Here is a 57,000-nt window from a genome sequence, read left to right as displayed (position 1 = left end):
CGCCGCGTACCGCAAGGCGGAGGCCGAGGGGCTCGCGCGCAAGACCATCCCTGCCCGCGACCTCTACGGCCGCATGATGCGCACCCTCGCGCAGACCGGCAACGGCTGGATGACCTTCAAGGACGCAGCCAACCGCACCGCCAACCAGACGGCGGAGCCGGGCCACACGGTCCACTCCTCCAACCTGTGCACCGAGATCCTGGAGGTCACGGACGACGGCGAGACGGCGGTCTGCAACCTGGGGTCGGTCAACCTCGGCGCCTTCGTGGCCGACGGCGACATCGACTGGGAGCGGCTGGACGCGACGGTCCGTACCGCCGTGACCTTCCTCGACCGTGTCGTCGACATCAACTTCTACCCGACCGAGCAGGCCGGCCGCTCCAACGCCAAGTGGCGCCCGGTGGGCCTGGGCGCCATGGGCCTGCAGGACGTGTTCTTCAAGCTGCGGCTGCCCTTCGACTCGGCCCAGGCGAAAGCGCTGTCCACGCGGATCGCCGAGCGGATCATGCTCGCCGCGTACGAAACGTCGGCCGACCTCGCCGAGCGCAACGGCCCGCTGCCCGCCTGGGAGAAGACCCGTACCGCCCGCGGCGTCCTGCACCCCGACCACTACGGCGTGGAGCTGACCTGGCCGGAGCGGTGGGCGGCCCTGCGGGAGCGCATCGCCACGACGGGCATGCGCAACTCCCTCCTGCTGGCCATCGCGCCGACCGCCACCATCGCGTCCATCGCGGGCGTCTACGAGTGCATCGAGCCGCAGGTCTCCAACCTCTTCAAGCGCGAGACGCTCAGCGGAGAGTTCCTCCAGGTCAACTCGTACCTGGTGAACGACCTGAAGCAGCTCGGCGTATGGGACGCCCGCACCCGCGAGGCCCTGCGCGACGCGAACGGCTCGGTGCAAGGTTTCGCCTGGATCCCCGAGGACGTACGCGCCCTGTACCGCACGGCGTGGGAGATCCCGCAGCGCGGCCTGATCGACATGGCGGCCGCCCGCACCCCGTTCCTGGACCAGTCGCAGTCCCTGAACCTGTTCATGGAGACGCCGACCATCGGCAAGCTCTCCTCGATGTACGCGTACGCCTGGAAGCAGGGCCTGAAGACGACGTACTACCTGCGCTCGCGCCCGGCGACGCGCATCGCCCGCGCGGCCAAGGCGCAGGCGCAGACCCCGATCCCCGTCCAGCAGGTCGCCGACCCCGACGCCGTCGCCTGCTCCCTTGAGAACCCCGAGTCCTGCGAGGCCTGCCAGTAATGCCCACCCCGACCACCCCGACCGCCGAGAAGAACCTCCTCGACCCGGGCTTCGAACTGACCCTGCGCCCCATGCGCTACCCCGACTTCTACGAGCGCTACCGGGACGCCATCAAGAACACCTGGACCGTGGAGGAGGTCGACCTCCACTCGGACGTCGCCGACCTCGCCAAGCTGAGCCCCGGTGAGCAGCACCTGATCGGCCGACTGGTCGCGTTCTTCGCGACAGGCGACTCGATCGTCGCGAACAACCTGGTCCTGACGCTGTACAAGCACATCAACTCCCCCGAGGCCCGCCTGTACCTCAGCAGGCAGCTCTTCGAGGAAGCGGTCCACGTCCAGTTCTACTTGACGCTGCTCGACACGTACCTGCCCGACCCGGAGGACCGCGCGGCCGCCTTCGCGGCGGTCGAGAACATCCCGTCCATCCGCGAGAAGGCCGAGTTCTGCTTCAAGTGGATGGACTCGGTGGAGAAGATCGACCGCCTGGAGTCCAAGGCGGACCGCCGCCGCTTCCTGCTGAACCTGATCTGCTTCGCGGCGTGCATCGAGGGGCTGTTCTTCTACGGCGCCTTCGCCTACGTGTACTGGTTCCGCTCCCGGGGCCTGCTGCACGGCCTGGCGACCGGCACCAACTGGGTGTTCCGGGACGAGACGATGCACATGTCCTTCGCCTTCGACGTCGTGGACACCGTCCGCAAGGAGGAGCCGGACCTCTTCGACGACGAGTTGCAGCAGCAGGTCACCGACATGCTGGAGGAGGCCGTCGAGGCCGAGCTGCAGTTCGCGCGCGACCTGTGCGGTGACGGTCTCCCCGGCATGAACACGGAGTCGATGCGGCAGTACCTGGAGTGCGTCGCCGACCAGCGGCTGCAGCGGCTCGGCTTCGCACCGGTGTACGGCTCCGAGAACCCCTTCGCCTTCATGGAGCTCCAGGGCGTCCAGGAGCTGACCAACTTCTTCGAGCGCCGCCCGTCGGCGTACCAGGTCGCGGTGGAGGGCTCGGTCTCCTTCGACGACGACTTCTAGGCCACTTCGGGCCGCGTGGTGCCTTTCCGGGCCACATGGCCCTTCAGGCCACCTGATCCTTCGGGCGACATGACCCTTCAGGCCGCGCGCCCGAAGTCCTGCCGGCTGGTCCGCTCCCCACGGGGGAGGAGCGGACCGCCGGCAGCGTCGTCTGCCGCCTCGGCGGCGCGCAACTGGCGGTCGATACGGCGTTCGTGGGCGTGGCCGGCAAGTGCCGGTGCGGCGAGGAGGAGGAAGAGGGACAGGACGGTCAGGTAGTCCAGGAATGCGTTCATGTCGCTACTGTCGCGCGCGCCGGACGACGGCGTCAGTGGCAGAACAGTCACCAACCCTCGAATTACTGCCACGCCTGCGGCACACTGGCAGACATGCTGAAGAACGTGGCCGCAGTACTGCTCGACGGTGTGCACCCCTTCGAACTCGGCGTGGTCTGCGAGGTGTTCGGCCTCGACCGCAGCGACGAAGGGCTGCCGGTGTACGACTTCGCGGTGGCCTCCGCGGAGGGCCCGGTGCTCAGCACGCACGCCGGGTTCTCCGTACAGACACAGCACGGCATCGACCGGCTCGAGGAGGCCGACCTCATCGCCGTACCGGCCGGCGAGTCGTATGTGAACCGCACCTATCCCGAGGAGCTGCTCGCCGCCCTGGGCCGGGCCACGGAGCGCGGCGCGCGCGTCCTGTCCGTGTGTTCCGGCGTCTTCGTGCTCGGCGCGGCGGGTCTGCTGGACGGCCGCCGCTGCGCCGCCCACTGGCGACACGCTGCCGAACTGGCCGTACGCCACCCTCGGACCCGTGTCGAGCCGGATGTGCTGTACGTCGACGAGGGGGCCGTCATCACCTCGGCGGGCACCGCCGCCGGCATCGACGCGTGCCTGCACATCGTCCGCGAGGAGCACGGCGTGGAGGTCGCCAACGCCATCGCGCGGCGCATGGTGGTCCCGCCGCACCGCGACGGCGGCCAGGCCCAGTACGTCGAGCGGCCGCTGCCCCACAGTCCCTGCGACACCGTCGGCGGTGTGCTGGCGTGGATGGAGGAGCACCTCGACGAGGAGATCACCGTGGAGCGGCTGGCGGCACGGGCCCATATGTCGCCGCGGACCTTCGCCCGCCGCTTCCAGCAGGAGACCGGCACCACGCCCTACCGCTGGCTGCTGCGCCAACGCGTCCTGCTCGCCCAGGAGTTGCTGGAGCGTTCGGACGAGACCGTGGACGCGATCGCCGGGCGCGCCGGGTTCGGCAATGCGGCGGCGATGCGCCACCAGTTCCTGCGGGCGCTGGGGACGACCCCGAACGCGTACCGGCGTACCTTCAGGGGCCCGAAGGCCGCCTGAATGTACGCCCAGCCCCTATTGGTAGCGCCCGGACGCCGAACAGAAGTCGACGCAGCCACGCATCAGCGAGCGTAGATCGGCGGCGTGACGGTAAATCGACGTCCGCTCCTCGACGGGCACCATGAGCGTGTCGAGAAAATGGGGGATCTCAGCCTCGTATCCGAGGAAGGAGTCGGTGTACCCGCGGATTCGTTCATGAATCTGCCGGAGAGCCTTCTCGCGCGTGAGATTCTGCTGTCGCTCCAGAACGATCACCATGTTGTGCTGATCGCCTGCGGCCTCTTCCTTCGCGAGGGACTGCACATCCTGGGTGATGTTGATGACCCGCATGGTGATCCGACGCATCACCTTGAGGGGAGAGCTCTCGAGGAACTCGGGCCGCACCTCGTAGCCGCCGGCCCTCTCAGCGGCATCCATCTCCAGCAGCACCGCTCCCGTCATATCGCGAAGCGCAAGGTATTCCTCGACACCCAGGGTGCGGCTGTCGCGACGGTGCTCGCAGCGTGTGCGGCAGGAGGCGAACCAGTCCACCCAGTGCTTCCTTGTACGCGTGACGAATTGAGGCGACATCCCCTGGCACCAGCGCCTCCAGACATCGGTGAAAGCGTTGATGTGGGGATCGGTCGACACGGGCGTGAGAGGTTGGGGTGATGGGGTGACGACCGCAGCCAGCGACGCGAAGAACCGCTCCGGGCGGCCCGGCTCCTGGACGAAAGCAGGGTCGTCAGGAAAGTCGTTCCAAATCGCCCACCAGGAAACCCAGTCGCTGACCAGATTCAGACCTTCACGAGGTGCGTCGGGGTAACTCACGCAGGCAAACAGAGCCATGTTGTGACGATCATGGCGGTGTAGTGCCGCTTCTCCGGAAACCAACCCCATCCGCTGGACCCACTCACGACTATGGGCGGCCACGCGGTCAGCTTCGTGACTGATCCTGTACGGGAAAGGCAGATCAAACGGCCAAAGCCGAAGCTCTTCCTGGAATGCCCTCGGCCCCGGCAAGGTCACCGCAGGGAACTCAACGGAGCTGTCCGGCCGGGAAGAAAGGGTGGCTACCTCGCTTGTCATTGTCATGGCATGGTCCTTATCTGCCCGCGACCAACGGGCATAACAGCTATGCCCGGCTTGCGAGAAACCCTTGTCCGGAGTCGTGGCCCTTGCCAAGACGCCGACAGCAAGTTCTTGATGTGCACACGATCAAGCTGCCTGCGCGGCGCGCGCTGCGCTGGTGGGACCGAAGCCTGTAACGGCGCGGTGCTCTGTGTGAAAGCAGGCACGAGCAAACCCCTGTCAGTCGCCGGTGACGCCACGCCCTCCCCGTCCTGCCGGGCGCGTGCGCCCCTGAATATCCCGCGTGCTCATTCATTCACAGCACAACCGACCGCTCGAGGAACGTTTCTTCAGTCTTCGCCGCCTCAACAATGGCCGAGAAAGCACCCTTGACAGGCCGAAGTTGGACCATCCGCGACCGGATCTGACCGCTCAGATTCGGTCAGGCGCAGCACACAGACAGCGGCGCCTGCCCGGGAGATCCCGGGCAGGCGCCGATCACCACAGGTCCCAGCCACCTCAACGGCACCTGGAACCACGTGAGTTGGAGTGATGCCGCCCCACGCGCAAAGCTGTTGGGGCGGTGCGGATCAGTCGTTCGGAACGACCGGGTAGCGCGGTGTACCCTCCGCCATCTGCCGCAGGGCGTCCTTGCGGTCCCGCTTGGAGAGCCGGTCGATGTACAGGTACCCGTACAGGTGGTCCGTCTCGTGCTGCAGGCACCGCGCGAAGTAGCCCGTGCCGCGCACCTTGATGGGGTTGCCCTTCTCGTCCTGGCCCGTCACCACCGCGTAGTCGGGGCGGGCCAGCGAGGCGTAAGCCGTCGGGACGGACAGGCAGCCCTCGTTGGAGTCGTCGAGCCGACGCTCGTCGGCCGGCAGCTCCTGGAGGACGGGGTTGCAGACGACGCCCACGTGGCGCACACCCTCGTCGTCCCCGCAGTCGTAGACGAAGACCTTCAGATCGACGCCGATCTGGTTGGCGGCGAGACCCACGCCCTCGGCGGTGCGCTGGCTCGCGAACATGTCGTCGATCAGCTGCGCCAGCTTGTCGTCGAACTCGGTGACGTTCTTGCACTCCTTGTGCAGCACCGGGTTACCGACGACCGTGATCGGCCGGGACGTCCCGCGCTCCCGGTAGGCCGTCTCACGCGCCTCGCAGTCCTCGGTGTCGATGACGAAACCCTCGTCGTCCACGGGGAGAACCGCCGAGCTCCCGGCCCGCTCCTGCTCAGTGTCCTGCTGCGCCATCTCCGCCGTACGCCTTCCGTGGTAACTCCGATGTGATGCGGGTACAGCCTACGGGGAGGAGTCAGCAGACTTCTTCGAGATCCCGCCAGTCCCGGGAGTCCGGGCTGTCGGCCACCCAGCCGTCCAGCAGCCCGCGTACCAGGGACGCGGGCGCGGCTATACCGCACTCCCGTTCAGGCACCCACAGCTGTCCGTCGGTGCGGTGGCCGAGCGGCCCGGGATGGCCGGGTTCGCTGTGGTCGTGCGGGTCGAGGTGGTCGCCGTCGCCCTCGTCGCTCGGCATCCGGCTCTCCGAGCACATGCGGCACAGCAGCCGGACGGACGAGGACCAGTCCTCGGCGGCGAAGCCCGCGTCGGCCGCGAGCCGCTCCAGGGCGTCCCGGTCGTCCTCGGTGTCGGCCTCCAGGAGCACGACCCAGGTGGGCACGGGCGAGGGCGCCCACAGCTCGATCTCGTCGAAGACGGGGTACGAGTGGCCGGTGGACGTCGTCCGCTCGCCGTGCGGGACACCGTCGTGCAGCACGACCTCGCCCCAGCGGCGGCCCGATGACGGCAGCGGCACGGAGAGCACCTCTATCCGCGCCGGGTCGAGCCTGCGGCCCCACACGACCTCGGCCTCGCCCTCGGGCGAGAGCCGCACGGCCGCGCTGCCGAGCTCCATGCCGGTGGGCTGGCCGCCGGCCGCCGCGCCGCCCGGCACCCGCAGCCCGTACGCCTGCCAGGCCCGCCGCGCCAGCGGCCAGTCCTGCAGGGCGGTCGCCGCGATGCCGACGTTCCACCAGTCGGGGGCGCCCGTGTCCCGGTCCAGCAGGGCCACAGCCCGCAGGCCGGCCGCCCGCGCCTGCTCCCAGTCGTGCCGGAACTTGTGGAGAAGGGCGAGGTTGAACCAGGACTCTGACAGCCACGGCTCCAGGTCCGCCGCGCGCGTCAGGAGCGCGCCCGCGTCCTCGTACCGGCCGTCCCCGATGAGCGTGAAAGCCCGGTCGGTGGCCTGCCGCCATGAGGCGGAGGGCCGATGCCGTCCCTTGCCGAAGATCCTCACGATTCCCGCCTGCCAGTGTTGAGAAGACAGTGCAGCCTCCGACCTGCCCCTGTTGTTCGCATCCAACCACGTACGGTCGGACGGGCGCTCATTACCCATCGGTTACCCGGCCTAGGCCATGGTCAGACGGCCCGCTGCCAGAGGACCGAGGTCCCCCGCGAGAGCACCCGGACGAGCGATTCCACCACCTCCGGCGCGTAGTCGTGGCCGGTGGCCAGCCGCAGCCGCTCCAGCGCGGTGAGCGGCCCCCCGGGCCCCTCCTCGCGCACCAGTTCGTCGTAGGCGTTCGCCGCCCGCACGATGCGGGCCGGCAGGGGCTGGTCGCGGTACGGATCGGCCTGCCGCTCCACGACGACGGCGACCTCGGCGGGCACCCCGGTGTGGCGCACCACGGCGCCGCCGAGCAGGGCGATGCGCCGCTGCTCCTCGGGAGGCAGCACGGCGGTGGCCCCGGCCGGGACGGGATCGACCAGGGACAGCTGCCCGATGTCGTGCATGAGGGCCGCGTACTCGAGGACGGTGAGGTCCGGTTCGGACAGGCCCAGCTCGCGGCCCACCGCCTGGCTGAGCGCGGCGACGCGGCGGGCGTGGCCCGGCGGGGTGTATCCGGCGATCTCGGTGGCCCGGGCGAGGGACGCGATGGTCTCCCGGTAGGTGGTGCGCACCGCGGCATAGCGGCGGTAGGCGAGTTGGGTGAGCAGCAGCGGCAGCGAGAAGACGGGTAGCGCCCACAGTCCGGCGACGGCGACCGCAAGCGACATCACCGCTCCCGTCGCGCAGACCGCGGAGCCGATGCCGAGCATGGCGCGCAGTTCGTCCCTCAGCAGGGGCCCGAACGGCCAGCCGGTGCGGGCGTGCGCCATGGCCGCGGCGAGCACGGCATCGCAGAGCGCGGTGAGCGCGAGAACCGCTACGACCCACAGCGCGTGGTACGGCCCGTTGCCCACCCACTCCTGCAGCTTCCCCGAGTTGTACAGCGGCTGGACGCAGACGGCGGCGAAGACGACCGTCAGCACGCGCCGCGCGATGTGGTCGAGCGAGGGCCCGCGGCCCAGCGCCACATGCGGTACGCACCCGACGAGCCCGGCCGCGACGGCGACGGTGACCACCTGGTGGACGCCGTGGTGGGTGGGCTGCCCCGCGTTGTCACCGAGCAGCGCGTAGGCCAGCGCCCCGGCGGTCGCGAGCGGCGCGGGCTCCCGGTCGACGCCCGCCCCGCCACCGCTCCACCGCGCCAGCTCCCCGACGAGGATGAGCAGCCCGAACGCCAGTGCGGTCCCGCGCTCGTCGAGCCCATGCCAGAAGGTCCAGGCGAGGGCGCCGAGGACGACCAGAGCGGCGGAGGCGTGGACGAGGGTGGGGATGCGGGCGGGGATGCGCGTGGGGATGCGGCCTTTGTTCGACCTCGGCGCGGAGTGGCGGGGTTTCTGCGGCGCGGAGTGACGGGGGCGGTGTGGGGCAGAGCGGCGAGGTTTCTGGGCCGCGGAGTGGCGGGGTTTCTCCGCCGCGGAGTGACGAGGTTCCTCCGCCGCAGAGTGACGAGGTTCCTCCGCCGCAGAGTGACGAGGTTCCTCCGCCGCAGAGTGACGAGGTTCCTCCGCCGCAGAGCGGCGGGGTTTCTCGGCCGCGGAGTGGCGGGCGGCCTTTGGTGCGGAGCGGTGTAAGGCCTTCGTCGCGGTGCGGTTTGCGCCCTTCGGCGCGGAGCCCGGCGAAGCCTTCGCCGCAGAGCGGATTGCGGCCTTCGGCGCGGAGCCGGGTGAGGCCTTCGCCGCGGAGCGGCGCAGAATCGCCGTCGCGGAGCGGCGTGAGGCCTGGGCCGCGGAGCGGCGCAACGCTTCCGGGGCGAAGCGGCGCAGAATGCCCGCCGCGGAGCGGCGCAACGCCTGCGTCGCGGAGCGGCGCGAGCCCCGGGCCGCGGAGCCGCGCAGGGCCTCCGGGTCCGGGCCCCCCAGCCCGGTCACGACGCGTTGTCCGCACGGACAGGGGCCTGGCGCGCGGCGGGCACCGCCCCGCCGGGGCCTGGCTCGTCCGCCGTGACCGCCGGGTGCCAGCCGTGGCGCCCGAGGGCGCGCACCAGGGCCCGTACCATCTGCGGGTCGAACTGGGCTCCCGCGCACCGTTCCAGTTCCTCCACCGCGACCGCCACCGGCCGTGCCCTCCGGTACGACCGCGTCGACGTCATCGCGTCGAAGGCGTCCGCGACCGCCACCACCCGCGCGCACTCGGGGATCTGGGAGCCCACGAGCCCGTACGGGTAACCGCTGCCGTCCAGCCGCTCGTGATGGTGCAGGATCGCCGTCCGCGCCTCCCCCAGGAACCCGATGCCGCGGACCATCTCGTGGCCGTACTCCGGATGCAGCTCGATGACGCGCCGCTCCTGGGGGGTCAGCGGCCCGTCCTTCCTGAGCAGCCGTGTCGGTACGCCGAGTTTCCCGACGTCGTGCAGGATGCCCGCGAACCGCAGCACCTCGACCCGCTCGTCGTCCATCCCCAGCTCCCGCGCGATCATCATCGACGCCTGTCCGACGCGCTCACTGTGCCCGCGCGTGTACTCGTCCTTGATGTCGACCGCCTGCACGAGTGCCCGGATGGTGGCCCGGTGCGCGGTCTGCTCGTGGTGGTACTGCGCGAACGCCCAGCAGGAGACGTACATCGGCAGCAGCACGAGCAGCGCGGCCAGCGGACCGTACGGGCTGCGCCAGAGCACGGCCATCATCAGCCCGGCGAGGCCGTGCACCCCGACAGGCGCGAGCGAGCGCAGGAGCAGCCCCCGCCACGCGACCGGCACCGCCGCGCATCGCCTCGGCCTGAACGGCACGGGAGGCACTCCCCTCGCCGCCGCGAGGATGCCGCTGTCCAGGTACGACAGCACACAGCAGAACGCCAGTACGGCGGCCCCGACGGGCACGAGGACGTACGGGAAGTCCGCGGCCGTCACGGCACCGCGCCCGCCCAATGCCGTGTGCACCGCGGCCGCCGCCGAGGCGCTCAGGGCGAGTTGGGCGGCGCGCCAGACCCGGCGTACCCACTGGGGCCGCTGCTCGACACTGGCCAGCAGCCCGCCGGGTACGGCGACCAGCGCGGCGGCCTCGGGCGGCAGAAGGAACGCTCCGGCAAGCAGCACCGGAAAGAAGGTGCCCATGCCCTCGGGCGCCCGGCGCCCGGCGATGCGCAGCCGCGGCGCCTGCTCGCACCCGGCGTACAGCAGCGCCAGCAGCACGACCGCGGGCCACGGGGTGCGCGGCGTCAGAGCGGGGGCCGCACAGGCGGTGGCGCCCACGGCGACGCAGGCGATGAAGACGCGGGCACACGGCGGAACCGACCGCATGGCGCTCCCCTCGCGTGGCCCGGACCGTACGGCCGGGCAAGCCCGTCAAGGCTCCGGAGAATAGATCGGCGGGCGGGGAGCAGGGGCGGCAATGGGTGATTCCCATGGCACCACGGCCACGGATTAGCACATTCGGGTGACGGTATTGCATACAGAGCCCGAACAGCGCCGACGACGAACAGGCCGCGACGAAATGTCGCGGCCTGTTCGTTCGTGTGTACGTGTGGGGGCCTCAGCCCTCCTGGGCGCCCGCCGGCAGATCCGAGACCGTCACGTCGTGATCGGGAACCGCCTGGCCGGACCGGATCAGTTCGATGCGTCCCATGACCTTCGCCCGCAGCCCGGCGGGCACGTCGTCATGGCCGCAGCACCGCTTGACCAGCTTCTTCACCGCCTGCTCGAGCCCGTACTTCTCGAGGCACGGCGAGCACTCCTCGAAGTGGTGCTCGAACTTGCTGCAGTCGGTGTCCGGCATCTCATGGTCCAGGTACTCGTAGAGGTGATCGAGTACTTCACTGCAGTCAGTCTCGTGCGGCTTTCCGCAGCTCATGAGCCCGACCCTTTCGCTTCGTCCGACTCTCCGGCGCCGGCCGGGACGAGCCCGCGGTCACGGGCGTAGTCCTCCAGCATGCCCCGCAGCTGGCGGCGGCCCCGGTGAAGCCGCGACATCACAGTACCGATGGGGGTACCCATGATGTCCGCGATCTCCTTGTACGCAAAGCCCTCAACGTCCGCCAGATACACGGCGATACGGAACTCTTCGGGGATCGCCTGCAGCGCGGCCTTCACGTCCGAGTCGGGCAGGTGGTCGAGCGCCTGCGACTCGGCGGAGCGCAGACCCGTCGACATGTGCGACTCGGCGCGCGCCAGCTGCCAGTCCTCGATCTCCTCGGCGGCACTGCGCTGCGGCTCGCGCTGCTTCTTGCGGTAGCTGTTGATGAACGTGTTCGTGAGGATGCGGTACAGCCACGCCTTGAGGTTCGTGCCCTCGCGGAACTGGTGGAACGACGCGTACGCCTTGGCGTACGTCTCCTGCACCAGGTCCTCGGCGTCCGCGGGGTTGCGGGTCATGCGGAGCGCGGCCGAGTACATCTGGTCGAGGAACTCCATGGCATCCCGCTCGAAGCGCGCGCTGCGCTCGGCAGCCGTCTCCGCGCCCTCGGGCTGATCCGCCTGGCCGTTGTCGGCCCCTGCGTCGGTCCCAGTGACCGGACCCACCTCCTCAACCGATGCAGCGGGGCCGGGTCGGACCCCACTCGAATCGGAGGATAGACGACGATCCGGTCCGCCCGCCGCCCGAATGGGGGCGTTCTTGGCCGCGGTCAGCACCGTCCAGTCCAGGTCGGCGGCGCTGCGGCGGCTCGGGCAGATGGTCGAACCCATGCGGCGGACTTCCTCTCCTACGAACGGTCCGGCACCGGATGTCGGTACCGTCTGTCCGCCACAACAGTGGTTCGGGGCTCGAACATTCCCGACAGGCAACAGTGGCGTCATTCGAGTGACACAAGCCACTCCACGACACCGCCGGTGATGATCTCCAGCGCCTCGTCCTGGCCGATGGCGGCCCGCTTCGGCACGGCGAACCCGTGATCGCCGTACGGCACCTCGACGAGCTCGTAGTCCCCCTCCGGGAACTCCTCCGGCTTCCCGAAGGGGTCATTGCCGCCCTGGACGACCAGCGTGGGCGCGCCGGCGGCGAGGAGCTCGTCGGCACGGGACTTCTCCGGCTTGCCGGGCGGGTGCAGCGGGAAGCTGAGGGCAAGCACGGCGTGGGCGCCCAGTTCGACGGCCGTACGGCAGGCGACGCGGGCCCCGGCGCTGCGGCCGCCGGAGACGACGGGCAGCCCGGGCTTCTCGAGCGCGGGCCACACCCCCCGCCATCCGACGTCCAACGTCTTCGGCGCGGGCGCCACCTTCTTCCCGGCCACCCGCCAGGGCTGCTCGACGAGCGCGACGGTCACCCCGTGCGCAGGCAGCACCCGGGCGAGTGCCTGCAGATCCCGCGCCTCGACGCCACCGCCGGCCCCATGCCCGAGAGCAAGCACGACCCGCGCCTTGGCCACGGCGGGATACCAGCTGATCCGAGCCGCCCCGGCATCGGTCTCGACGTTCTCAGTACGCGTCACAGCCCCATACTGCCGCGTGCCGCTACTGCTGTGGGCAGTCGTTCCGCTGGGCTGGGGCCTCCCAGCGGTAGCTGGGGGAGGGTGGGCACAGCCCATGACGGCGGGCGCCCTTGCCCATGAGGGCGCCCGCCCTCAGAACAGCGTGCCGACCTCGGGCCCGTCCAGCTCCTTCAAGAGCTCAGGCCCGTTGTTTCGCACATCACTCACAGCCGTGGACACGGGGTAAGCCCGCATAAGCCCCTCGGGAGGCGCCGCAAGCAAGCCCCGCAGATCCTCAGGATCCGTCCGAGACGGATCCAGCCACGCATCCCACCGATCCGGCGTAAGCATCAACGGCATCCGAGGATGAATTTCGGCAAGCGACCCCGGCCCCTCCGCCGGCGCAACGGCAAGCGGCCCGGTCTCCGCGTCCGTCGTGATGACGGCACACGTCACCCACCACGCCCGCGGATGATCGTCCGGCAGCGTCCGGTCCCGCCAAAACTCGTACAGCCCGGCCATCGCGAAGACCGACCCGTCCGCGGGCGTCACGAAGTACGGCTGCTTCCGCGGCCGCTTCTTCTTGCCCTGGACCTCGAGATCACGCTCGGCGGCCGCGGTCACCCACTCGTAATAACCGTCGGCAGGGATGATGCAGCGCCGGGAGGCGAAGGCGCGCCGGTACGACGGCTTCTCGTGCACCGTCTCCGCACGGGCGTTGATCATCCGCGCCCCGCCCTCGCGTGATTTCGCCCACGACGGTACGAGTCCCCAAGTGAGCGTGCGCAGCTGGCGAACCGGTCGCGGGCTGTCGGCGTCTTTCAGAGGACGGTCCAGCACCGCGTAGACGTCCTTGGTGGGAGCCACGTTGTAGTCGGGCGCCAGCGCCTCCTTCGGCTCCCACTTCTCGATCTCAAAGATTCCTGCGAGATCCTCGGGCCTACGACTCGATGCATACCGTCCGCACATACGTGCCACACTGCCAGGCCCACCCAGCTCCCACCACCACCCTTCCAGGGAGCTTCGCGCCCGAGAGGAGCCCGCCCCAGACATGGAGAGCGCAACGACCACCGCGAGTGCATCACTCGCCTCCCTCTGGGACCGCGTCTTCGGCACCCAGCCGGACCCCGACCAGTGGGTGGTGATCGCCGCAGCGGCCGTCGCGCTCGCCGTGGTCGTGCCGTACCGCCCGTGGCGGCTCGCCCGCAACGCGATCACCATCGCCCACGAGGGCGGTCACGGCCTGGTCGCCCTCCTCACCGGCCGCCGTCTGGACGGCATACGCCTGCACTCCGACACCAGCGGCCTCACGGTCAGCCGCGGCAGGCCCACCGGTCTGGGCATGATCCTCACCGCGGCCGCGGGCTACACCGCTCCCCCGCTGCTCGGCCTCGGCGGCGCCGCGCTGCTCGCCGTCGGCCACATCACCGCCCTGCTGTGGCTGGCCACCGCCCTGCTCGTCGCGATGCTGGTGATGATCCGCAACGCGTACGGCGCCCTGACGGTGGTCATCACCGGCGGCACGTTCCTGCTCGTCTCCTGGCTCACGGGTCCGCAGGTGCAGGCGGCCTTCGCGTACGTCGTGGTGTGGTTCCTGCTCCTCGGCGGCGTACGGCCGGCCTTCGAGCTGCAGGCCAAGCGGCGCAGGGGAGGCGCCGGCGACTCGGACGCCGACCAGTTGTCGCGGCTCACGCACGTTCCGGCGGGGATGTGGCTTTTCCTCTTCCATGCGGTGTCGCTCTGCTCGCTCATCGGGGGCGGCCAGTGGCTGCTCGGCCTATGAGTCTCTGATGCGTAGGAGCCCCTGAGAACGAACGCTCTCGACCGGGTGCACCGGTGTTCGTACGGAATTACGCACCCACTCGCATATCAGCGCACTGTTTCGCATGGGTTTCGCCACATTTGATCAAGATCTCGGGTCATGGCCAACCACTAAAGTGAGGGACATGACCGAGAACCCAGCGCACATCGACCTCTGGCCCGCCCCGCACGCGAGCGCGGCCGTCGACGCGACGGTCCACGTGCCCGGATCCAAGTCGGTCACGAACCGGGCCCTCGTCCTGGCCTCACTGGCCGCCGAGCCCGGCTGGCTGCGCCGTCCGCTGCGCTCCCGCGACACGCTGCTGATGGCGGGCGGTCTGCGCGCCATGGGTGTCGGCATCGAGGAGACGGTGTCCTCCAGCTCCACCGTCGCCCGGGGCCCCGCCGCGTCGGGCGAGGCCTGGCGCGTCATCCCCTCGGGCCTGCAGGGCCCGGCCACCGTCGACGTCGGCAATGCCGGCACGGTGATGCGCTTCCTGCCGCCGGTCGCCGCGCTCGCGGACGGTCCCGTGCGGTTCGACGGCGACCCCCGCTCGTACGAGCGCCCGCTGAACGGCGTGATCGACGCCCTGCGCGTCCTCGGTGCGCGGATCGACGACGACGGCCGCGGTGCCCTGCCGATGACCGTCTTCGGCGGCGGTGCGCTGGACGGCGGCCCGGTCGAGATCGACGCCTCCTCGTCGTCGCAGTTCGTGAGTGCCCTGCTGCTCTCCGCCCCGCGCTTCAACCAGGGCGTCGAGGTCCGCCACGTCGGCTCGGCGCTGCCCTCGATGCCGCACATCCGGATGACCGTCGACATGCTCCGCAACGCCGGGGCGCAGGTCGACACCCCGGAGTCGGGCGGCGAACCGAACGTCTGGCGGGTCACTCCGGGCGCCGTGCTCGGCGTGGATCTCACGATCGAGCCGGACCTGTCGAACGCCCAGCCGTTCCTGGCCGCCGCCCTGGTCACCGGCGGCCGCGTCGTCATCCCGGACTGGCCCGAGCGCACCACGCAGCCCGGCGACCGACTGCGCGAGCTCTTCACCGCGATGGGCGGCTCCTGCGAGCTGACCGACCAGGGCCTGGTGTTCACCGGGTCCGGCTCGATCCACGGCATCGACGCCGATCTGAGCGAGGTGGGCGAGCTGACCCCGGGCATCGCGGCCGTGGCGGCCCTCGCGGACTCCCCGTCGACGCTGCGCGGCGTCGCCCATCTGCGCCTGCACGAGACCGACCGCCTCGCGGCCCTCACCAAGGAGATCAACGAGCTGGGCGGCGACGTCACCGAGACCGCGGACGGGCTCCACATCCGCCCGCGCCCGCTGCACGGCGGCATCTTCCACACGTACGACGACCACCGCATGGCCACCGCGGGCGCCGTCATCGGCCTCGCCGTGGAGGGCGTACAGGTGGAGAACGTCGCGACGACGGCGAAGACCCTGCCAGACTTCCCCGATATGTGGGCCGGAATGCTCGGGAACTGACGGGCGGGATTCCGAGCCATGCGCCGCTACGGCAAGCACACCGACGAGGACGACGTCCGGGTCCGCCCCAACCGCAAGGGCAACCGGCCCCGTACGAGCATCCGCCCGAAGCACGAGGACGCCGCGGAGGGCATGGTCCTCACCGTGGACCGCGGGCGGCTGACCTGCCTCGTCGAGGACCGCGTCATCCTCGCGATGAAGGCCCGCGAGCTCGGCCGCAAGGCCGCCGTCGTGGGCGACCGGGTCCACCTGGTCGGCGATCTGTCCGGCAAGAAGGACACCCTCGCCCGCATCGTGCGGATCTCCGAGCGCACCTCGGTGCTGCGGCGCACGGCCGACGACGACGATCCGTACGAGCGCGTGGTCGTCGCCAACGCCGACCAGCTCGCCATCGTCACCGCCCTTGCCGACCCGGAGCCGCGGCCGCGCCTGATCGACCGCTGCCTGGTCGCTGCGTACGACGGCGGGCTCGAACCACTGCTCGTCCTCACCAAGTCCGACCTCGCCCCGCCCGACAAGCTGCTCGATCTGTACGGCGCCCTCGGCGTCCCGTATGTCGTCACCAGCCGTGCGGAGCTGGAGAACGGCGATGCCGCGGACCGGGTGCACGAGCACCTCGACGGCAAGATCACCGCGTTCGTCGGCCACTCCGGTGTGGGCAAGACGACGCTGGTCAACGCCCTGGTCCCGCAGGACCGCCGACGGACGACCGGTCATGTCAACGCGGTCACGGGCCGCGGCCGGCACACCACCACGTCGGCCCTGGCCCTGCCCCTCATCGGCGCCGAGGACGGCCCGGGCGACGGCTGGCTGGTCGACACTCCGGGCGTACGGTCCTTCGGCCTCGCTCACATCGACCCGTCCCGGGTCATCCACGCCTTCCCGGACCTGGAGCCGGGGACGGAGGGCTGCCCGCGCGCCTGCAGCCACGACGAACAGGACTGCGCACTGGACGAGTGGGTGGCCGAGGGGCATGCCGATCCGGCGCGTCTGTACTCGCTGCGACGGCTGCTGGCGACCCGGGAGCGCCACGAAGGGGACTGACCTTCCCGGCGTGACCTCCCCGGTGTTTGCGCCATGACGGTAACGGTAAGTGCATAATCGCACCGAGCTGGCCCCAAGCCAGACGAAGCGGTCACGGAACGCGATCACCTGATGCGGGAGGCAGATACATGGCGTGGCTGCTGGTCATCGTGGCCGGTCTTCTCGAGACCGGCTTCGCGGTATGCCTGAAGCTCTCGCACGGTTTCACCAGACTCTGGCCCACGATCGCCTTCGCCTGCTTCGCACTCGGCAGCTTCGGCCTGCTCACCCTGTCCCTGAAGAAGCTGGACGTGGGGCCCGCCTACGCCGTGTGGACCGGCATCGGCGCGGCCGGCACCGCCATCTACGGCATGATCTTCCTCGGCGACCTCGTCTCCACCCTGAAGATCGTCTCGATCACACTGGTGATCGTGGGAGTGATCGGGCTCCAACTGTCGGGCTCGAGCCACTGACGGTTGGCGATGTGCGTCAGCCGCTGGCTGGTTTGCGGGCAGGCGTTCCGCAGGGCTGGGGGCACCTCCCAGCGGTCCCTGGGGGGAGGGGTGGGCACAAACCACCAACCGGTCCGCAGACAGGTCACATCCGCAACGCACCGCTCCCGAGCGTGTCCCGCACCAGCCGCCCCACCCCACCCTCCCCGACGGGGGCAACCGCACAGGAAACCGCCAGCCGCACGGCGACCTCGCAGGCCCGCGCGAGCTCCGGCGCCTCGGCCCCCGGCGGAGCCATGGACGCCACCGCCCGATCCCGCACAAGCCCGACAACGTCGGACGGCGATGGCAACGCCCCATCCGCCCGTCGCTGCGCCGGCACGGCGGACGACGACGGCACGGCGGACAGCTTCAACGAGGGCAGCCGCTCGCTCCAGCACCCGGTCAGCACGGCCCGCACCAGCACATTGCCGCGAGCCGCCGCGACGGTCCACTCGGCGGCCGCAGCGAGCCGTTCCCGCGGTTCGACATGGCTCGCGAGGGCACGCTCGACGCCCGCGAGATACGCGTCGGCCTCACGCCGCACCAGCGCACGGGCGAGCCCTTCCTTGCTTCCGAACTCGTTGTAGAGAGTCTGCCGCGAGACCCCGGCCGCGGCCGCCACGTCGACCATCCGCACCCCGGACCACGGACAGCGCGACAGCGCCATATAGGCCGCGTCCAACAAGGATTCCCGCGCTGCAGGCATCATCGCCTCCCCGGCCGAGCGGCGAGCGGCTCCCGTGTCAGGGTTGACGCGCCCAGGAGCACTGTCAAGGGTCGTGCCTGTACTGCCCGTAGTGAGCCGGCGCTCCGGCGCCCCTCCGTCGCGAAGGCCATGTGGCCGCATCCGCGAGGAGATCGATACTGTTCGCCCATGCCCGACTATCTCGATGATCTGCGTCTCGCCCATGTCCTCGCGGACGCCGCCGACGCGGCGACGATGGACCGGTTCAAGGCCCTCGACCTGAAGGTGGAGACCAAACCGGACATGACGCCGGTGAGCGAGGCCGACAAGGCGGCCGAGGAGCTCATCCGCGGCCACCTCGGCCGGGCGCGCCCGCGCGACGCGATCCTCGGCGAGGAGTACGGCATCGAGGGCACCGGCCCCCGCCGCTGGGTGATCGATCCGATCGACGGCACCAAGAACTACGTACGCGGTGTGCCGGTCTGGGCCACGCTCATCTCGCTGATGGAGGCGGGCGAGGGCGGCTTCCAGCCGGTCGTCGGCCTCGTGTCGGCGCCGGCGCTGGGCCGCCGCTGGTGGGCGGCGAAGGGGCACGGCGCGTACACGGGGCGCAGCCTGTCGTCCGCGAGCCGTCTGCAGGTCTCCCGCGTGCAGCGGCTGGCCGACGCCTCCTTCGCGTACTCGAGCCTGAGCGGCTGGGAGGAGCAGGGGCGGCTGGACGGCTTCCTGGATCTCACCCGGGCGGTGTGGCGTACGCGCGGCTACGGCGACTTCTGGCCCTACATGATGGTGGCCGAGGGCTCCGTCGACATCTGCGCGGAGCCGGAGCTGTCCCTGTGGGACATGGCGGCCAACGCGATCATCGTGACGGAGGCGGGCGGCACGTTCACCGGCCTCGACGGGCGTCCCGGCCCGCACAGCGGAAACGCGGCCGCGTCGAACGGTCCGCTCCACGAGGAGCTGCTGGGTTATCTGAACCAGCGCTACTGACGCCGACGGTAGCCGCCGCACACCTGCGAACTGACACCGACCGTGCCGGGGGCCCGGCGCGCGGAGGTAAAGAACGTAAAAACCCGTGCGCACGCGCCCCCTTGTTGGGTTTCCGCTTCGCTGCAACTCTGAAAGTCCCCCACTTGTGAACTTGTGAAGGGTTCAACAGGTGCCTCGGGCACCGGGGGCTCGGAAGCGGAACCCCAGGAGGTGGCTCCATTCATGCTCGTCCGTGACGCCATGAGCACGCTGGTGCTTGTCATCGGCCCCGACCACACCCTCCGCCAGGCGGCCCGGCTGATGTCGGCACGCCGTGTCGGCGCCGCCGTGGTACTCGACCCCGACACGAGCGGGCTCGGCATCCTCACCGAGCGCGACATACTCAACTCAATCGGCCTCGGCCAGGACCCGGACCACGAGAAGGCCGGCGCCCACACCACCGACAACGTCGTCTTCGCCGCCCCGGCGTGGACCCTGGACAACGCCGCGGACGCCATGACGCACGGCGGCTTCCGGCATCTCATCGTGCTGGACGAGCATGGCCACGAGCCGGTCGGCATCGTCTCGGTACGCGACATCATCCGCTGCTGGGCACCCGCCCGGCAGCGGGTACCGGCGGCGGCCCCCTAGCCGGCGGACAAGCGAACGGGCCGGAGCCCCCACAGGGCTCCGGCCCGTCCCTTACGACAAGCTTCACGACAACTTCGGACCGAGGACGTCCAGGCCGGCCGGTACGGACCGGCCTGGACGTCACATCAGACGAGGTCGAATCAGACGAGGTCGAACCGGTCCAGGTTCGAGACCTTGACCCACGCCGCGACGAAGTCGTTCACGAACTTCTCCTTCGCGTCATCGCTCGCGTAGACCTCCGCGAGCGCGCGCAGCTCGGAGTTCGAGCCGAAGACCAGGTCGGCACGGGTGCCGGTCCACTTGACCGCGCCGGTGGCGTCGTCACGGCCCTCGAAGGTGTTCTGGTCCTCCGAGGTCGACTTCCACGTCGTACCCAGGTCGAGCAGGTTGACGAAGAAGTCGTTGGTCAGCGTGCCCGGCTTGTCGGTGAGGACGCCGAGCGACGTCTGCTGGTGGTTCGCGCCCAGGACGCGGAGGCCACCTACGAGGACGGTCAGCTCGGGGGCGCTCAGGCCCAGCAGGTTCGCCCTGTCGAGCAGCAGGTACTCGGCCGGCAGGCGGTTGCCCTTGCCGAGGTAGTTGCGGAAGCCGTCGGCGGTGGGCTCCAGCGCGGCGAAGGACTCCGCGTCGGTGTGCTCCTCCGTCGCGTCCACGCGGCCCGGCGCGAAGGGCACCTCGACCTCGTAACCGGCGTCCTTGGCGGCCTTCTCCACAGCGGCGGCGCCGCCGAGGACGATCAGGTCGGCCAGGGAGACCTTCTTGGCGCCGGAGTTGAACTCCGACTGGATGCCCTCGAGGACACGCAGCACCTGCGCCAGCTGGTCGGGGTCGTTGACCTCCCAGCTGCTCTGCGGCTGCAGGCGGATACGGGCGCCGTTGGCGCCGCCGCGCTTGTCGCTGGTGCGGAACGTCGACGCCGACGCCCACGCCGTGGACACCAGCTGCGAGACGGTCAGCCCCGAGTCGAGGAGCTTGGCCTTGAGGGCCGCGATGTCGGCCGCGTCGATGGCCTCGCCCTCGGCCTCCGGCAGCGGGTCCTGCCACAGCAGGGTCTCCGCCGGGACCTCCGTGCCGAGGTACAGCGACTTCGGGCCCAGGTCGCGGTGGGTCAGCTTGTACCAGGCGCGGGCGAAGGCGTCCGCGAACTCCTCGGGGTTCTCGTAGAAGCGACGCGAGATCTGCTCGTAGACCGGGTCGAACCGGAGCGAGAGGTCCGTCGTCAGCATCTTCGGGGCGTGGCTCTTCGACGAGTCGTGGGCGTCGGGGATGGTGCCCGCACCGGCGCCGTCCTTGGCGACCCACTGGTGGGCGCCGGCCGGGCTCTGGGTCAGCTCCCACTCGTACTCGAACAGGTTCTTGAAGAAGCCGTTGCTCCACTGGGTCGGCGTGCTGGTCCAGGTGACCTCCAGGCCACTGGTGATCGCGTCGCCGCCCTTGCCGGTGCCGTAGGTGCTCGCCCAGCCGAAGCCCTGCGCCTCGATCGGGGCGGCCTCGGGGTCGTTGCCGACGTGGTCCGCCGGGCCGGCGCCGTGGGTCTTACCGAAGGTGTGGCCACCCGCGATCAGGGCGACGGTCTCCTCGTCGTTCATCGCCATCCGACGGAACGTCTCACGGATGTCGCGGGCCGCGGCGATCGGGTCCGGGTTGCCGTTGGGGCCCTCCGGGTTGACGTAGATGAGGCCCATCTGGACCGCGCCGAGCGGGTTCTCCAGCTCGCGGTCGCCGGTGTAGCGCTGGTCGTCGAGCCAGGTGGTCTCGGGGCCCCAGTACACGTCCTCCTCGGACTCCCAGACGTCCGCGCGGCCGCCGGCGAAACCGAAGGTCTCGAAGCCCATGGACTCCAGGGCGACGTTGCCGGCGAGGATCATGAGGTCGGCCCACGAGAGGCTCTGGCCGTACTTCTTCTTGACCGGCCACAGCAGGCGGCGGGCCTTGTCGAGGTTGCCGTTGTCCGGCCAGCTGTTGAGCGGGGCGAAGCGCTGCTGCCCGGCGCCGGCGCCGCCGCGGCCGTCGCTGATGCGGTAGGTGCCCGCGCTGTGCCAGGCCATGCGGATCATGAACGGGCCGTAGTGACCGAAGTCGGCCGGCCACCAGTCCTTCGAGTCCGTCAGCACCTCGGCGATGTCCTGCTTCACGGCGGCGAGGTCGAGGGACTTGAAGGCCTCGGCGTAGTCGAAGTCCTCACCGAGCGGGTTGGCCACGGCGGGGTTCTTGGCCAGGATCTTCAGGTTGAGCCGCTCCGGCCACCACTGGCGGTTTCCGCCGCCCTGAGTCGGGTGCAGAGCGCGCCCGTGCGCGACCGGGCAGCGGCCAGCCTCCTCCGGCTTCTCGTCTGTGACGATCGCGTCGTGGTTCTCAGTCATGGGAATCCTTCCGGATTAGGCGGATCACGGTGCTCAGGAACTGCGGGCGGTCGAACAGTCGGTCGGGGCGCGGGCCCCCGCGATCGCGCACCCCGGAAGCGATCGCCTCGACGCCGAGGTGGCCACCGTCCCGGACGGTCTCGAGCAGCGCGACGCGGGCGGCCGCCACCCGGGGGCCGGCACCGCACAGCTCCCCTGCGGTGGTCGGAGTCCGGGATTCGGTCATGGTGCCAACGTCACTTCTGCCTGTTCCTGTCGCTTGGCCAAAGCCGAAGTCGATCCTACGATAGACAATGTCTAAGTCAAGCTAACTTCCAAAGTCACACCCGTTCGGGATCTGGTTCCCCTGCTGTTAGGCTGGTTTTCATGAGTGACCTGTTGGAGCGACTGCGCGGACGCGGATGGCGGATGACCGCGCAGCGGCGTGTCGTAGCCGAGGTCCTCGACGGCGAACACGTCCATCTGACGGCCGACGAGGTGCATGCCCGAGCCGTTGCCAAGCTGCCCGAAATCTCCCGGGCGACGGTGTACAACACGCTGGGCGAGCTCGTATCACTCGGCGAGGTGATCGAGGTCAGCACGGACAAGCGCGCGAAGCGGTACGACCCGAACGCGCACCGGCCGCATCAGCACCTGGTCTGCGGCCAGTGCGGCGCCATCCGCGACGTCCACCCGAGCGGCAACCCGCTCGCCGACCTCCCCGACACGGAGCGCTTCGGCTTCACGATCTCGGACGTCGAGGTCACGTATCGGGGCGTCTGCCCGAACTGCGCGGGCGCCTGACACACGACTCCTGGAAGCCCCGGCACCGACTAGGTGCCGGGGCTTCTCCTCTGCTGCGGGCACGGCTGGAACGGGTGGACGCAGCGGAACCCCGCACCGTCGGGCAACCCCTTCACCCCCCCGGGCACCCCCGTACCGGGGCGCCCAAGGTCAACGGCACACTCGACGTACGCACCCTCTTCCAGAAACTGACGCCCCGTCATATTGTCAACGGCGCTCACACATCCGCACTCCGCAAGGAGAAGACCCGTGGGAGAGCCGCACCCAATCCCCACAGCCCCCCAGACCCCCAAACTCAGGGCCACCGCCCTCACCCGCACCTTCGGCCGGAGCCCGAGGGCGGTCCACGCCCTCGGCCCCGTGGACCTGGACATCGCCCCCGGCGAGTTCACCTGCATCGTCGGCCCCTCCGGCTGCGGAAAGTCCACCCTCCTCCGCATAGCCGCCGGCCTCCTCCGCCCCACCGCCGGCGAACTGCAGATCCGCACCACATCCCCCCGCCCCGCCGCGATGATCTTCCAGGACTACGGCATCTACGACTGGAAGACGGTCCTGGCCAACGTCCGCTTCGGCCTCGACATCCAGCGCGTCCCGCGCCGCGAGGCCAACGCCCGAGCGCACGACTGGCTGGCCCGCATGGGCCTCGCCGACTTCGCGGGCGCCTACCCCGCCACGCTCTCCGGCGGCATGCGCCAGCGCGTCGCGATCGCCCGCGCACTGGCCGTCGAGCCGGAGATCCTCCTGATGGACGAACCGTTCGCAGCGCTCGACGCCCAGCTGCGCACGATCCTCCAGGACGAGCTCCTCGACCTCACCCAGACCACCAGCACCACCACCCTCTTCATCACCCACAGCCTCGAAGAGGCGATCGTCCTCGGCGACCGGGTCCTGGTCATGTCGGCCCGTCCGGGCCGGATCATCGCCGAGCGCCGGCCGCCGTTCGGCCGCCCGCGCTCCGGCGACGTCCGCTCGGCCCCGGAGTTCACCGCACTCAAGAGCGAGCTGTGGGAGCTGCTGCGCGGTGAGGTCCGCAGGGAGGCGGTGCCGGCATGAGCGTCCACCCCGCCCCCGCCGACGTACGCAAGGAACGCGCCGCCGACGAGGCGGTACTGGTCCGCCGCCCCGGCCCGCAGGAGCTCCATCCCGTACGCACCCACCGCAGGCGCCGCACCCTGGAGCTGTCCCTGGCGGTCGCCGTCCCCCTCGTCCTGGTCCTGCTGTGGCAGCTGGCCGCCGTGCAGGGCTGGGTCGACGACCGTGTCTACCCGGCGCCGAGCACGATCCTCGCGGACGGCTGGGACCGGGCCGCGGACGGCGATCTCTGGCCGGACGTATGGGCCACGCTCAAGCGCGTGCTGGCCGGATACGCGATCGGCACCCTCACCGGATACGCGCTCGGCCTGCTCATGGGCTCCCTGTCCCTCGTACGGGCCGCGCTGGAGCCCCTGCTCGACGCCCTGTACGTGGTCCCCAAGCTGGCCCTGCTGCCGATCTTCCTGAACATGTTCGGTCTCGGCGAGGGCCCGCAGGTCGCGCTGGTCGCGGCCACGGTCTTCTTCTTCGTCTGGATCTCGACGATGGCCGCCGTGCTGGCGGTCCCGGCAGGGCACCGCGACGCCGGGCAGGTCTTCGGGGCCTCGCCGTGGCAGATGTTCCGGCACGTACTGCTGCCCGCGTCACTGCCCGCGGTGCTGGTCGGCGCCCGGATCGCGGCGGGCGTCGCGGTTCTCGTGATCGTCGCGTCCGAACAGATCGCCGCGACGAACGGCCTGGGCCATCTGATCTTCGACTCACGCGCGCTGTTCCAGAACGACGTGATGTTCGTCGGCATCGTCTGCGTCGCCGTGCTCGGCGTTCTCTTCTCCGAGGTCGTACGGCTCGTCGGCCGGCTGCTCACGCCGTGGGCACCGCGCGACCGAGGCCGGGGCCAGTCATGACACGTCGGACGCTTTCGATACTTCCGTACGGAGGTTTCATGTACACCCGCACTGCCGCGACGGCGCTGCTCGTCGCGGGAACCCTGCTCGCCTCGGCCGGCTGCGCGAAGAACGACGGCCCGGGCACCGGGTCGGCGGCCGCGCCCCGCGCCGTCAAGGCGGTGGCCGGCTGCGATGAGGGCAGCTGGACGGACCCAACGGACTTGTCCGCGGACCGCAAGCCCGCCCGCTGCGACAAGGGCGCACCCGCCCCGCAGCCGCTCGCGAAGAAGCGGAAACTGACGATCGCCACCGGCACCCTGAGCGCCGAGTACGTGGCACCGCTGGAGGTGGCCCTGGAGAAGGGCGAGTTCGCAAAGGAGAACCTGGACGTCGAACTCAAGGTGCTGCCGACCCCGGACGCGCTGCCGCTCCTCGCGAAGGGCGACATCGACGCACAGTGGGCGGCGCCCGAGGCCGCTGTGATGAACGGCATCATCGGCGGCTTCGACATCAAGTGGGTGGCCGGGAACTTCTCGCCCGACCCGGGTTCGAAGAGCGGCCTGTGGGTGCGGCTGAAGGAGGGCGAGAGCGCGGACCACGTCGCCATGGCGGGCCGCAAGCTCGGCACGATGATCGGCAAGGGCTCGGTCATCGCGTACCCGATGAACAAGGCGCTGGAGAAGCACGGCGGCGGCCTCGACAAGATCCAGTTCCAGCAGCTGGGCTCGGCCGACGTCCTGACCGCCCTGCAGAACGGCGGCGTCGACTCGGCCTGGCTGCTCGATCCGGTGTGGCGCAAGGTCGACGGCGACGACCGCTACGCGTTCCTGGGCGGCCAGCCGGCCGGCGAGCCGCTCGGCGGCATGCTCTTCGGCCCCAAGCTGCTGAACGACGATGTCGACGCGGGCGTGGCACTGCTGCGCGCCTACATCCGCACGGTGAACACCTACTTCCCGTCCGACTACAAGAAGGACCCGGAGTTCGTCGCCTACCTGGCGAAGCTCCTGAAGACGGACGTGGCCGTGCTGGAATCGACCCCGCCGCTCCGCATGGACTGGGAGATCCGTTCCGGTACGACGGACCGGCTGCAGGCCGCGTATGCCGCGGCAGGCGTCTCCGAGGGAGATGCGGTGCCGGAGAAGAAGGCGGTGAACCGCGCCCTGTACGAGGAAACGGTCGGCCACACGCCGTAGCCATCCGCTCACCGCGGCAGGGCTGAGAAAGTCGGAAGGCCCGGATCCTTGAGGATCCGGGCCTTCCGATTCAGTAGCGGGGACAGGATTTGAACCTGCGACCTCTGGGTTATGAGCCCAGCGAGCTACCGAGCTGCTCCACCCCGCGTCGGTGAACCCAACATTACGCGAGCCCGACGCGTAAGAGCAAATCGCTTGCGGGACGGGATGGCGCGAGCCGGCCACCCGAGGGCCGACCACGGCGTCGGGATCTCCCATCAGGCCGCTGTCGGACCCGCTCAGGCCGACAGTTCTTGCCGGAGCGCGTCCCGCAACCGCGCAGCCCTCTCGGCAACCTCTCCCGACCCGAGCGCGACGGCCCGGTCGCACCACCGCTGCCCCTCGACCAGCTCGCCCCGACGCGCGTAGAGCAGGGCGAGCCGGAGTGCCGCCCGCCCGTGGCCGGCGTCGGCCGCCCGCGTCCACCACAGGGCGGCCTCCGGCTCGCTGCCCTCGCGGGCGAGCAGCAGCCCGAGGTTGAAAGCCCCGTTCCGGCTGCCGGCCTCGGCCGCCTGCCGGTACCAGCGCGCTGCCTCGACCACGTCGCCGCGCGCGGCGGCGAGCATCCCGACCCGCACCTGGGCACGCCGGTGCCCCTGCTCAGCGGCCCGCTCGTACCACTCCTCGCACTCGGTCTTCTCCGTCGCCGGCTCACCGAGCTCGTGGGCCTTCGCCGGCGGGCGCCGCGCATCCAGGAGCGTCGCGAGCCGGTACGCCGCCTCCGCGCTGCCCCCGCCTGCCGCGCACCGCAGATGACGCTCCGCGGTCGGCTCGTCGCCTTCCCGCAGGCGCGCGATGCCGGCCTGGAGGGCGGCCTCGGTGTGCCCGGCCGCCGCGGCCCGCTCGTACCACTGCAGCGCGCCGGCCTCCTGGCCGCGGCTCGCGCAGAGGATCCCGAGGTTGAACGCGGCGTCCACGCTGCCCGCCTCGGCGGCCTTGGAGAACCACGGTTCGGCGCCTGCCGCGTCGCCGCCCTGCAGCAGCAGAACGGCCAGCGCGTTGGCGGCCTCGCGGTGGCCCGCGTAGGCGGCGTGCCGGTACCACTGCTCGGCCTGGGCGGTGCGGCCCTGGCCGGCGCAGAGGAGGGCGAGGTTGTAGGAGCCGTTGACGTCGCCCGCGTCCATGGCGGCCCGGTACCAACGCTCGGCCGTCTGGGACTCGCCGCGCTCGGCGTGCAGCGCGCCCAGCGCGTTGGCGGCGTTGCCGTCGCCTTCCTGGGCGGCCTTGAGCCACCACACGGCGGCGTTCTCCTCGTCGCCGGCGTCGCGCAGCAGGAAGCCGAGCGCGCACGCGGCACGCGGTTCGCCGTCCTTGGCGGACGTCAGATACCAGCGTCCCGCCTCCTTCAGCTCGCCCCGCTTCTCGAGGATCGCGCCGAGCTGCAGCGCAGCGCGCCGATGCCCGCGCGCTGCCGCCTGCCGGTACCACTGCTCGGCCTCGTCGGCGAGGGTCAGCGCAGGCGCACCGTCCCCTTCCGGCCGGACTCCGTCGCCGTCGGGCGCGGTGTCGCCCGCGGTCGCCCGCGGCTTGCCGTCCGCGCTTGTCCGCTGCGCCGGGATCGGGACCGGGAGCGTGCCGTCGGCGTGCTCCTGTGCCGCCCGCTGGTCGAGCGCGCGGGCCAGGCGGTACGCGGCCTCGCGGTGGCCGTGGTCGGCGGCGGCCCGCATCCAGGTCTCGGCCTCGGAGTCGCTGCGGTGCTCGAGGAGGTCCGCGAGGGCGTAGGCGCCAAGGACGTGGCCCTGTTCGGCGGACTGGCGCAGCCAGTACTCGGCGGCGGGCTCGTCGCCGCGTTCGCGGTGGTACCGGCCGAGCGCGTGTGCGGCGGGCGCGGAACCGGCGACGGCGGCGATACGCCACCATCCGGCGGCCTCGTCGGCGTAGCCGCGCTGGTGCAGGAGGACACCCAGGTTGTTGGCGGCGGCGCGGTCACCGGCCGCGGTGGCAGCGCGCAGCTGGGGCTCGGCTCCGTCGAGGTCGCCGCGGCGCAGCAGCATGGCCCCGAGGACGCTCATCGCCTCGACGTCACCGCTCTCGGCGGCGAGCCGCCTGCGTGCCTCCTCGGCGGCCGCACCGGTCTCGTCCCGGTCGGCCGCATGCACAAACCGCCCCGTCTCGTACAGAGTTGCCTTGTCCCCCATAACGTCCATCGTCGCACCACCTGCAACCTGGGTACACCTGGTATACCGCAGCCATTGAGGTCACTTCAGCGTTTTGTCGACATGCCCACAGAGAGACAAGTGAAACACAGAATCCCCAACTCCCACCGGCTGGAGCAGTCTTCGTACAAGCGTCGGTCGTCAACGGCACGCACGGGTGAAAACTCACGGACGGGGAGCGCGGACGGGGACCGGGTCGACGAACGCAGACATGACGAAGGCCCGGATCCTCAATGGATCCGGGCCTTCGCCTTCAGTAGCGGGGACAGGATTTGAACCTGCGACCTCTGGGTTATGAGCCCAGCGAGCTACCGAGCTGCTCCACCCCGCGTCGTTGTTCTGGAACCGTATCACGACGCGGGACGGAGCCGCCCCTCGTTAAGTGCTGTTCCCGCTGCTCTGGCCGCTGCTCTTGTCGGTGCCGCTCTGGTCGCCCGACTTGTCGGCGGTCTTGGACTGAGCGTCCTCCGCGCGCTTGAGGGCGTCCTCGAGGTCCTTCTGCGCCTGGCCGTACGCCTCCCAGTCGCCCTTCTTGAGGGCTTCCTGGCCGGCTTCGAAGGCCTTCTGCGCATCGTCGAGGGCCTCTTGCACCGTCGGGTTCTCCGACTTCGGGGGCTCGGCGGTCCCTTCGTCCGGCGGCTCGACGGCTCCCTCGGCCCCGAAGACCTTGTTGAGCGCCTGGTCGAGCGTGTCCTCGAAGGCCGTCGCGCCTCCGTAGGTCACCAGAACCTTGCGCAGCAGCGGGTACTTCAGTCCACCACCGCGTACGTAGACGGGCTCGACATACAGCAGGCCTCCGTCGAGGGGCACCGTCAGCAGGTTGCCGTACTCGACCTCCGAGTCGCCGCCTCTCAGCAGCCTGATGGACTCGGCGATGTCCTGTTCGGAGTTGAACTGGCTCTGGACCTGCTTGGGCCCGTCGACCGTTCTGCTCGAGGGCAGCTTCAGGATCTGGATCTTGCCGTAGTCGGGCGTGCCCGCCTCCGCGTTGACCGACATGAACGCGCTCAGGTTGTCGCGGCCGTTCGGTGTGAACGTCGTCGTCAGCGAGAACGCCTGCGCCGTCTCGTCGGGCATCTTCATGCTCAGGTAGTACGGCGGCACGGCGTTGCCCGACTTGTTGGTCGGGTCGTCCGGCACCTGCCACACCTCGCTGCCGCTGAGGAACGTCTGCGCGTCCTTCACGTGGTAGCGCGTGAGCAGCTCACGCTGGACCTTGAACAGGTCCTGCGGATACCGCAGATGGCTCAGGAGGGACTTGGAGATGTCGCCCTTCGGCTGGACCGTGCCCGGGAAGGCCTTCATCCAGGTCTTCAGCACCGGGTCCTCGGTGTCCCACTGATAGAGCTTGACGGTGCCGTCGTAGGCGTCGACGGTCGCCTTCACCGAGTTGCGGATGTAGTTGACCTGGTTCTGCTGGGCCACCACCGCGCGCTGGTTGTTGGCGGCGGTCAGCGAGTCGGCCGTCGTGTCGCCGAGCGTGGTCCGCGAGGCGTACGGATAGCCGTTGGTGGTCGTGTAGGCGTCGACGATCCACTGGATGCGGCCGTCGACCACCGCCGGATAGGCGTCGCCGTCGATGGTGAGCCAGGGGGCCACCGCCTCGACGCGCTCCTTGGGCGTGCGGTTGTACAGGATCCGCGACCCCTCGCCGATCGCGCCCGAGTAGAGGATCTGCGGCTCGTTGAACGCCGCCGCGTACGCGGCCCGGTTGATCGGGTTGGAGAGGTTGACGCCGCTGTTGCCCTTGTAGCTGGTCGTCTTCTCACCGCTGTCGTCGGAGTAGTCGATCTCCTTCTGGGGACCGCCGACGATCGAGTACTGCGTGGTCTTCTCGCCGTAGTAGATCCGCTGCTCGTACTCGCCGAGGGATCCCCTGGACGGCAGGTCGGACTCGGTGAAGACCGGCCGGCCATCGGTGTCCGCCGTGGTGCCCTTGGCCGCGACCACGCCGAAACCGTGCGTGTAGCGGAAGTGGTCGTTGATCCAGTTGTTCTTCGGGATGCCGTTGATGTTCAGCTCGCGCAGCCCGATGACGGTGTCCTGCTCCTGGCCGTCGATGTTGTACCGGTCGACGTCCAGGTTCGAGGGGAACGCGTAGTAGTTCCTGATCTGCTGGAGCTGCTGGAACGTCGGCGAGACGATGTTCGGGTCGAGCAGTCGGATGCTCGCCGCGTTGTCGGCGTCCTCACGGAGCTTGCTCTTGTCCTCCGTGTTGCTCTTGCCCTCGTAGTCCGTCACCTTGGCGCCGCCGATGCCGTAGGCCTCGCGGGTCGCCTTCAGGTTCTTCTCTACGTACGGCGCTTCCTTGGCCTGCTCGTTCGGCTGGACCTGGAACTTCTGGACGATCGCCGGGTACAGGCCGCCGATGAGGATCGCGGAGAGCACCATCAGGCCGAAGCCGATGACCGGCAGCTGCCAGGTGCGCCGCCACAGCGTGGCGAAGAACAGCAGCGCGCAGATCACGGCGATGCAGAACAGGATGGTCTTGGCCGGGAGATACGCGTTCGCGTCGACGTACCTCAGGCCCGTCCAGTTGCCCGTGGCCTTGAAGTCGCTGGACTTCACCGCCAGGCCGTACCGGTCGAGCCAGTAGGCGACGGCCTTGAGCGCGACGAAGAGGCCCAGCAGCACCGACAGATGGCCGGTGGCGGCGGCCGTGGCGCGCGCGCCCGGGCTGGTGATGCGCAGCCCGCCGTACAGGTAGTGGGTGAGGGCGGCGGCGATCAGCGACAGCACCGCGGCGGCGAAGCCGAAGCCCAGCAGGAAGCGGTACCAGGGCAGGTCGAACGCGTAGAACGACACGTCGAGGTTGAACTGCGGGTCCTTCTGGCCGAAGGGCACGCCGTTGACCCACATCAGCCAGGTGCGCCACTGCCCGGCGGCGGAGGCGCCCGCGATCAGGCCGACCAGGGCGGCGATCGAGAGCAGGAGCCACTTCTTGTAGGGGGCGATGCCCATGCGGTAGCGGTCGAGGCTCTGCTGCTCCATGGACATGGCGCTCAGCGGCGGCCGCAGCCGGTGCGCCAGCCAGATGTTCACGCCGACGGCCAGGGCCATGAGCAGGCCGAAGACGAAGAACAGGCCGATCTTGGTCCACAGGGTGGTCGTGAAAACGGACGAGTACTTCACGGACCGGTACCAGAGCCAGTCCGTCCAGAACCCTGCGAACATGACGAACGCCATGGCCAAGGCGGCCAGTACGCCCAGTGTCATGAGCAGAGTCCGGACACGCCGGGACGGTCGGCCCACTCTCATCCGCGGCCCCGTCGGGCCTCCGCCGCGGTCCGGCATCTGGAAAGCCAAGGTGCGCACCTCGAAGTCGCTGTCGGTCTCTCGGCCCCGCGATCGCCGGGCCACACCTATGCAACTTACTGATGCTTTACTCAGTTCCCGGTTCCGGGGCGGAACGAGGCAGGATTGTGACCATGTCCAACACCGCCTCCTCAGGCACCCCCATGGCGGCCGGTCCGCTGACCCGTGCCGTCCTCGAGATCGACGAGTACGTCGCGGGGCTCGGCTGGGATCAGCCGGCCCGGCTGTTCGCGCTCGTCGACACCTCTCAGCTGCGTTCCCAGGAGCCGGGGCTCGCGGAGCGCCTCGGCCTCGCCGACGACGCGTCTACCGGCTTCACCCCTATCGAGCAGGACGAACTTCCGGCGGACAGCCCGCTGGACGAGTTCCTCGGCACGATCGCCTGGCCCGACGCCGTGGTGGGCTGCGCGCTGTCCGTGGAGCGGCTGATGCTGCCGCCGTCCGCGGAGGCCTCCGTACCGGACAGCCTGGACGACACGCAGCTCGCGAAGTGGGTCGCCGCGCATCCCGAGCGCCAGGAGGTGCGGATGACGGTCGCGGTGCTGCGCGACGGGGAGCGCGAGTCGGCACTGCGGCTGCGCGAGAAGGACTCGTCGACCGAGGTTCTCACGGGCTCCGACCTGGTGCCGGGCCTCGCCGAGGCGCTGGCGGCGACCTTCGAGGAGTAGGCAGCCTTCGAGGACCGGGCGGCCTTCAGAAGTAGGCCTTCGAGCAGCGGGCGAGCGACAGGCCTCGTCCCCGCCCCCGGTGCGCTACCCCTTGGTGGTGCACCGGGGCAGGTCGGCCGTCTTTCCCTCGCGGATGTCCTCGAGGGCGTTCAGCGCGTCGTCGATGGTGTTGACCTTGACGAGCGTGAGCCCCTCGGGGTTGTCCTTGGCAGCCGCCGCGCAGTTGTCCTTGGGGGTCAGGAAGTACTGCGCGCCCTTGGCGCGTGCGCCGACCGTCTTCATCTGGATCCCGCCGATCGGGCCGACCGTGCCGCTGTCGTCGATGGTGCCGGTGCCCGCGACGAACTTACCGCCCGTGAGACTGCCCGGTGTGAGCTTGTCGTAGATGCCGAGGGCGAACATCAGACCGGCGCTCGGGCCGCCCACGTCGGCGAGCTTGATGTCGATATTGAACGGGAACGTGTGATCGGTCCCGGCCTGGATGCCGACGATCGCGCGGTCGCCGTCGTCCGCCTTCTTCGTGGTGATGGTGACCTGCTGGGTGCGGGTCGCCTCCTTGCCCGCCTTCTCGGCGGCGGCCTGCTCCTTGGCGGGGACGACGGTGAAGACGACGTTCTCACCGGGCTTGTGCTTGGTGACGAGTTCCGCGACGTCCTGGGGCTGCTTGACGCCCGTGCCGTCGACCGCCTTGATGACGTCGCCCGCGTGCAGCTTGCCCACGGCCGGGCTGTTCTTGAGCACCGACTCGACGATCACCCACGACTTCACGGGGACGTCCAGTTCCTTCAGGGCGGCGACCTTGGCGCTCTCCTGGGACTGGCTGAACTCCTCGGCGTTCTCCTGCGTCGACTGCTCCTCCGTCTTCCCGTCCGGGTAGAGGGTCTCGTGCGGAACGATCTTGCTGTCGTGCGCCAGCCAGCCGTAGACGGCCTGGACGAGGTTCATGTTGTACTCGGCGCTGGTGACCCTGACCGTCGTCATGTTGAGGTGACCGGTCGTCGGGTACGTCTTGTGGCCGGAGATCTGCAGCACCGGCTCGCCATCGTGATCGCCGAGCGTGTTCACCGTGGGCCCCGGCGTCATTTCCGCGTAGGGCACCTGGATGAGCACTCCCGCGCAGAGCAGCGCGATCAGGATCAGAGTGGAGGCGAGCATCGTCGCAGTGCGGCGTGGCATGGAACGACAGTACGGGACGGGTCTGTCAACGCACTGCCCGGGCCGTCCGTACGGGGCTCGGGGGGAGGTCAGGCTGCGTCGGGGCCGGAATGGGAGCTCTCCATCGCCTGCCGGAAGCGCTCATACCCGGCGAGCTCCGGGCCGTCCCCCGTCCTGCGGTGCCTGGTCGCCCAGCTACCCCACACCCCCGCGCCGATCGCGGCCACAAGCGGAATCAGCAACCACGCGAGCGCCGCCATGCCGACCTCCCAACCCCACAAGCAAACGCAAATGACTGATCAGCAGCCAATCAGCAGATTAACCATTCGCACCGTCAACGCTCCCGGCGGGGGTGTGGTTACGCAACTGGAATGCTTTTCGGTAAGTAGGGACTTCGGCCCCGACGGCCGGCGACGGCGCTAAGCGCCCACCCATTCTTCGGTCCCGTCCGAGAACTTCTGGTGCTTCCAGATCGGGACTTCGTGCTTCAGGTCGTCGATCAACTTGCGGCATGCCTCGAAGGCCTCCGCGCGGTGCGGGCACGAGACGGCGACGACGACCGCGATGTCGCCCACCCGCAGGTCGCCGACGCGGTGGACGGCGGCGAGCGCACGTACCGGGTATTCGGCGACGACCTTCTCGGCGATGCGGCGCATCTCCGCCTCGGCGGTCGGATGGGAGGAGTACCCGAGCGCGTCGACGTCGGAGCCGCCGTCGTGGTTGCGCACGGTCCCGACGAACAGCGCGGTACCGCCCGCGGCATCGTCACCGGCGGCCCGGAACACCTCGTCGACGGAGACGGGGGTGTCACGAAGCGCAAGAAGCCGAATGGGATCCTGCCCGGCCTGCTCACCGGGGTGGTCATGGGTGGGTGCCATAGCCCCATGGTGCCCCACACCACCCACCGCAGGGCAGACGCCCCGCACACACTGTGGGCAGGCGTTCCGCAGGGCGGAACGGGTGGGCACAGCCCCACGAAGGCGGGCACCGCGCGTGACAGGACCAGTCCGACGGGTCGGGGCGCAGCCCAAAACAACGGGCACGTGCGCGTGAGACGTACGCACGGACAACGCGGGGCGCCGCCCGCAGAGCGGGGCGAGGCGGGGCGAACCTCTCAGCCCCGCCGCCGAGCCTTCCGAGCCCGCCGAACCACGGCCGCCGCCCCCAGCAGAGCCACCGTCGCCCCCGCGGCCCCCGCCGCAGTCGCATCCTTGCGCCCAAGCCGCCGCCCGGCGACGGTGTGCCGCCCGGCAACCTCCTCGAGCAGCTCCGCAAGGACCTCCTCGTTGGTCCACCGCGGCCGCCACCCGGCGTCGTGCAGCCGGCTGACGCTCACAACCCACGGATACATCGTGTACGCGAGGTCACCCGCCGGCGACGGCGTGAGCCCGATGCGGTGCAGCCGGGCGGCGGCCCCCAGGGCGACCGCGGAGGGCAGCTCCATGCGCCGGATCCCGCTGAGCTCCTCGACCTCCTCCTGCTCCAGCCACCCGTCGCAGCCGACGGCGAGGTCGCCGTCGACCTTCTCCAGCACGGCGTACTCCAGGGCGCTGCACAGGTCCTCGACGTGGCAGAACTGCCACGCGGGGTGTGAGCCGGCGACGACGAGGAGCCGGGGCGACTCGAAGTAGCGGATGAGCGCCGTGTCAGTACCGCCGACCAGGACGGCGGGCCTTACCACGGTGACGTTGAGCCCGGGATGGGCCCGCGGCGCACGGCGGGCGAGCCGCTCGATCTCGAGCAGGTCGCCCACGCCGGTGCCCTCGGCGGTGGCGCGCAGCTCCGCGTCCTCGGAGAGCGGCAGCTCGTTGTCGGGCAGCGCCCCGTAGACCATGGCGGACGTGCACAGCACCACGCGGTGGACCCCGGCGGCGGCCGCGGCGGTGAGCACGGTCTGGGCGCCCCGTACGTTGTACGCGGTGCGGGCGGCCGGGTCGGTTCCCAGGTCCAGGTCGACGGCGAGGTGCACCACGACATCCGCGCCGCGCAGCCGCTCGGCGATCGCCGGGTCCCGTACGTCGAGGATGTGCCACTGGGCGGACGCGCACTCTCCACGGCGCTCATCGATGGCCACGACCTGCTTGATCTCGTCGCTGGCGGCGAGACGCTCGGTCAGCAGTGCCCCGACGCCGGACGCGGCGCCGGTGACCGCCACGACGGGGCCGCGCGCGGCAATCGACTCGCCGGTGCGCAGCGACGCCGCCCCGGGGTGGCGGTCGGGCGACGGGCGGGCTGATGGGTTTCGCGGTGCGCGAACCTGCGGATCTGGGGAACTCACCGGGCGTCTCCAGCGGTTGTCTTCAGTACGTGCGTGAATGACGCGCACGTACCAGGTGGGATCCATCCTGCCGCAGGCCCCCCGTCGGCGAAGCACTGAGGCCCGATCCCGTCATGGTGTCTACGCTGGGTGGTGAAGTTCGGGCAGCCGCCGCCGGTGTCGTACCGGCGGCCCAACAAGCCGAGGAATCCCGTGAGTGACACCCCATTCGGATTCGGCCTTCCGCCGGAGGAGCCGGAGAACGGCGACGAGGGCAAGAAGAAGGACCAGCAGGGCGGTGGCGGTGGTGGTCAGGGACCTGCCAACCCCTTCGGTTTCGGCGGTCTGCCCGGCGCAGGCGGCCCGGGCAGCGGGGACAATCCCTTCGCCGCGATGTTCGGGTCGCTGAACCCGTCCGACCTCGGCGCCGCCTTCCAGCAGCTGGGCCAGATGCTCTCGTACGAGGGCGGCCCGGTGAACTGGGACATGGCCAAGCAGATCGCCCGCCAGACCGTCTCGCAGGGCACGCCCGACGGCACGAAGGACGCGAGCGTCGGCCCCGCCGAGCGCGCGGCCGTCGAGGAGGCCGTACGCCTGGCCGACCTGTGGCTGGACGACGTGACCTCGCTGCCGTCCGGTGCGGGATCCGCGCTGGCCTGGAGCCGCGCCGAGTGGGTCGAGGCGACCCTCCCGGTGTGGAAGGACCTCGTGGACCCGGTCGCCGAGCGCGTCGGCGCGGCCATGGGCGATGTCCTGCCCGAGGAGATGCAGGCCATGGCGGGCCCGCTGCTCGGCATGATGCGCTCCATGGGCGGCGCCATGTTCGGTACGCAGATCGGGCATGCCGTGGGTGTGCTCGCGGGCGAGGTCGTCGGCTCGACCGACATCGGCCTGCCGCTCGGCCCGGCTGGAAAGGCCGCACTGCTGCCGGCGAACATCGAGGCGTTCGGCAAGGACCTGAGCGTTCCCAAGGACGAGGTCCGGCTCTACCTGGCGCTGCGTGAGGCGGCCCACCAGCGGCTCTTCGCGCATGTGCCGTGGCTGCGCTCGCATCTGTTCGGTGCGGTCGAGGGGTACGCGCGCGGGATCAAGGTCGACACGGCGAAGCTGGAGGACGTCGTCGGCCAGCTCGACCCGCAGAACCCGGAGCAGCTGCAGGACGCTCTCCAGCAGGGCATGTTCCAGCCGGAGGACACCCCCGAGCAGAAGGCGGCGCTGGCCCGTCTGGAGACGGCTCTGGCGCTCGTCGAGGGCTGGGTGGACGCCGTGGTGCACGAGGCGGCCAAGCCGCGTCTGTCGTCGGCGAACGCGCTGCGCGAGACGCTGCGCAGGCGCCGCGCGACGGGCGGCCCCGCCGAGCAGACGTTCGCGACGCTGATCGGGCTCGAGCTGCGCCCGCGCCGGCTGCGCGATGCGTCGCGCCTGTGGGCCTCGCTGACGGACGCGCGCGGGGTCGACGGCCGGGACGGCCTGTGGGCCCACCCGGACATGCTGCCGACCGCCTCCGACCTGGACGACCCGGACGGCTTCGTGCACCGCGAGCACCTGGACTTCTCCGAGCTGGACAAGCTGCTCGGCGAGGCCGCGGGCAGCGCCTCCGGTAAGCCGGACCTCCGGAAGGACGGGCCTGAGGGCGTCAAGAAGGACGAACCCGAAGACACCGCCGGCGACGACCGTGAGGGCGACGACAACAAGTGAGCCTTCACGACGACGCCGTCCTCGTGCTGCAGGGCTACGAGGGCCGCAAGGTCCCCGAGGACCAGGCAGAGCTGCGCCAGGCGTATCTCGATCATCTGCAGACGTATCAGGACGGAATGTGGAAGGCCTGCTCGGCCGGGCACATCACGGCGAGCGCCCTGGTGATCGACCCGGAGCACGAGCGCGTGCTGCTCACCCTCCACGGGAAGATCCGCAAGTGGCTGCAGATGGGCGGCCACTGCGAGCCCGGCGATGCGACGCTCGCGGATGCGGCGCTGCGTGAGGCCACCGAGGAGTCGGGCATCTCGGGGCTGACCCTGCTCGGTGGGGGCCCGGTGCGCCTGGACCGGCATCTGACGCCCTGCGCCTGGCACCTGGATGTGCAGTACGCGGCACTCGCCCCTGCCGGGGCCGTCGAGGCGATCAGCGACGAGTCGCTGGACCTGCGCTGGTTCGGATACGACGAGGTGGCGGACATCGCCGACGAGTCCGTGGTCCGCCTGGTGAAGGCCACGCTGGAGCGCCTTCCGGTGTGACCGAACGGGTGCCGACTCCTGTGTAACAGGTGCCGGCGCCACCGACGCGTAAGGGGCGGCCGCCCATGGCAGCCGCCCCTTACAGGTCGGGTCCTTGCAAGCTCAGTTCCGGCTCAGTTCCAGGCGTTGCCCTGGTTCTGGCCGTGCGCGCCGTGCTGGCCCATCCCGTACTGGGCGCGCAGGCCCTGGCCGATGACGGCGTTCTGCGGGGGCAGCAGTTCGCTGGGCTGCACCAGCGCGAAGCCCTCGCCCATGAAGCTCAGCTCCCAACCCTCGCCGGTGTTGCCGCGCCGCCGCCACACGCCCGACGAGTGCGTCTGGGCCTGCATCTGGATCCGCAGGCCTGTGGACCACGCGACGACGGCGTCGGCGTCCGCGTTGACGTACTGGTTGGGCGTGACCTGCAGCATCAGCGGCCGGCCCGAGGTCATCAGGGCGACCTTGCCGCGGCCGGTGATGTTGAGCTGGTACTTGCCGGAGCCGGAGATGCCGTACTGGCTGTCCACGGCGATGACCTGGTAGGTGAGCGACGAGTCGAGCGCGAGGACGTAGCTGCTGTCCACCGTCAGGCCGTCCTGCTCCACGTCCACGACGTGGATGTGCTGCGCCAGGTTCGCGAGGTAGACAGTGCCCTGGCCGTGACAGCGCATCAGGTCGAGGCCCTCGCCGGTGTTCGCGCGGGCGCGCTGCTGTTGCTGGCTCTGGTACTCGGCGTCGAACTCGACGAGGCCCTGGTAGGCGACCATGGCGCCCTTGCGGGCCAGGACGTCGTCGTGGCCCTCCAGGGCGACCCGCAGCATCTGCGGGTTCTGGACGGTATACCGCTCCTGGGTCTGCTGCTCGGTGTGCGCGAAAAGCGGGCTCTGCATGGTGTGTTCGCTCCCCCTCAGCCCCGGATCCGGAGGCGGTCGGTGCTGTCCTCGCTGGGCTGTACGACGACGATGCCCTCTCCGGAGAAGCCCATCTGGTAGGCCTCGCCGCTGCCGCGCCCGACGAGTGCGCCGGCCCTGAAGCTGCGCTTGCCCTTCACCTTGAGGTTCGGGGACCAGGCGACGAGCGCGTCGGGGTCGACGTACGTCTCGTCCTCGCCGCGGCCGCAGTCGACGACGATGGGCTTGCCGCGGGAGGTCAGCGCGACGTATCCGTTGCCGGAGATCCTGACGTTCCACAGGCCCTGACCGGCGAACTTGGCGAGTCCCTTGACGCGTTCAACGCCCCACTGGAGGCTCGCGTCGAAGGCGAGGAGGTTGGTGCCGTTCACCGAGATCGCATCGCCGCCCAGGTTGATGACGACGACGTCCGCTCCGTAGTCGGCGAGGTAGAGCAGGCCGTCTCCGGAGCACTTCATCAGGGGGGCGCCCTCGCCGGTCATCCAGTCGCGCGCGATCTGCCGTACCGCGGGCGGGTTCGGCTCGTACTGCACGAACCCTTCGTAGGCGATCATCGAGCCCACGCGCGCGAGGAGGTCGTTTCCGGTCTGCATGGCGACCTTGAGGATGTTGGTGCCGTGGTTCTCCATGCGGGCGGCGACGGGTGCGGGGGCGTAGCCCGCGAGCTGCTGATTCATGACGGGCTCCCTCAGACCTCGTACGGCTGGACGACGATGAAGTTGCCGGGCGCGCCGCGGAACTGGAGGTTCACGCTCTCTCCGCTGGCGCCCGCGTAGGCGTTGGCGCGCATGCGCACCTGGCTGGAGACGATGGCCTGCGCGGCCGCCGACCAGGCGACGACGGCGTTGCAGTCGGCGAACGTCGTCGGCGTGACGGGCAGCACGACGGGGGTGCCGTGCGTCTTCACGACGACGGTGCCGGTGCCCTGGAACTGCATGACGAACAGGGCGCCGCCTGGGATGCCGTGGCCCTCGACCCTGCGTACCTCGTACTGGAGCGGTTCGTCGAAGGCGAGGACGTTCTCGGCGGACACGCAGATGGCGTCGCCCTGCAGCTCGATGGGGTGCAGCTGGGTCTCGTTCTCGGCGAGGAAGACCTGGCCGCGGCCCGTGCAGCGCATGAGCTGCATCTCCTGGCCGGTGGCGTTGCCCACGATGCGGCCCGCGAAGCCCGCGCCCTTGTAGCTGAAGTCGACCTTGCCCTGGTAGAGCACCATGCTGCCCTGCCGGGCGAGCACCGGCGTGTCCCCCATGCCGAGGTCGACGCGGATCATCTTCTTGTTCTGCTGCGTCCAGCGCTGCCCGGTGGGCTTCTCGCGGTAGGCCTCGAGGGCGGCGGCCACACCGGCGGCGACCGGCGCTGCCGCGTGGGGGGCTCCCTGCGGTGCTCCGTACGGGGACGGGGCGCCCTGCTGGCCGGGGAACGGGCTGCCCGGCGGCTGGCCGTAACCGGGCGGCGGGGCCGGTGCGTGGGGCGGCTGACCGTATCCGGGAGGCGGCGTCGGGGCCTGGGGCTGGGGGTATCCGGGGGGCGGGCCCGGCTGCGCGACAGGCTGTCCGTACGGCGAAGGGGACGGCGGCGGCACGGGGCCGGCGCCGGGCGGGGCCAGCGGCGCGGCGATGGTCGGCGCGGCGTGCACCGAGGGCGCGGGGGCCGGCAGCGTGGGTGCCTGAGGCGGCGCGAAACCCCGTGCGGCGGGCTGCGGGGCGGGCGCAGGGGCCGGTGCGGGAGCGGCGGGAGCGCCGAACGCGGGCGGCGCGGAAGCCTGCGCGGGCGGAGCGAATCCGGGGGCGCCGCCCGCCTGGGGCTGCTGTGCCGCCGACTCCTCCTCGGCCACCTCGCCGCCGAAGTTCTTCAGCAGCGCGTCGAGTCCGCCGTCGAAGCCCTGCCCGACGGCGGCGAACCGCCACACGTCCTTCAGGTAGAAGTCGCCCAGCATCACAGCGCGTTCGGTGGAGAACTCGGCGCCGCTGAAGGCGTAGCGCGCGACCTCCTCGCCGCCCGCGACGATCCGGATGTATCCGGGCGCGACCTGCGACATCTGCCCGGCGCCGTCGATGGTCGCGGTGAAGGAGAGCTTGTGGATGTTCGCCGGTATGCGGTCGAGGGTGACGCGGAAGGACTCGGTGTCGCCGGCCTGCGCGCCGAGCAGCTGAATCGACTCCTCGGGGGTCTTCGGCTGGTTGAAGAAGACGAAATAGCGGTCGTCCGAGAGCTGCTCGTTGGCATCGAGGCCGAAGCAGCTGATGTCGAACGTCAGCCCGGGGGCAGAGATCTGCACACCTACGTACAGATCGGTCCCCGCGGTGAGGTCACTGATCCTGGCCTTGTGGCCGCGTTGGAATTCCCTGGCCATGCGTAACGACCGTCCCCCATCCCGAAAGTGATTGCGTCGCGCCAGGCTAGCCGCAAAAACTGACAACGGACGAAGCCGGTACAGACCCGGTACAGAATCAACGCTTCGGACATCGCGGCGTCCGCTCCGGGGCCGTCTCCACCGCATACGGGACGGCGGGTGACGCCTTCAGGGCGGCCGTTTGCGGCTGGGCCTGTGTGCGCCGATCCCCGCGTGCCTGCGTCACGCCGCGCGCGCGTGCGCCGTTCGCTCGTGCCTGCGTCACGCCACGCGCGCGTACGTCACTCCGTGCGCGTGCATCGCTCCGCGCGCGGCTGTCATTCGCCGCGTGCGGCCGGGACGTGGGGCAGCCGCTCGGCCGCGACCACGCCTTCGAGATAGCCCCGAGCCCGCTCGGTTCGCGGATACGCCTCGAGCAGCTGCCAGAACCCCGGCCCGTGTCCGGGGACCAGAAGGTGGGCCAGCTCGTGGAGGAGGACGTAGTCCACGACGTACTCGGGCATGCCCTGCAACCGGTGAGAAAGACGGATGCTGCCCTCCGCCGGAGTGCAGGAGCCCCAACGGGTGTTCTGATTGGTCACCCAGCGGACCGAGGCGGGCCGGGCCCGGCCGTCGAAGTACTGGTCCGACAGCCGCTGGGCACGCTCAGTCAGCTCGGCGTCCCCCAGCACCCGCTTGCTCTCCTGGGCCGCGAGCTTGTCGAGCATGACCCTTACCCAGCGCTGCTCCTCCGCCTCGGACATGCGGGCGGGGATCAGTACGACGGTGCGGTCGCCCTCGCGGTATGCGGAAACCGTTCTGCGTCGGCGAGCGCTCCGTCGGACCTCGACTGCGCTCGCCCGCGAGCCGCCTGGCGGCGGGCTGGTCGTGCTGCGCTGCGGGGCTCCCGCGCGGTGCAAGGGGTCGGCGGACACGCCCCGACGTTACCCGCTGAGCGTGCGGGAAGTCCTGCCTCCCGGAGGGTTCGCCACCGATACACTCCTCGAACACTTGATTAATACGACTAATCCTCCCGCCTGTGGACAACTCCACGCATCCCTCCGCACCGCCCCTGCATTCTGGCCATCGACAGCAACCGGCGGAGACAAGAAAGTCCATTGGCAACGGGGGAAGTCATGCATCCGATCCTCAAACCCGCGCTGCGGCGCGGCTGGCGCGACCGCAACACCGTGCAGTTCGGAGTCACGCCCGCACACGCGGTCGCGCTCGGCCCGGTGGACACGGCCACCGGCAGTTTCCTGACCCTGCTCGACGGAACCCGCGGCTTGGAGCTGCTGCGCGACGAGGGCCGGCGCATGGGCCTCCCCGACGGGCATGTGGACAGGCTCGTCGAGCGCCTGTCGGCGGCAGGGCTCCTGGACGACGCGACAGGCGGCGGCCCGGCCGCCGAGGCCCTGCGCAAGCGGGAGAGCGCTCTACAGCGCCTGCAACCCGACCTGGCATCGCTCTCGGTCGTCACGCCCGAACCGGGCGGCGCCCTGAGGACGTTGGCCGCGCGCCGCGCCATGCGCGTGCAGATCCAGGGCGCAGGCCGGGTGGGTGCCGTGATCGCCTCGGTCCTGGCCGCGGCCGGTGTGGGCCACATCGATGTGCGGGACATCGGATGCGTCGAACCGTGGGACGTGGCACCGGGCGGCTTGCCCGCCGAATCGGTCGGCGACCGCAGGACAGAAGCCGCACGTCAGGCCGTACGACGAGCAGCCCCGGACCGCCTGCCCCGCCGCGACAGGTCCCGGCAGGCGACGGCGGAAGAGCCGGGGCTGTCACTCGTGGTCCTGGCCCCGCGCGACGGCCTGGCCGTCCATGCGCCCGACCCGGCCTCTGCGGAACCGCTCGTCTCCTCGGGGACACCTCACCTCTACGCGGGCGTGGTGGAAGGCACCGGTGTGGTCGGCCCTCTGGTCCTGCCCGGGTTGACGGCCTGTGCGGGCTGTCTGTTACAGGGACGCACCGACCGGGATCCCACCTGGCCTCGTCTGCTGGCGCAGTGGCGCTCGGGGCATCAGCGTCATGTCACCGCCTGTGACGCCGCTCTGGCGACGGCGGTCGCAGGCCTGGCGGCGGCACACGCCCTGGCCTTTCTGGACGGAGGCTCGCCGGCGAGCACGGGAGCCCGCTGGGAGGCGTCCCTGCCAGGACTGGACTGGCATCCGCGACCCGTGTGGCCGCACCCGGCATGCCCGTGCGGGGCCGTCGAGCAAGGTAAGAGTGAACAGACCTCGGATGACGGGGACCGGCACGAGACAATGGCCGGGTGACCGCCGCACAGGGTACGGCTGTCTGGGACTTGGAGGGGCGCATGTCTGATCTTCCCCGGAAGGCGGTCACCCGTACCGCCAAGCTGGCCGCGCTGCCGCTCGGCTTCGCCGGGCGCGCCACGTGGGGGCTGGGCAAGCGCATCGGCGGCAAGTCGGCGGAGATCGTTGGCCGCGAGCTGCAACAGCGCACGGCGGAGCAACTGTTCAAGGTCCTCGGCGAGCTGAAGGGCGGCGCCATGAAGTTCGGGCAGGCCCTGTCCGTCTTCGAGTCCGCGCTGCCGGAGGAGATCGCCGGTCCCTACCGCGCCGCGCTGACGAAACTGCAGGACGCGGCTCCGCCGATGCCCACCCGCACCGTGCACTCCGTGCTGGAGGAGCGGCTCGGTGAGGAGTGGCGCGACCAGTTCCTGGAGTTCGAGGACAAGCCCGCCGCCGCCGCGTCGATCGGCCAGGTACACCGGGCCGTGTGGCACGACGGACGCGAGGTCGCCGTCAAGGTGCAGTACCCGGGCGCCGGAGAGGCGCTGCTGTCGGATCTGACGCAACTCGGCCGGTTCGCACGGCTGCTGGGGCCGCTGATTCCGGGTGTGGACATCAAGCCCCTCATCGCGGAGCTACGCGACCGGGTGTCCGAGGAGCTCGACTACGGCCTGGAGGCACAGGCCCAGCAGGTCCATGCCGAGGAGTTCGCCGACGACCCCGATGTGCTGGTGCCCGCGGTGGTGCACCAGTGCGAACAGGTGCTGGTGACCGAGTGGATCGACGGGATACCGCTGTCGGAGGTGATCGCCGACGGCCTCCCCGAGCAGCGCGACCGGGCAGGGCAGCTGCTCGCCCGCTTCCTCTTCTCGGGTCCCGCGCGCACCGGCCTGCTGCACGCCGACCCGCACCCTGGCAACTTCCGGCTGCTCCCCGGCGACAACGACGAGTGGCAGCTCGGGGTACTGGACTTCGGCACGGTGGACCGGCTGTCCGGAGGACTGCCCTCCACGATCGGCGACTCCCTGCGCATGGCACTCGACGGCCGGGCTGAGGCGGTCTACGAGAAGCTCTGCGAGGAAGGCTTCGTCAAAGAGGAGGTGGAGCTCGACCCGGAAGCGGTGCTCGACTATCTACTGCCGATCATCGAACCGGCACAGGTCGAGGAGTTCGAGTTCACGCGAAGCTGGATGCGCAGCCAGGCAGCGCGCATCGCGGATCCCCGCTCGCCCGCCTACCAGTTGGCTAAGCATCTGAACCTGCCGCCGTCGTATCTGCTGATCCATCGGGTGACGCTGAGCACGATCGGCGTGCTGTGCCAGCTGGGTGCCAGGGTCCGAATGCGGGACGAGCTCGAGGCCTGGCTGCCGGGCTTCGTCGAGGAGGAGCCCGCGACGGGCGGCTTGGACACCGTGGACGACTTCGCCGACTTCACTGAGGAGGAGCCGGCGGCTGAGGCGTGACCTGGATGGGGCGGTGGGCGGGAGGGGGAGGGGGGGAGGGCCCCTGGAGGCGCGGTAGAAATCACCACCAGGCAGAATCCAGCCGCCCCTCAATCGCCCTCAGATGGGCTCGCGCACAAGCGTCGCAGAAGTAGCGGCGCGTGCCCTTTTCCACGGAGCAAGTCCAGGTGGGCTGTACGGCCTCGGCCCGTGCTCCGCAGCGGTCGCACATGATGCCCTCTTCGTCCGGCAGCTGAGCGGAGCCCGGCGTCGGCGCGGGCGGGTGGGACGCCGCGGCGGAGGCTCCGACGTCACTGTCGCCGGGAAGACACGTCACGTCGTGACGATATCGCCGATTCAGGGGGTTCGTCGGGCAACGCACCGCGGGGGCCGGTCCGTTCGGACCGGCCCCCGCGGGGAGCACTTCTACGCGTGGTGCCCGACTGCGGCCGTTACTGCATCACGGCCATGGCCAGGGCGCGGCGAGCGCGGAGCGACGCGCGCTCGGCGCGGCGCTGCATCCGCCGGGCGACGGCCAGGCGCACGGCCAGGCGTTCCGCGTCGGCCTCGCGCAGCCGCTCGTGCATATGCGCACGAGCCAGGGCTTCTGGGATGAGTTGCATCTCTCGGGTCCTGTTCTGACGCGAGTCGGTCGCGCCGGTGGTGGTGAAGTCTGGAGTCGCGGAGCCGACTGGCTCGCTGGTGGACGTCGTCATCGGGGCCTGCTTCTGGGGGTCGTGCGTGTGAGGGCGGTCGATGGTTCCGGTGGCGTTCATGCGACGACCGGGTTCTTGCGCGGGCGGCCACGCGGCCGCTTGCGGGCAACCACGACGCCCTGGACGAAGAGCTCGCCGCCCCAGACGCCCCACGGCTCACGCCGCTCCTTGGCGCCGGCGAGGCAGGCCTCGATCAGCGGGCAGGTGCGGCAGAGGGACTTGGCGTACTCGACGTCTGCCGGCGACTCGGCGAAGAAGACTTCCGGGTCGTAGGAGCGGCAGGGGACGGGTACGCCGAGGTTCTCGATGGCGTCGTCGAGCGCGGTGAGCGCAGTGAGCGGGGTCAAGGTGGAGTCCTCCGTGAGGCCGGGCGGGGGGATCGTTTCGGAAGGCGGTACGGACGGGGCGTGCGCTTCGAGTTGCACGGTTCGTCTTCCTCGTCTGGTCGTTCCGGCCTGTTGGCCGGGTGGCGGCTGGTTGTACCGGGTCTTTCTTTTCCCGAGGCCCCTTCGCTCCGTCATCCCCGTTGGGGGAAAACAGAAGGGCCGCGGATCCCGGATGGGGTTCCGCGGCCCTGAAGGCGCCGGCCTGATGGCGTATCAGGCTGGATCACTCCAGGGTTCGAGCCCACGGAAGGCCCACATCGTGTGGTGCTGCGTCGTCTTGCGGGATCCGGCACCGGCCGCCGCAAAGGCATAGGCCGAGGCCTGTGCCACTGCTGCTACTGCTTCCGGTGCCTGGGTCGGTCGCTCATTGCGCTCCCGGATCTCAAGACCCGAGGGAGACACGGAGGACGCCGGACGCACGGCGGAAATGCCGGACATACCGGTGCCCAGGTTGGAGAGGCCGAGCAGGCCGGAGGCGACGACCGAGCGATCGGTCAGTTTGGCGGTGCTGATGGAGCTGGTGTTGATGCTGATCACTGGAATCGCCTCCTCTCGGCGTCTCGGGGACCGGTCAGGACCGGTCCGACGGCTTTCAAGTACAGCACGGAACCGGGGCTTCGAGAAGCCGCCGTTTCCGTGCTTAAGAACCTATGGGGATTGCTGGGGCATGCGCAAACTATTTTTCCGACGAGTTTCGGTCAGCCTTCTTCGTCGTGGCTCCCACGGGTCTCACCTGCGCAGATGGCCAACACATCGGCTCCGAACCGGTTGAGTTTGCGTACTCCGACCCCAGGGATACGAGCCAATTCGGCCTCCTCGTCGGGTGCGGCCTCGGCGATCGCCATGAGTGTCTTGTCGGTGAAGATGCAGAACGCGGGCTGCCCCAGTTGGCGGGCCTCATCGGCGCGCCAGTTGCGAAGCCGTTCGTAGAGGCCCTCGTCCATGTCCGAGGGGCAGTCCTCACAGCGCATCAGCTTCATTTCGCCCGCGTCGGTGAGGGTGCGGCCGCAAACGCGGCAGCGGGCGGGTGTCCGGGGCTGGCGCCGCGGTCTGGCGGCCGTGGTGCCGATCCTCCTGGAACCGTGCTCGATGCCGCCCGCGCCGACCGGGACACCGGCACCGCGGGTCGCGGTGGTGGATGAGCCCGGTCGCAGGCCGTCGAGGAAGCGGCTGGGGCGCCGGGTCGGGCGGCCGCCGGGCGAGCGGGACAGCGCCCAGGAGAGGAACACATGCTGCCGCGCGCGGGTGACGCCCACGTAGAGGAGGCGTCGCTCCTCCTCTATCTGTTCGTCCGTTTTGGCGTAGGTGATCGGCATCATGCCTTCCGCTACGCCGACGAGGAACACGGCGTCCCATTCGAGGCCCTTTGCGGCGTGCAGGGAGGCGAGGGTGACGCCTTCGACGGTGGGGGCGTGCTGCGCGGCCGCGCGCTCGTCGAGTTCGGCGACGAGGTCCCCGAGGGTGGCTGACGGCTTGGCCCGGGCGAAGTCCTCGGCGAGGCGTACCAGGGCTGCGAGTGACTCCCAGCGTTCTCGGACGGCTCCGGAGCCGGCTGGAGGTTGTGTGGTCCAGCCCTTGGTGGAGAGGACCGCACGCACCTGCGACGGCAGGTCGACGGCGTCGTCGAGGAGTGTGTCGTTGGCGCCGAAGCGGGCGGCTCCGCGCAGGGCGGCGCCTGCTTCGCGTACTTCGGTGCGTTCGAAGAACCGTTCGGCGCCGCGCAGCTGGTAGGGCACGCCTGCGTCCGCGAGCGCCTGCTCGTATGTCTCGGACTGGCCGTTCGTGCGGAAGAGGACTGCGATCTCGCTGGCGGGGACGCCGGAGGCGATGAGGTCGCGGATGCGGTGGGCGGCGCCTTCGGCTTCGGCGGGCTCGTCCACGTACTCGGCGTAGACGGGTTCGGGGCCGGGCTTCCGTTGGGAGACCAGTTCGAGGCGGTGTTCGGCGGCGCGGCCGCGGGCGTGGGACAGCAGGCCGTTGGCGAGGTGGACGATCTGCGGTGAGGAGCGGTAGTCGCGGACGAGTTTGACGACCGTGGCGCCGGGGTGCCGCGTCCGGAAGTTGAGGAGGTGGTCGGGGGTGGCGCCGGTGAAGGAGTAGATGGTCTGGCTTGCGTCGCCGACGACGCACAGGCTGTCGCGGTCGCCGAGCCAGAGTTCCAGGAGGCGCTGCTGGAGGGGGCTGACGTCCTGGTACTCGTCGACGACGAAGTGCTGGTACTGGCTGCGGACGTGGTCGGCGATGTCGTGGCGGTCCTGGAGGATGGCGACGGTCAGCAGCAGTACGTCCTCGAAGTCGATGACGGAGCGCTCGCGCTTGAGGTCCTCGTAGGTGGCGTAGAGCTGTGAGATCTCGGCGGGGTCGCGGGGGACGTCCCGGCCGGCCTTGGCGGCGGCCGCCAGGTAGTCCGAGGGGACGGTCTGGGTGACCTTGGACCATTCGATCTCGGCGGTGACGTCGCGGAGCTCGCCCCGGTCGAGGCGGATGCGGCAGGCGGCCGCGGCGTCGGCGACGAGCTGGATCTTGCGTTCGACGAGCCGTGGTAGCTGTCCGCCGACGGCTTTCGGCCAGAAGTACTGGAGCTGGCGCAGGGCGGCGGAGTGGAAGGTGCGCGCCTGGACTCCGGCGGCGCCGAGCTGGCGGAGGCGGCCGCGCATCTCGCCCGCGGCGCGGTTGGTGAAGGTGACGGCGAGGACGCTGGACGGCTGCAGTATTCCGGCGCGGACGCCGTAGGCGATGCGGTGGGTGATCGCCCGTGTCTTGCCGGTGCCTGCTCCGGCGAGTACGCACACCGGTCCGTGCAGGGCGGTGGCGACCTCGCGCTGCTCGGGGTCGAGCCCGTCGAGTACGGCGTCGGCGCTGTCCGGAACCTGCGGGAAGAGGGTGGAGTGCGTTGCTGGTGTCACCCCGCCATGCTGCCAGGTCGCCGGGGACCCGTGAGCAGGTTGTCCACAGGGGGGCGGTCGCAGTCGTACTAATGCGGCACCTCGACGTGCGATGCGTGCGCTCCACGTCACGTCGTGCGCGACGTGACGCACATGCTGCAGGTGGCGGGAATGGTTGCCCCCGTCACGTACGTTCCTGTCACTGCGACCAAGCATCTGTACGACACGACAAGGGAGCGCGAGCGACATGCAGGGGACTGTGACGATGTACAGCACGACGTGGTGCGGCTACTGCCGTCGGCTGAAGAGCCAGCTGGACCGTGAGGGCATCGCGTACGCCGAGATCAACATCGAGCAGGACCCGCAGTCCGCGGCGTTCGTCGAGAAGGCTAACGGCGGGAACCAGACGGTTCCCACCGTTCAGATCGTTCCGGTCTCCGGTGGCGAGCCGGTCGTCATGACGAACCCGAGCCTCGCGCAGGTGAAGCAGGCGCTCGGCGTCTGAGATCCGTCCGCCGGGCGTCGGCCCGGCCGGAGCTGGACGGTGGCAGGTGTCGGCCCCGCCGGGCTAGACCGTGCTGGGCCTCGTCGGCAGAGGCTTGCCGTACCAGAGCTCGATCAGGCGGGCCGCTATCGAGATCCCGTAGGGGGGCAGGACCTCCCCGGACTCGAAGGCGGCCCGCAGTTCTTCCCGGGAGAACCAGCGAGCCTCGTGGATCTCCTCGCCGTCGACGTTGATCTCGCACGAGGTGGCGCGGGCCATGAAGCCCAGCATGAGGCTGGAGGGGAAGGGCCAGGGCTGGCTTGCGACGTATTCGACCTCGCCGACTGTGACGCCTGCCTCTTCGAGTACCTCGCGGCGTACCGACTGCTCTATCGACTCGCCGGGCTCGACGAAGCCGGCGAGGGTCGAGAAGCGGCCTTCCGGCCAGTGGACCTGGCGGCCGAGCAGGGCGCGGTCCTCGTCGTCGGTGACGAGCATGATCACGGCGGGGTCGGTGCGCGGGTAGTGCTCGGCGCCGCAGGCGGGGCAGCGGCGGATGTGGCCGGCGGCGGCGATGACGGTGCGTTCGCCGCAGCGGGAGCAGAAGCGGTGGAGGCGCTGCCAGTTCTCCAGGGCGACGGCGTGCACCATGAGGCCGGTGTCGCGGGGGGACAGCAGGAGGCCCGCTTCGCGGAGGCCCGCGGGGCGTGCGGACTGGTCCATGCGTCCGGGCAGGGAGTCCTTCTGCAGGGCGAAGTAGCTGACGCCGTCGTCGTCGGTGCCCAGGAAGTAGCGGTGGGCCTCGGTGAGGGGGGCTTCGAAGGACGGTGTGGTGACGAGTTCCGTGGTGCCGTCCGGGGTCTCGTCGATGAGCACCTGGCCGCCGGATACGACGAAGACGCGGGTCGTCGGGTGGCTCCACGCCGCGGCCAGCCATGCCTCGTCGAGGCGGTGGTGGGCGGCGCGGTCGATGCCGCTCGGTGCGGTGAGGGCGAGCGGGCGGTTGCCGGTGCGGTCGGTCCAGGTGGTCACAGGTGCTTCCAACTCCCCCGATGGTTTGGGTGTTGCTGCGCGGCGGTTGAGCAGGAGGGCCGGTGGGCCGGGGTGCGGCGGGCCGTGGGCGTGCGGAAGTGTCCTCCCAGTGTGCCTGGCGTGAGCGGTCGGGCCTGCGCCAGGGGGTACGGGGATCTGCTTCGTCGGTCCGCGGAAGGGTCAGCCCGCATCGCGCCAGTTCTCCGCGAGGTCCGCCCACAGGTATGCGGTGGTCTCGACGCCTTTGAGGAGGAGGTCGAGCTCGACTTTCTCGTTGGGCGCGTGCCAGCCGTCGGAGGGCACGGAGATGCCGAGGAACAGGACGGGTGCGGCGAGCACGTCCTGCAGGTCGGCGGCCGGTCCGGAGCCGCCCTCGCGGGTGAAGAGGATCTCCTGCCCGAACGCGCGGCCCATGGCGCGGGCGAGGGACTGGAGGGCCGGGTGGTCCAGGGGCGTGAGGCACGGGCGCGTGGCGCCGCCGAAGGTGATCTCGTGGCGGATGCCGGCGGGCAGTTGCTCGGCGATCCAGGCGCGTACGGCCTTCTCGATGTGCTCCGGGTCCTGGCCCGCGACCAGCCGGAAGGAGAGCTTGAGCATCGCGGAGGACGGGATGATCGTCTTGCCGCCGGGGCCCTGGTAGCCGCCGCCGATGCCGTTGACCTCGGCGGTGGGGCGTGCCCAGATGCGTTCCAGGGTGGTGTGGCCGGCTTCGCCGTGGGTGGCGTACGACTTGGCGGTGCGCAGCCACTGTTCTTCGTCGAAGGGCAGTTCGGCGAAGAGTTCGCGTTCGCGCGGGGTGAGTTCCTTGATGCCGTCGTAGAAGCCGGGGATCGCCACGCGCGCGTGCTCGTCGTGGAGGGCCGCGACGAGGCGGGCGGCGGCGGTGGCGGGGTTGGGTACGGCGCCGCCGAAGGAACCGGAGTGGATGTCCTGGTCGGGGCCGTGGAGCTGGATCTCGCAGTCGGCGAGGCCTCGCATGCCGGTGCAGACGGTGGGTGTGGTCTCGGACCACATGCCGGTGTCGGAGACGATCACGGCGTCGGCGGCGAGGCGGGCCGCGTGCTCTTCGACGAGGGCGCGGAAGTGCGGGGAGCCGGACTCCTCCTCGCCCTCGATGAGGAGCTTGAGGTGGACGGCGGGGGCGGTGCGGCCGGTGGCGGCGAGGTGGGCGCGTACGCCGAGTGTGTGGAAGAACACCTGTCCCTTGTCGTCGGCCGCCCCGCGCGCGTGGAGGCGGTTTCCGCGGATGACGGGTTCGAAGGGGTCGGTGTCCCAGCCGTCCTCGCGGGCGGCGGGCTGCACGTCGTGGTGGCCGTAGACGAGCACGGTGGGCGCCCCGGCGTCGTCCGACGGCCATTCGGCGAAGACGGCAGGTGCGCCCGGGGTGTCCCAGATCTCGGCGACCGGGAAGCCGGTCTCCTTGAGCTTCGCGGCGAGCCAGTCGGCGCTGCGCCGCACGTCGACGGCGTGGTCGGGCTGGGCCGACACGGACGGGATGCGCAGCCACTCGGCGAGATCGTCGAGGAAGGCCTCACGGTGGTGCTGGACGTACGCGCGGACGGCGCTGACGGCACTGTCAACGGGCTTGCTCATGCTCACGACCTTATCGGCCCACGTGGGCGGGGTGGTCCGGCGGTTCCTCGGGAGCCGCCTCCCGGGGCTCCGCGGGAGGGATCCCGGACGCCGGATCCTGGGACTCCGGCTGCGCGAGGAGGAGGCGTTCCAGCTCGGCCCGGCCGGGAAGACGGTCGGGCCGGACGGTCTCCCCGCTGCGTACGTGGACGAACGCGGCCCGTACGGACTCGAGCGGGACACCGTGCTGCTCGGCCCAGGCCAGGCGGTAGACGGCGAGCTGGAGCGGGTCGCCGACGGCAGAGACCACCGGGCTCGTGCGGCCGGTCTTCCAGTCGATGATCTCGTACGTGGCGTCGTCGCCGTCGCCGTCCCTGTAGACGGCGTCGATGCGGCCGCGGATGACGCGGCCGGCGATCACCAGCTGGACGGGCACTTCGACGCGGTACGGGGTGCGGTGTGCGTACGGGGTGCGCTCGAAGGCCTCCTTGAGCGCCTCCAGGTCGCGTTCGTCGGCGATCTCGGCCTCGCTGCCGGGGAGCTCTTCCGGTTCGAGCATCGGCAGCTGCAGCGCGTCGAAGCGGGTCTCCAGCCAGGCGTGGAAGCGGGTGCCGCGACGCGCGCCGCGGCGGGGCGGGCGGGGCATGGGACGCGCCAGGTCCTGCGCGAAGCCGTCCGGGTCGGCGGCGAGGCGCAGCAGCTGGGATGCGGTGAGCGAAGGCGGCACGGGCACGTCGCTGACGGCTTCGCGGGCACGCAGGAGTTCGCCCGTGAGGGCGTCCAGATCGCGGTCCCAGGAGGCGATGGTGCGGGCTTCCTCGGGGGTGAGGACCTCCGGGGTGAGGCCCGTGGCGTCGCCGTCGGTGGCGGCGGGGTGCGGGCGGCTGTCCGGGGGCGGGGACTGGTGCGGCACGCGCGCGTGGGGGGTGGCCGGGCTGGGGGCGGCGGGACGCCGGCGCGTCCAGGAGTCCCAGTCGGCTGTGTCCTCGTCGGGGAGGTCCCCGGAATAGCTCTCGGGACAGTCCTCGGGGAAGTCCCCGCCCTCGTACGGAGGTTCGTCGTCTTCGGGCGGAGGGGGCCAGTCCGGGTCGTCGTACGCGGCTGCGGCGTCGTACGCCGAGGGGTGCGCCTCGGCGTGGGCACGGGCGGCGTCCGTGGTGCCTGTGCCCGGTGTGGGGTCTGCCGGCCCCTCCAGATGCGCCAGCACCGTCGCGGCAGCCGCGCGGCGGCGGGCCGTTGCCGCCTCGTCCAGCGGGAGCGGCCAGGCGTGGTCGGCGGACGACTGCTGGAGGGCGGGGTTCTCCTCGTCCTCGTCCGGTGCGTCGGCCCATGCTTCGATCTCGCCGTGTCCTGCCGCGCAGTGGTCGTGCAGGGCCTGGAGGAAGTCCGAGGGTCCGCGTGGCTTCTTCTGGGAGGGGCCCCACCAGTGGCCGGAGGCGAGCAGGAGGGAGCGGGGGCGGGTGAACGTGACGTAGCCGAGGCGGAGTTCCTCGGTGCGCTGGTGGTCCTTCATCGCCTCGTGGAAGGCCCGCATGCCCTTGGCGTCCCACGCCGCGATGTCGGGCAGCGTGGCCGCGTCGCCGCGCAGGGCGTGCGGCACGACCTTGCCCTGGGCGGTCCACTTCTCGCGGCCCTGAGTGCTGGGGAAGGTGCCGGTGACCAGGCCGGGGACGGCGACGACGTCCCATTCCAGTCCCTTGGACTTGTGCGCCGTCAGCACCTTGACCGTGTTCTCGCCGCCGGGAAGGGCGTTGTCGAGCCCCTTCTCGTACTGGGCGGCGGTGCGCAGGAAGCCGAGGAACGCGAGCAGGCTGGCCTCGCCCTCGTTGGCCGCGAAGGACGCGGCGATGTCGAGGAAGTTCGACAGCGTCTCCCGGCGGCGGGCGGCCAGCGCGTTGGGCGAGGCGGAGAGCTCGACCTCCAGTCCGGTGACTGCCAGGACGCGGTGCAGGACGTCCATCAGCGGGTCGGACAGGGAGCGGCGCAGGTCGCGCAGTTCGGCGGCGAGGCGCGCGAAACGCACGCGTGCGTCCGCCGAGAAGGGCAGCCCGTCGTCGTCCGCTGCCGCGCCGTCCGCCTCGAAAGGGGTCTCCAGGAACGTGTCGAGGGCGTCGGCGAGCGATATGACCTCGGCAGGGTCGACTCCCTCGACGGCTTCGGCGAGGCGTCGGTCGGGGTCGTCCTCGTCGCCCACGCGTGCGTGCGCGACGAGGAGGCGGGCTCGGCGGCCCAGGAGGGCGAGGTCGCGGGGGCCGATGCGCCAGCGGGGGCCGGTCAGCAGCCGTACGAGGGAGGCGTTGGCGCCCGGGTCCTGGAGGACTTCGCAGACGGCGACGAGGTCGGCGACCTCAGGCAGATGCAGCAGCCCGGACAACCCCACGACCTCGACGGGGATGTCGCGGGCGACCAGCGCCCCCTGGATCTCGGCGAAGTCGGCAGCCGTGCGGCACAGCACGGCGATCTCGCCGGGTGCCTTACCGGTGCGTACGAGATGGGCGACGGAGTCCGCGAGCCAGTCGATCTCCTCGGCGTGGGTGCGCAGCAGGGCGCAGCGCACGACGCCGTCCAGCTCCGCGCCGGGTGCGGGCCGCAGGGCCTCCACGCCCGCGTGCATCGCGCGCAGGGGCTCGGCGAGGCCGTTGGCGAGGTCGAGGAGGCGGCCGCCGCTGCGGCGGTTCTCACTCAGCGCGAAGCGCGTGGCGGGCCGGCCGTCCGTGTGCGGGAAGTGCTCGGGGAAGTCGTCGAGGTTGGCGACGGAGGCACCGCGCCAGCCGTAGATCGCCTGACAGGGGTCGCCGACCGCGGTCACCGGGTGGCCGGTGCCGCCGCCGAACAGGCCCGCAAGGAGGATCCGCTGGGCGACCGACGTGTCCTGGTACTCGTCGAGCAGCACGACCCGGAACTCGTCGCGCAGGATCGCGCCGACCTCTGGCCGGGTACGGGCCAGCGTCGCGGAGAGGGCGATCTGGTCGCCGAAGTCGAGCAGATCGCGGTCGCGCTTGGCCGCCCTGTAGCGCGCCACGAGCTCGGCCAGTTCCCGGCGGGCCTCGGCCGCCTCGGGCACTTTCCGCAGGTCGGCGTTTGTGAGCTTCGCGCGCTGCAGGGTGTTCAGCAGCTCGGTGTCGTACGCCCGCAGCTCCTCGGGGCGTACGAGATGCTCGGCGAGCTCGGCGTCGAGGGCCAGCAGATCGCTGACCAGGTCCGGGAAGGAGCGGGTCAGCGCCGGATAAGGGCCCGGGGCCTCGCGCAGCACGCGCGCGGCGAACTGGAAGCGAGTGGCGTCGGCCAGCAGCCGGGCCGTCGGTTCCAGGCCGATGCGCAGCCCGTGGTCGGTCAGCAGGCGGCCCGCGAAGGCGTGGTACGTGGAGATGACGGGTTCGCCCGGCGGATCGTCCGGGTCGATCGCGTCCGGGTCGGTGACCCCTGCCTTGATCAGCGCTTTCCGTACGCGCTCGGCGAGCTCGCCTGCGGCCTTGTTGGTGAAGGTGAGGCCGAGGACCTGCTCGGGGGCGACCTGGCCGGTGCCGACGAGCCACACCACGCGTGCCGCCATGACGGTCGTCTTGCCGGACCCGGCTCCGGCCACGATCACCTGCGGAGCGGGCGGTGCGGTGATGCACGCCGTCTGCTCCGGGGTGAACGGAATGCCGAGGAGCTCCTTGAGCTGCTCGGGGTCAGTGATACGCGCCGGCACCTCAGAGAGGCTAGCCCCGCCCGCTGACAGCTCAGGCCACATCGGCCGTCACGGCGGGAAGAAGCGCAGGTCAGCACGTGTGGTGTGGTACGTCACTCAGGTGGCGTGCCTGATCGCTTCACCGGGCGCGTCACTCGACCACGTGCCGTCCCTCAGGGCGGGCGCTGCACGACGCGCGGAACGCGCAGTGTGTGCAGTGCTGGCCGGTGGTCGGGGTGAAGCGTTCGTCGAGGACCTTGCCCGCGGCGGTGGCCAGCAGGTCGCCGACCCAGTCGCCGGCGAGCGGCTCCTGGGCCTGGACCTTCGGGAAGCCCTCGCCGCCGTCCTTCCTGGTGGCGCCCTGCCGCAGCTGGACGAGTTCGGCGCCGCCCGGTTCGGGGCGTGCGCCGTCGAAGACCTCGTCGACTGCGCCTTCGCGGACGGCCAGCTGGTAGACGGCGAGCTGCGGGTGGCGGGCCACGTCGGCGCTGCTCACAGGCTGTTTGCCGGTCTTGAAGTCGACGACGTAGGCGCGGCCTTCGGCGTCCTGTTCGACGCGGTCCATGGAGCCCCGGATACGCACTTCGTACGGGCCCGCCTCGAGGGTCACGTCGAAGTCGTGTTCACTCGCGACCGGTTCCCGGGCTCCTCGGTCCGTCACATGCCACTGCAGGAAGCGCTCGAGCGCCACGCGCGCGTGCTCCTTCTCCTGCGCGGACTTCCAGGGGGCGTCGAAGGCGAGCGCGTCCCACACCGAGTCGAGGCGCTCCATGAGCACGGCGAGGTCGGCCGGGGTACGGCCGGAGGCCACCTCGTCGGCCAGGACGTGCACGACGTTGCCGAAGCCCTGGGCGGCGGTCGCGGGCGCGTCGGCCTTCACCTCGCGGCCGAGGAACCACTGCAGGGCGCAGGTGTTGGCGAGCTGGTCGAGGGCGCTTCCGGAGAGCACGACGGGCTTGTCGCGGTCCCGCAGCGGCACCTTGCTCTCCGTGGGTTCGTACATGCCCCACCAGCGGTACGGGTGCGCCGACGGTACGAGGGGCCGACCGTCGGCGTCGGTGAGTGCGGCGAGCCGGGCCAGCCGCCGGGCCGCCGCCTCGCGCAGCGCCTCGGAGACCCGCGGGTCGACGGTGGTGGCGCGCAGCTCGGCGACCAGGGCCGCGACGGACAGCGGGCGGCGCGGGCGGCCGGTGACGTCCTTGGGTTCGACGCCGAGTTCTGTGAGGAAGCGGGAGGGCTGGTCGCCGTCGTCGGCGGGGGCCTTCACTGCGGTGACGACGAGACGCTCACGCGCGCGTGTGGCGGCCACGTAGAACAGCCGCCGCTCCTCGGCCAGGAGGGCGCCGGGGGTGAGCGGCTCGGCCAGGCCGTCGCGTCCGATGCGGTCGGCCTCCAGGAGAGAGCCTCGGCGTCGCAGGTCCGGCCACAAGCCCTCCTGCACGCCCGCGACGACGACGAGGCGCCACTGAAGGCCCTTGGAGCGGTGCGCGGTCATCAGGCGTACGGCGTCGGGCCGTACCGCCCTGCGGGTGAGCGTGTCCGCGGCGATGTCCTGCGCCTCGATCTCCTCGAGGAAGTTGAGGGCGCCGCGGCCGCCGGTGCGCTCCTCGGCGCGGGCGGCCGTCGCGAACAGCGCGCACACCGCGTCGAGGTCGCGGTCCGCGTTGCGCCCGGCGGCACCGCCGCGGCGTGCGGCGCGCTCCAGCCGCTGGGGCCACGGGGTGCCGTCCCACAGCTCCCACAGGGCTTC

The 57,000-nt window shown here is 70.7% G+C and carries 48 protein-coding genes, 2 tRNA genes and 1 pseudogene (2 of these 51 only partly in view); 19 read left to right on the top strand and 32 right to left on the bottom strand.

The annotated features are described in order from the left end of the window. Nucleotides 1-1,252 carry the 3' portion of a ribonucleoside-diphosphate reductase subunit alpha gene (locus ABT009_RS19160; protein WP_351295725.1) on the top strand. It extends 1,136 nt beyond the left edge of the window, so only the last 1,252 of its 2,388 coding nucleotides appear in the window; its start codon lies beyond the left edge, outside the window; the stop codon is at nt 1,250-1,252. Continuing rightward, nucleotides 1,252-2,280, top strand: a complete 1,029-nt coding sequence (locus ABT009_RS19155; RefSeq protein WP_351295722.1) for a ribonucleotide-diphosphate reductase subunit beta — start codon at nt 1,252-1,254, stop codon at nt 2,278-2,280. The genes ABT009_RS19160 and ABT009_RS19155 overlap by 1 nt, the downstream gene beginning before the upstream one ends. Before the next feature lie 77 nt (nt 2,281-2,357). Here the strand turns inward: ABT009_RS19155 and ABT009_RS19150 are convergent, their stop codons facing one another. Then, nucleotides 2,358-2,555, bottom strand: coding sequence for a hypothetical protein (locus tag ABT009_RS19150; protein ID WP_351295719.1), 198 nt, complete (start codon nt 2,553-2,555; stop codon nt 2,358-2,360). 93 nt (nt 2,556-2,648) lie between these two features. Here ABT009_RS19150 and ABT009_RS19145 point away from each other — a divergent pair, with 93 nt between their 5' ends. Then, nucleotides 2,649-3,611, top strand: a complete 963-nt coding sequence (locus ABT009_RS19145) for a helix-turn-helix domain-containing protein (protein ID WP_351295716.1) — start codon at nt 2,649-2,651, stop codon at nt 3,609-3,611. A 15-nt stretch (nt 3,612-3,626) separates the two neighbouring features. Here ABT009_RS19145 and ABT009_RS19140 read toward each other — a convergent pair whose 3' ends face one another. The 9 genes from ABT009_RS19140 to ABT009_RS19100 form a co-directional block, all read right to left on the bottom strand. Beyond that, a complete protein-coding gene (locus ABT009_RS19140; RefSeq protein ID WP_351295713.1) occupies nt 3,627-4,685 on the bottom strand; it encodes a terpene synthase family protein in 1,059 nt (352 codons plus the stop codon). Nucleotides 4,686-5,251: 566 nt separating this feature from the next. Continuing rightward, entirely contained in the window at nt 5,252-5,911 is a 660-nt protein-coding gene (gene def / locus ABT009_RS19135; RefSeq protein ID WP_351295710.1) for a peptide deformylase, read from the bottom strand. A 61-nt stretch (nt 5,912-5,972) separates the two neighbouring features. Continuing rightward, the gene (locus tag ABT009_RS19130; protein ID WP_181655400.1) at nt 5,973-6,953 is read right to left on the bottom strand and encodes a tetratricopeptide repeat protein; all 981 of its coding nucleotides are present in this window, start codon (nt 6,951-6,953) and stop codon (nt 5,973-5,975) included. 122 nt (nt 6,954-7,075) lie between these two features. Next, nucleotides 7,076-8,341, bottom strand: coding sequence for an HD-GYP domain-containing protein (locus ABT009_RS19125; protein ID WP_502989919.1), 1,266 nt, complete (start codon nt 8,339-8,341; stop codon nt 7,076-7,078). A gap of 569 nt (nt 8,342-8,910) precedes the next feature. Next, nucleotides 8,911-10,281, bottom strand: a complete 1,371-nt coding sequence (locus ABT009_RS19120) for an HD-GYP domain-containing protein (RefSeq protein WP_351295707.1) — start codon at nt 10,279-10,281, stop codon at nt 8,911-8,913. A gap of 232 nt (nt 10,282-10,513) precedes the next feature. Next, nucleotides 10,514-10,831 carry a mycothiol system anti-sigma-R factor gene (gene rsrA, locus ABT009_RS19115; protein ID WP_351295704.1) on the bottom strand — a complete coding sequence of 106 codons (318 nt, stop codon included), beginning with the start codon at nt 10,829-10,831 and terminating at the stop codon, nt 10,514-10,516. Further along, nucleotides 10,828-11,499, bottom strand: a complete 672-nt coding sequence (gene sigR / locus ABT009_RS19110; protein WP_351296026.1) for an RNA polymerase sigma factor SigR — start codon at nt 11,497-11,499, stop codon at nt 10,828-10,830. The genes rsrA and sigR overlap by 4 nt, the downstream gene beginning before the upstream one ends. A 272-nt stretch (nt 11,500-11,771) precedes the next feature. Further along, nucleotides 11,772-12,407 (bottom strand): alpha/beta hydrolase family protein, encoded by a 636-nt coding sequence (locus ABT009_RS19105; protein ID WP_351295701.1) that lies wholly within the window; start codon nt 12,405-12,407, stop codon nt 11,772-11,774. Nucleotides 12,408-12,539: 132 nt separating this feature from the next. Further along, nucleotides 12,540-13,355 carry an SOS response-associated peptidase gene (locus tag ABT009_RS19100; protein ID WP_351296022.1) on the bottom strand — a complete coding sequence of 272 codons (816 nt, stop codon included), beginning with the start codon at nt 13,353-13,355 and terminating at the stop codon, nt 12,540-12,542. A gap of 82 nt (nt 13,356-13,437) precedes the next feature. On the opposite strand from ABT009_RS19100, the gene ABT009_RS19095 reads away from it, so the two are divergent. The 4 genes from ABT009_RS19095 (at nt 13,438) to ABT009_RS19080 (ending at nt 17,169) form a co-directional block, all read left to right on the top strand. After that, nucleotides 13,438-14,169, top strand: coding sequence for a M50 family metallopeptidase (locus ABT009_RS19095; RefSeq protein ID WP_351295699.1), 732 nt, complete (start codon nt 13,438-13,440; stop codon nt 14,167-14,169). A gap of 163 nt (nt 14,170-14,332) precedes the next feature. Then, nucleotides 14,333-15,673 carry a 3-phosphoshikimate 1-carboxyvinyltransferase gene (aroA, locus tag ABT009_RS19090; RefSeq protein ID WP_351295696.1) on the top strand — a complete coding sequence of 447 codons (1,341 nt, stop codon included), beginning with the start codon at nt 14,333-14,335 and terminating at the stop codon, nt 15,671-15,673. Between the two features lie 18 nt (nt 15,674-15,691). Then, nucleotides 15,692-16,717, top strand: a complete 1,026-nt coding sequence (gene rsgA / locus ABT009_RS19085) for a ribosome small subunit-dependent GTPase A (RefSeq protein WP_351295694.1) — start codon at nt 15,692-15,694, stop codon at nt 16,715-16,717. A gap of 128 nt (nt 16,718-16,845) precedes the next feature. Continuing rightward, the gene (locus ABT009_RS19080) at nt 16,846-17,169 is read left to right on the top strand and encodes a DMT family transporter (RefSeq protein ID WP_351295691.1); all 324 of its coding nucleotides are present in this window, start codon (nt 16,846-16,848) and stop codon (nt 17,167-17,169) included. 124 nt (nt 17,170-17,293) lie between these two features. Here the strand turns inward: ABT009_RS19080 and ABT009_RS19075 are convergent, their stop codons facing one another. Continuing rightward, on the bottom strand, nt 17,294-17,899 hold the full coding sequence (locus ABT009_RS19075; RefSeq protein ID WP_351295689.1) for a TetR/AcrR family transcriptional regulator: 606 nt from the start codon (nt 17,897-17,899) through the stop codon (nt 17,294-17,296). Between the two features lie 165 nt (nt 17,900-18,064). On the opposite strand from ABT009_RS19075, the gene hisN reads away from it, so the two are divergent. Continuing rightward, nucleotides 18,065-18,865 carry a histidinol-phosphatase gene (hisN, locus tag ABT009_RS19070; protein ID WP_351295686.1) on the top strand — a complete coding sequence of 267 codons (801 nt, stop codon included), beginning with the start codon at nt 18,065-18,067 and terminating at the stop codon, nt 18,863-18,865. A gap of 222 nt (nt 18,866-19,087) precedes the next feature. Beyond that, on the top strand, nt 19,088-19,495 hold the full coding sequence (locus ABT009_RS19065; RefSeq protein ID WP_351295683.1) for a CBS domain-containing protein: 408 nt from the start codon (nt 19,088-19,090) through the stop codon (nt 19,493-19,495). A gap of 140 nt (nt 19,496-19,635) precedes the next feature. Here the strand turns inward: ABT009_RS19065 and katG are convergent, their stop codons facing one another. Together katG and ABT009_RS19055 are read right to left on the bottom strand one after the other, a co-directional pair. Continuing rightward, nucleotides 19,636-21,858, bottom strand: coding sequence for a catalase/peroxidase HPI (gene katG / locus ABT009_RS19060; protein ID WP_351295681.1), 2,223 nt, complete (start codon nt 21,856-21,858; stop codon nt 19,636-19,638). Nucleotides 21,859-21,931: 73 nt separating this feature from the next. Next, a pseudogene (locus ABT009_RS19055) lies at nt 21,932-22,084 on the bottom strand (transcriptional repressor); the annotation flags it as partial. A 140-nt stretch (nt 22,085-22,224) separates the two neighbouring features. Here ABT009_RS19055 and ABT009_RS19050 point away from each other — a divergent pair. The 4 genes from ABT009_RS19050 (at nt 22,225) to ABT009_RS19035 (ending at nt 25,753) form a co-directional block, all read left to right on the top strand. After that, a complete protein-coding gene (locus ABT009_RS19050) occupies nt 22,225-22,641 on the top strand; it encodes a Fur family transcriptional regulator (RefSeq protein WP_181655387.1) in 417 nt (138 codons plus the stop codon). A gap of 249 nt (nt 22,642-22,890) precedes the next feature. Beyond that, nucleotides 22,891-23,694: an ABC transporter ATP-binding protein gene (locus ABT009_RS19045; protein ID WP_351295677.1), complete on the top strand. Its 804-nt coding sequence runs from the start codon at nt 22,891-22,893 to the stop codon at nt 23,692-23,694. Continuing rightward, complete coding sequence (locus ABT009_RS19040) at nt 23,691-24,578, top strand: ABC transporter permease (RefSeq protein ID WP_351295674.1); 888 nt, start codon at nt 23,691-23,693, stop codon at nt 24,576-24,578. The genes ABT009_RS19045 and ABT009_RS19040 overlap by 4 nt, the downstream gene beginning before the upstream one ends. A 38-nt stretch (nt 24,579-24,616) precedes the next feature. Then, nucleotides 24,617-25,753: an ABC transporter substrate-binding protein gene (locus ABT009_RS19035; RefSeq protein ID WP_351295672.1), complete on the top strand. Its 1,137-nt coding sequence runs from the start codon at nt 24,617-24,619 to the stop codon at nt 25,751-25,753. A 74-nt stretch (nt 25,754-25,827) separates the two neighbouring features. Here ABT009_RS19035 and ABT009_RS19030 read toward each other — a convergent pair. The 4 genes from ABT009_RS19030 to ABT009_RS19015 form a co-directional block, all read right to left on the bottom strand. Then, nucleotides 25,828-25,901 (bottom strand) — tRNA-Met (locus ABT009_RS19030). Between the two features lie 130 nt (nt 25,902-26,031). Further along, nucleotides 26,032-27,939: a tetratricopeptide repeat protein gene (locus ABT009_RS19025; protein ID WP_351295669.1), complete on the bottom strand. Its 1,908-nt coding sequence runs from the start codon at nt 27,937-27,939 to the stop codon at nt 26,032-26,034. Between the two features lie 266 nt (nt 27,940-28,205). Continuing rightward, nucleotides 28,206-28,279, bottom strand: a tRNA-Met gene (locus tag ABT009_RS19020). 47 nt (nt 28,280-28,326) lie between these two features. Continuing rightward, complete coding sequence (locus ABT009_RS19015) at nt 28,327-31,242, bottom strand: UPF0182 family membrane protein (RefSeq protein WP_351296019.1); 2,916 nt, start codon at nt 31,240-31,242, stop codon at nt 28,327-28,329. A gap of 134 nt (nt 31,243-31,376) precedes the next feature. On the opposite strand from ABT009_RS19015, the gene ABT009_RS19010 reads away from it, so the two are divergent. Further along, nucleotides 31,377-31,931 carry a PPA1309 family protein gene (locus ABT009_RS19010; RefSeq protein ID WP_351295666.1) on the top strand — a complete coding sequence of 185 codons (555 nt, stop codon included), beginning with the start codon at nt 31,377-31,379 and terminating at the stop codon, nt 31,929-31,931. A gap of 84 nt (nt 31,932-32,015) precedes the next feature. Here ABT009_RS19010 and ABT009_RS19005 read toward each other — a convergent pair whose 3' ends face one another. The 3 genes from ABT009_RS19005 to ABT009_RS18995 form a co-directional block, all read right to left on the bottom strand. Then, entirely contained in the window at nt 32,016-33,107 is a 1,092-nt protein-coding gene (locus tag ABT009_RS19005) for a YlbL family protein (protein WP_351295663.1), read from the bottom strand. Nucleotides 33,108-33,505: 398 nt separating this feature from the next. Then, nucleotides 33,506-33,964, bottom strand: coding sequence for a molybdenum cofactor biosynthesis protein MoaE (locus tag ABT009_RS19000; RefSeq protein ID WP_351295660.1), 459 nt, complete (start codon nt 33,962-33,964; stop codon nt 33,506-33,508). A 236-nt stretch (nt 33,965-34,200) separates the two neighbouring features. Then, complete coding sequence (locus tag ABT009_RS18995; protein WP_351295658.1) at nt 34,201-35,364, bottom strand: SDR family oxidoreductase; 1,164 nt, start codon at nt 35,362-35,364, stop codon at nt 34,201-34,203. Nucleotides 35,365-35,556: 192 nt separating this feature from the next. Between ABT009_RS18995 and ABT009_RS18990 the strand changes: the two genes are divergently transcribed. Both ABT009_RS18990 and ABT009_RS18985 read left to right on the top strand, forming a co-directional pair. Continuing rightward, nucleotides 35,557-37,041 carry a zinc-dependent metalloprotease gene (locus ABT009_RS18990; protein WP_351295655.1) on the top strand — a complete coding sequence of 495 codons (1,485 nt, stop codon included), beginning with the start codon at nt 35,557-35,559 and terminating at the stop codon, nt 37,039-37,041. After that, on the top strand, nt 37,038-37,577 hold the full coding sequence (locus tag ABT009_RS18985) for an NUDIX hydrolase (RefSeq protein WP_351295653.1): 540 nt from the start codon (nt 37,038-37,040) through the stop codon (nt 37,575-37,577). Before ABT009_RS18990 ends, ABT009_RS18985 begins: the two co-directional genes overlap by 4 nt. A 113-nt stretch (nt 37,578-37,690) precedes the next feature. Here the strand turns inward: ABT009_RS18985 and ABT009_RS18980 are convergent, their stop codons facing one another. The 4 genes from ABT009_RS18980 to ABT009_RS18965 form a co-directional block, all read right to left on the bottom strand. Further along, nucleotides 37,691-38,446 carry an AIM24 family protein gene (locus ABT009_RS18980; protein WP_351295651.1) on the bottom strand — a complete coding sequence of 252 codons (756 nt, stop codon included), beginning with the start codon at nt 38,444-38,446 and terminating at the stop codon, nt 37,691-37,693. Nucleotides 38,447-38,463: 17 nt separating this feature from the next. Further along, complete coding sequence (locus ABT009_RS18975) at nt 38,464-39,144, bottom strand: AIM24 family protein (RefSeq protein WP_351295648.1); 681 nt, start codon at nt 39,142-39,144, stop codon at nt 38,464-38,466. A gap of 11 nt (nt 39,145-39,155) precedes the next feature. Continuing rightward, nucleotides 39,156-40,823, bottom strand: a complete 1,668-nt coding sequence (locus ABT009_RS18970; RefSeq protein WP_351295645.1) for a TerD family protein — start codon at nt 40,821-40,823, stop codon at nt 39,156-39,158. 317 nt (nt 40,824-41,140) lie between these two features. Then, nucleotides 41,141-41,737 carry a M48 metallopeptidase family protein gene (locus ABT009_RS18965; protein WP_351295642.1) on the bottom strand — a complete coding sequence of 199 codons (597 nt, stop codon included), beginning with the start codon at nt 41,735-41,737 and terminating at the stop codon, nt 41,141-41,143. A 201-nt stretch (nt 41,738-41,938) separates the two neighbouring features. Between ABT009_RS18965 and ABT009_RS18960 the strand changes: the two genes are divergently transcribed. Both ABT009_RS18960 and ABT009_RS18955 read left to right on the top strand, forming a co-directional pair. After that, entirely contained in the window at nt 41,939-43,081 is a 1,143-nt protein-coding gene (locus ABT009_RS18960; protein ID WP_351295639.1) for a TOMM precursor leader peptide-binding protein, read from the top strand. A 41-nt stretch (nt 43,082-43,122) separates the two neighbouring features. After that, entirely contained in the window at nt 43,123-44,523 is a 1,401-nt protein-coding gene (locus ABT009_RS18955) for an ABC1 kinase family protein (RefSeq protein ID WP_351295636.1), read from the top strand. Nucleotides 44,524-44,954: 431 nt separating this feature from the next. On the opposite strand, the gene ABT009_RS18950 is transcribed toward ABT009_RS18955, so the two are convergent. The 4 genes from ABT009_RS18950 to ABT009_RS18935 form a co-directional block, all read right to left on the bottom strand. Then, nucleotides 44,955-45,278 carry a putative WhiB-interacting protein gene (locus ABT009_RS18950; RefSeq protein ID WP_351295633.1) on the bottom strand — a complete coding sequence of 108 codons (324 nt, stop codon included), beginning with the start codon at nt 45,276-45,278 and terminating at the stop codon, nt 44,955-44,957. Further along, complete coding sequence (locus ABT009_RS18945; RefSeq protein WP_351295630.1) at nt 45,275-45,643, bottom strand: WhiB family transcriptional regulator; 369 nt, start codon at nt 45,641-45,643, stop codon at nt 45,275-45,277. Before ABT009_RS18945 ends, ABT009_RS18950 begins: the two co-directional genes overlap by 4 nt. A gap of 174 nt (nt 45,644-45,817) precedes the next feature. Continuing rightward, complete coding sequence (locus tag ABT009_RS18940) at nt 45,818-46,141, bottom strand: hypothetical protein (RefSeq protein ID WP_351295627.1); 324 nt, start codon at nt 46,139-46,141, stop codon at nt 45,818-45,820. A gap of 161 nt (nt 46,142-46,302) precedes the next feature. Next, nucleotides 46,303-48,510 (bottom strand): ATP-dependent DNA helicase UvrD2, encoded by a 2,208-nt coding sequence (locus tag ABT009_RS18935; RefSeq protein ID WP_502989910.1) that lies wholly within the window; start codon nt 48,508-48,510, stop codon nt 46,303-46,305. 226 nt (nt 48,511-48,736) lie between these two features. On the opposite strand from ABT009_RS18935, the gene ABT009_RS18930 reads away from it, so the two are divergent. Next, entirely contained in the window at nt 48,737-48,994 is a 258-nt protein-coding gene (locus tag ABT009_RS18930; RefSeq protein WP_351295624.1) for a mycoredoxin, read from the top strand. A 63-nt stretch (nt 48,995-49,057) separates the two neighbouring features. On the opposite strand, the gene nudC is transcribed toward ABT009_RS18930, so the two are convergent. The 4 genes from nudC to ABT009_RS18910 form a co-directional block, all read right to left on the bottom strand. Further along, nucleotides 49,058-50,005: an NAD(+) diphosphatase gene (nudC, locus tag ABT009_RS18925; protein WP_351295621.1), complete on the bottom strand. Its 948-nt coding sequence runs from the start codon at nt 50,003-50,005 to the stop codon at nt 49,058-49,060. Between the two features lie 180 nt (nt 50,006-50,185). Next, nucleotides 50,186-51,598, bottom strand: coding sequence for a dipeptidase (locus tag ABT009_RS18920; protein WP_351295618.1), 1,413 nt, complete (start codon nt 51,596-51,598; stop codon nt 50,186-50,188). A gap of 10 nt (nt 51,599-51,608) precedes the next feature. Continuing rightward, complete coding sequence (locus tag ABT009_RS18915) at nt 51,609-55,271, bottom strand: ATP-dependent helicase (RefSeq protein ID WP_351295615.1); 3,663 nt, start codon at nt 55,269-55,271, stop codon at nt 51,609-51,611. Nucleotides 55,272-55,401: 130 nt separating this feature from the next. Continuing rightward, nucleotides 55,402-57,000: the final stretch of an ATP-dependent helicase gene (locus ABT009_RS18910; protein WP_351295612.1), read on the bottom strand. Its footprint extends 2,280 nt past the window's final position; 1,599 of the gene's 3,879 nt are visible here — the last part of the coding sequence; its start codon lies beyond the right edge, outside the window; the stop codon is at nt 55,402-55,404.

The organism is Streptomyces sp. NPDC002896 (assembly GCF_040295225.1).
Classification (GTDB): Bacteria; Actinomycetota; Actinomycetes; order Streptomycetales; family Streptomycetaceae; genus Streptomyces.
This window is presented reverse-complemented; position numbering and strand designations above follow the sequence as displayed.

Bases quoted from the DNA above. Each gene is read 5' to 3' on its own strand.
- ABT009_RS19095 (WP_351295699.1), top strand. From the start codon at position 13,438: ATGGAGAGCGCAACGACCACCGCGAGTGCATCACTCGCCTCCCTCTGG.
- ABT009_RS19015 (WP_351296019.1), bottom strand. From the start codon at position 31,242: ATGCCGGACCGCGGCGGAGGCCCGACGGGGCCGCGGATGAGAGTGGGC.
- ABT009_RS18950 (WP_351295633.1), bottom strand. From the start codon at position 45,278: ATGAACGCCACCGGAACCATCGACCGCCCTCACACGCACGACCCCCAG.
- ABT009_RS18960 (WP_351295639.1), top strand. From the start codon at position 41,939: ATGCATCCGATCCTCAAACCCGCGCTGCGGCGCGGCTGGCGCGACCGC.
- def (WP_351295710.1), bottom strand. From the start codon at position 5,911: ATGGCGCAGCAGGACACTGAGCAGGAGCGGGCCGGGAGCTCGGCGGTT.
- hisN (WP_351295686.1), top strand. From the start codon at position 18,065: ATGCCCGACTATCTCGATGATCTGCGTCTCGCCCATGTCCTCGCGGAC.
- ABT009_RS19000 (WP_351295660.1), bottom strand. From the start codon at position 33,964: ATGGCACCCACCCATGACCACCCCGGTGAGCAGGCCGGGCAGGATCCC.
- ABT009_RS19100 (WP_351296022.1), bottom strand. From the start codon at position 13,355: ATGTGCGGACGGTATGCATCGAGTCGTAGGCCCGAGGATCTCGCAGGA.
- ABT009_RS18980 (WP_351295651.1), bottom strand. From the start codon at position 38,446: ATGCAGAGCCCGCTTTTCGCGCACACCGAGCAGCAGACCCAGGAGCGG.
- ABT009_RS19140 (WP_351295713.1), bottom strand. From the start codon at position 4,685: ATGACAATGACAAGCGAGGTAGCCACCCTTTCTTCCCGGCCGGACAGC.
- ABT009_RS18920 (WP_351295618.1), bottom strand. From the start codon at position 51,598: ATGAGCAAGCCCGTTGACAGTGCCGTCAGCGCCGTCCGCGCGTACGTC.
- ABT009_RS19155 (WP_351295722.1), top strand. From the start codon at position 1,252: ATGCCCACCCCGACCACCCCGACCGCCGAGAAGAACCTCCTCGACCCG.
- ABT009_RS19150 (WP_351295719.1), bottom strand. From the start codon at position 2,555: ATGAACGCATTCCTGGACTACCTGACCGTCCTGTCCCTCTTCCTCCTC.
- ABT009_RS19050 (WP_181655387.1), top strand. From the start codon at position 22,225: ATGAGTGACCTGTTGGAGCGACTGCGCGGACGCGGATGGCGGATGACC.
- ABT009_RS19025 (WP_351295669.1), bottom strand. From the start codon at position 27,939: ATGGACGTTATGGGGGACAAGGCAACTCTGTACGAGACGGGGCGGTTT.
- rsrA (WP_351295704.1), bottom strand. From the start codon at position 10,831: ATGAGCTGCGGAAAGCCGCACGAGACTGACTGCAGTGAAGTACTCGAT.
- ABT009_RS19075 (WP_351295689.1), bottom strand. From the start codon at position 17,899: ATGATGCCTGCAGCGCGGGAATCCTTGTTGGACGCGGCCTATATGGCG.
- ABT009_RS19005 (WP_351295663.1), bottom strand. From the start codon at position 33,107: ATGCCACGCCGCACTGCGACGATGCTCGCCTCCACTCTGATCCTGATC.
- ABT009_RS19040 (WP_351295674.1), top strand. From the start codon at position 23,691: ATGAGCGTCCACCCCGCCCCCGCCGACGTACGCAAGGAACGCGCCGCC.
- katG (WP_351295681.1), bottom strand. From the start codon at position 21,858: ATGACTGAGAACCACGACGCGATCGTCACAGACGAGAAGCCGGAGGAG.
- ABT009_RS19065 (WP_351295683.1), top strand. From the start codon at position 19,088: ATGCTCGTCCGTGACGCCATGAGCACGCTGGTGCTTGTCATCGGCCCC.
- rsgA (WP_351295694.1), top strand. From the start codon at position 15,692: ATGCGCCGCTACGGCAAGCACACCGACGAGGACGACGTCCGGGTCCGC.
- ABT009_RS18955 (WP_351295636.1), top strand. From the start codon at position 43,123: ATGTCTGATCTTCCCCGGAAGGCGGTCACCCGTACCGCCAAGCTGGCC.
- ABT009_RS19035 (WP_351295672.1), top strand. From the start codon at position 24,617: ATGTACACCCGCACTGCCGCGACGGCGCTGCTCGTCGCGGGAACCCTG.
- aroA (WP_351295696.1), top strand. From the start codon at position 14,333: ATGACCGAGAACCCAGCGCACATCGACCTCTGGCCCGCCCCGCACGCG.
- ABT009_RS19145 (WP_351295716.1), top strand. From the start codon at position 2,649: ATGCTGAAGAACGTGGCCGCAGTACTGCTCGACGGTGTGCACCCCTTC.
- ABT009_RS18975 (WP_351295648.1), bottom strand. From the start codon at position 39,144: ATGAATCAGCAGCTCGCGGGCTACGCCCCCGCACCCGTCGCCGCCCGC.
- ABT009_RS19010 (WP_351295666.1), top strand. From the start codon at position 31,377: ATGTCCAACACCGCCTCCTCAGGCACCCCCATGGCGGCCGGTCCGCTG.
- ABT009_RS18930 (WP_351295624.1), top strand. From the start codon at position 48,737: ATGCAGGGGACTGTGACGATGTACAGCACGACGTGGTGCGGCTACTGC.
- ABT009_RS19080 (WP_351295691.1), top strand. From the start codon at position 16,846: ATGGCGTGGCTGCTGGTCATCGTGGCCGGTCTTCTCGAGACCGGCTTC.
- ABT009_RS19120 (WP_351295707.1), bottom strand. From the start codon at position 10,281: ATGCGGTCGGTTCCGCCGTGTGCCCGCGTCTTCATCGCCTGCGTCGCC.
- ABT009_RS18970 (WP_351295645.1), bottom strand. From the start codon at position 40,823: ATGGCCAGGGAATTCCAACGCGGCCACAAGGCCAGGATCAGTGACCTC.